Genomic DNA, 57,671 nt, shown 5'->3' on the forward strand with positions numbered 1-57,671 from the left:
GTTCCAGAGCGCTCTGAGTGAGAGCACTCACGCTTTCTACCCACGGTTATCTCACCCGAAGATCGAACGCACCAAGCTTCATCACGGCTCACCCGCCCGCGGAATCTCGCGCCACTTTGCTCCAGTGAGCCCCAGTTAGCCGACAGTTGGTAACTTCAGATTCCCAAGTTGAACCGACCCGGGGAACCGAAACCGCAATCGGCAGGCCGCCGGATTCGCCAATCCGCTGGAGTCCGCCGTTCAGGGCGCTTACCGACAGGGACAGTCGTTGGCCCCCCCCGGGGCGCCCAACGACTGATGATGAGCCATGGGTGGCTCAGGTGGGCGGCGTTCGGGTACGCCATCCACAAATCGCCCGCACACGTCGACGACGCCCCCGGAATCAATCAGCTCAGGTCTGCTACTTAAGGACCCCGGCGGCAAGAGCAGTCGCGGGGCACCTACTTGGCACTCGATGGCAGACGCAATTACCATCCGATCGGATCCGCGCCAAGCCGCGGCCACTGATGTCTCAAGTGGGCCGGCGCCTTCCGCAGGCATACAAGTAGGATCGCGCAAAGCGCGGGCCCCGCCGCGGCCACCACTGTTGCATGTTCACGGAACGGTCACAGCTCACTGCTTCCCCAACGGCACCTCGAGCGATCACACGGTGATCGTCACCGATGCCCTCCCCCGATTGCGTCAGTCCCCGCCCGCTACGAACCAGTGGCGTCACGAGGGCACAAGGCTGCGAACAGGTCGGTCGCGGCCCTGCTGCTTCGGCGCGATTCATCAACCCGAGGGTGGCGTCGATCAAACGGGGTGAATCCGCAGTTCCTGTCGAGTTGGTCTACGCCCTCAGCTCGTCCCCGAGGCGTCCCCTCATCGTGCAATGGAGGCTGCGCAAAGAGCCTTCAGGCAAGCCCTGAACCCCGGGAACACGCGAAACTACCTGAGTCGGGAGTCTTTACACCGTGGATGTCGTCGGTTCGATCCCGGCAGGGCCCACCAAAGAAACAACGCCGGGATCATGCCGATCCACGCGCTTGGTCGGCAAGTCGAGCGACACTGGACGATCGGTCGAGCGCGGTGGCGGCGGCTGCCCGTACGATCGAGGGGATGGACACGACGATCCCCACCCCGTACGAAGACCTCCTGCGCGACACGCTCGAGCACGGCGCCGTCAAAGGCGACCGCACCGGAACCGGCACGCGCAGTGTGTTCGGCCGCCAGCTCCGCTTCGACCTCTCCGAGGGCTTCCCGCTCATCACCACCAAGCGGGTCCACTGGAAGTCCATCGCCTACGAACTCCTCTGGTTCCTCCGTGGCGACGGCAACGTGCGGTGGCTCCAGGAGCACGGCGTGTCCATCTGGGACGAATGGGCCGACGCCGACGGCGAGCTCGGTCCCGTCTACGGTGTCCAGTGGCGCTCCTGGCCGACCCCCGACGGCTCGCACATCGACCAGATCTCCCAGGTCATCGAGCAGCTGCGCACCGACCCGAACTCGCGCCGCATCATCGTCTCCGCCTGGAACGTCGCCGATATCCCCAACATGGCGCTCGCGCCGTGCCACGCGTTCTTCCAGTTCTACGTGGCCGACGGCAAGCTCTCCTGTCAGCTCTACCAGCGCAGCGCCGACCTCTTCCTCGGCGTCCCCTTCAACATCGCCAGCTACGCCCTCCTGACCCACCTCGTCGCGGAGCAGGTCGGCCTCGAGGTCGGCGACTTCGTCTGGACGGGCGGCGACTGCCACATCTACGACAATCACGTCGAGCAGGTGACGGAGCAGCTCACGCGCGCACCGTTCCCCTCCCCGCAGCTGCGCATCAACACGAAGCGCGACTCCATCTTCGACGTGGAGTACGACGACCTCGAGATCGTCGACTACCAGCACCACCCCGCCATCCGCGCGGCCGTCGCCGTATGAGCCTGGCGCTCATCTGGGCCCAGGCCCACGACGGCGTCATCGGCGCCGACGGCGACATGCCCTGGCACGTCCCCGAGGACCTCGCTCACTTCAAGGCGCTCACCGGGTCGGACGCGGTGATCATGGGACGCCGCACCTGGGATTCGCTCCCCCCACGGTTCCGTCCACTCCCGGGCCGCCCGAACATCGTCGTCACCCGCGATCACACGTGGTCAGCCGACGGCGCGATCGTCGCGCACTCCCTGGAGGACGCGTTCGAAGCGGCACAGCTCGCCGGCAACGGCCAGGCCTGGGTCACCGGCGGCGCGGGTCTCTTCGCCGAGGCGCTCCCCCTCGCCGACCGCTTGGAGGTCACCGAACTCGACCTCGACGTCGCGGGCGACACCTTCGCGCCGATCATCGGTGAGGAATGGGTGCCCGTCACGATCGATCCGGCGCACGGCTGGTCGGAATCACGAACAGGCGTCCCGTATCGGTTCATCCGCTACGAGCGCGCACCCGAGATCGTCATCACCGGCTGACACGTCCGGCGAACCGGATCGACCTCAGCGGGCCGCGGCTCAGGCCGGCTGCCGCAGTTCTTCGAGCGCGGCGCGGTAGGCCGCGAGCGAACGGGCCTCGCCAGGCGCGGTGATGAAGCTCTCGCGGATGATGCCCTGCTGGTCGATGAGGAACGTCGCCCGGTTCGCGAAGCCCTTCTCCTGCAGGAAGACGCCGTACTCCTTGGCGACCTGACCATGCGGCCAGAAATCGGCCAGCAGCTGGAAGCCGTACTGCTCCTGCTCGGCCCAAGCCCGCAGGGTGTGCTTCGAGTCGACGGAGATGCCCACGAGCGTCACCTGGTCGTCGGTGAACAGGCTCAGGTTGTCGCGCAGTTCGCACAACTCCCCCGTGCACGTCCCGGAGAACGCCAGCGGGAAGAAGACGAGTGCGACGGCGGACTGGCCTCGGAACTGACTCAACCTGACGAGTTCACCGAACTGGTTCGCCAGTTCGAAGTCGGGTGCCAGGGTGTCGTTCTCGAGTGCCATGAGAGTCCTTTCAGGCGGGTGCGCCTGCTCCGGATCGCCCGAGCGGTGGACGGGTCCGATCCGGTCACACATCCTAGCCCCGCACCGCAGCTGGGCAAACCCGGAGCCCTGCTCCGCTCGGTCACCGTTCCCTGGGGTGACCGGATAGGGTGAAAGGTGGCGCCCGCGTCCATACCCATCAGGACGCATGGAGTTCACCATCACAACCCAGGCACGATCTGCCACGAGAGAAAGGTCGACGGTGACTGTTCACGACCAGGATCCATACTCGTCCAACCACGTAGACGCCGATCCTGAGGAGACGTCCGAGTGGAATGAGTCCCTCGACGCCCTCGTCGACGAACGTGGCCGCGGTCGCGGCCGCGACATCATGCTGAGCCTCCTCAAGCGCTCGAAGGAGCTGCACCTCGGCGTGCCGATGGTGCCGACCACCGACTACATCAACACCATCGCCTCGGAGAACGAGCCCGACTTCCCGGGCGACGAGGACATCGAACGCCGGTACCGTGCCTGGATCCGCTGGAACGCGGCCATGACCGTGCACCGCGCGCAGCGCCCCGGCATCGGTGTCGGCGGACACATCTCCACCTACGCGTCCTCCGCGGCGCTGTACGAGGTCGGCTTCAACCACTTCTTCCGCGGCCAGGACGCCCCGGGCGGTGGCGACCAGATCTACATCCAGGGCCACGCCTCCCCCGGCACCTATGCCCGCGCCTTCCTCGAAGGACGCCTCAGCACCGACCAGCTCGACGGCTTCCGCCAGGAGAAGTCGCACGCACCGCACGGCCTGTCCTCGTACCCGCACCCGCGGCTCATGCCGGACTTCTGGCAGTTCCCGACGGTGTCGATGGGCCTCGGTCCGATCAACGCGATCTACCAGGCGCACCTCGCCAAGTACGTCACGAACCGTGGCATCAAGGACGCGAGCGACCAGCAGGTCTGGGCGTTCCTCGGCGACGGCGAGATGGACGAGGTCGAGAGCCGCGGTCAGCTCCAGGTCGCCGCGAACGAGGGTCTCGACAACCTCAACTTCGTGATCAACTGCAACCTGCAGCGCCTCGACGGCCCGGTCCGCGGTAACGGCAAGATCATCCAGGAGCTCGAGAGCTTCTTCCGCGGTGCCGGCTGGAACGTCATCAAGGTCATCTGGGGCCGCGAGTGGGACGACCTCCTCAACCGCGACACCGACAGCGCCCTCCTCAACCTCATGAACGTCACGCCTGACGGCGACTTCCAGACGTACAAGACGGAAGACGGCGCGTACGTCCGCGAGAACTTCTTCGGCCGCGACGAGCGCGCCCTGAAGCTCGTCGAGGGCTACAGCGACGACGAGGTCTGGAACCTCAAGCGCGGTGGCCACGACTACCGCAAGGTCTACGCGGCGTTCAAGGCGGCCAGCGAGCACAAGGGCCAGCCGACGGTCATCCTCGCGCACACGATCAAGGGCTACGGCCTCGGTCCGAGCTTCGAGGGCCGCAACGCGACCCACCAGATGAAGAAGATGACCCTCGACAACCTGAAGACCTTCAGGGACACGATGCGCATCCCGATCACGGACTCGCAGCTCGAGGAGAACCCCTACCTCCCGCCGTACTACCACCCGGGCGAGGACGACGAGGCGATCCAGTACCTGCACGAGCGTCGTCGCGCGCTCGGCGGCTACGTGCCGGAGCGTCGCAGCAAGTACACGCAGCTGAACCTGCCCGACGACTCCGCTTACAAGGCGGCGAAGAAGGGTTCCGGTACGCAGGAGATCGCCACCACCATGGCGTTCGTCCGACTGCTGAAGGACCTGCTCCGCGCGAAGGACTTCGGCAACCGCATCGTCCCGATCATCCCCGACGAGGCCCGCACCTTCGGCATGGACGCGTTCTTCCCGAGCGCGAAGATCTACAACCCGAACGGTCAGCACTACACCTCGGTGGACCGCGAACTGCTGCTCGCCTACAAGGAGAGCCCGCAGGGCCAGATCGTCCACGTCGGCATCAACGAGGCGGGCGCGATCGCGGCCTTCTCCGCAATCGGCACCTCGTACTCGGTGCAGGGCGAGCCGCTCATCCCGGTCTACGTCTTCTACTCGATGTTCGGGTTCCAGCGCACCGCCGACGCCATCTGGGCGGCCGGCGACCAGATGACCCGTGGGTTCATGATCGGCGCCACCGCCGGTCGCACGACGCTCACGGGTGAGGGCCTCCAGCACGCTGACGGCCACTCGCTGCTGCTCTCGTCGTCGAACCCCGCGGTCGTGAGCTACGACCCGGCCTACGGCTACGAGATCGCGCACATCGTGCGCAGCGGTATCGAGCGCATGTACGGCGGCGAGCACCAGGACCCGAACGTCATGTACTACCTGACCGTCTACAACGAGCCGATGATCATGCCGGTCGAGCCGGAGGATGTCGACGTCGACGGCATCGTGCGCGGCATCCACCGCATCAGCACCAGCGACAAGCAGGGCCCCAAGGCTCAGCTCATGGCGTCCGGTGTCGCGGTGCCGTGGGCGATCGAGGCGCAGCAGCTCCTCGCCGACGACTGGGGTGTCTCCGCCGACGTGTGGAGCGTCACGAGCTGGACGGAGCTCCGTCGTGACGGTCTCGCGGCCGACCAGCACAACTTCCTGCACCCGCAGGAGGAGCGTCGCGTGCCGTACGTCACGAGCAAGCTCGAGGGCGCATCCGGTCCGTTCGTCGCCGTGACCGACCACATGCACGCCGTGCCGGACCAGATCCGTCAGTTCGTCCCGGGCGACTTCGCGACGCTCGGTGCCGACGACTTCGGCTTCTCGGACACGCGCGCAGCTGCCCGTCGATACTTCAAGATCGACGGCCCGTCGCTCGTCGTCCGGACCCTCCAGCAGCTCGCTGCTCGGGGCGAGGTCGACGCGAGCCTCCCGCAGCAGGCGATCGACCGTTACCGCCTCCACGACGTGAACGCCGGCAACACCGGCAACGCGGGTGGCGAGAGCTGATTCCATCGCTACCACGGTGACGAAGACGAAGACGAAGGCCGAGACACTCGACTGGCTCCGCCGGATCTCGGGTGAGCTCGCGACCGCGACGCTGAAACGCCTCGAGGACACCCTTCCCTGGTACGCCGAGATGCCACCGGGCCGCCGCTCTGCGGTCGGCCTGGTGGCTCAGGCGGGCATCAGTTCGTTCATCTCGTGGTTCGACGATCCACGGTCGACCCCGTGGATCGCCGCAGACGTGTTCGGGGCGGCTCCTCGCGAGCTGCTCCGATCCGTCAGCCTGCAGCAGACCCTGCAGCTCATCAAGGTCACCGTCGAGGTCGTCGAGGAGCGCGTCGCCTCCGGCAGCGTCGACCTCCGTGAGGCGATCCTCCTCTACTCCCGCGACATCGCGTTCGCGTCGGCCGACGTCTACGCCCGCGCGGCCGAGGCCCGCGGACTCTGGGACGCGCGCCTGGAGGCCCTCGTGGTCGACTCCATCCTGAGCGGCGAGGCCGACGACGAACTCCCGAGCCGGATCGCAGCCTTGGGCTGGCACGGCCATGGCGAGGCCTGTGTCCTCGTCGGGACCACGCCTCGCGTCCTCGACGTCGACATGCTCCGACGTACCGCCCGGCATCTCGACGCTGACGTCCTCATCGGCGTGCAGGGCAACCGTCTCGTCCTCGTCCTCGGGCGGGCCGAGCTCCCGAGCACCGACGCCGGTGACGCCGAGCCGATCGACGAAGCGGAACAGGCCGCTGCCGACGCACGCGCGAGCGCCCAGCTCAGCTTCCTCGACATCGCCGCCAGACTCGAGCACGGGTTCGGACCGGGTCACCTCGTCCTCGGCCACGCCGTGCCGTCGCTCATCGAAGCGTCGCGCAGCGCGAAGGCAGCCCTCGCCGGGTTCGCCGTCGCGAAGTCCTGGCGTCACGCGCCGCGTCCGGTCTCGGCCGACGACCTCCTGCCGGAACGTGCGCTGGCAGGTGACAACCTCGCGAAGACCACGCTTATCGAGCGGGTCTACCGCCCGCTGAAGGACTACTCGGGCGAGCTGGTGACGACGCTCTGGTGCTACCTCGACAACGGTCGCTCCCTCGAGGCCACGGCGCGCGAGCTGTTCGTGCACCCGAACACCGTCCGGTACCGCCTGAAGCGCGTTTCCGAGGTGATCGGGTGGGACGCCACCGGAGCGCGGGAGTCCCTCATCCTCCAGGCAGCGCTCATCCTCGGCGCCATCGCCGAACCGGAACCGTCCCGCCGTCGCCTCTCCTCCTGACGCGGCACACCTCGGCGGCAGGTCCGTTGTGGAACAGTCACAACACTTTCCCGAAAGGTTCGTGGCGTTGCTCCACTACTGAGGCCCGTTCCGTTGGCAGACTGGACCGGTGATCGTCATCGCCTGCCCTGGACAGGGCTCCCAGACCCCCGGCTTCCTCGACCCCTGGTTGCAGGACGCCTCCGCGAGGGAAGCGCTCGGCCGCTTCTCCGACGAAGCCGGACTCGACCTCGTCAAGCACGGCACCGTCTCCGACGCCGACACGATCCGCGACACCGCCGTCGCGCAACCGCTCATCGTCGCCGCCGGCATCGTCGCCCTCGACGCACTCCGCAAGGCGCTCCCCGCAGATGCGGCTCCGTTCGGCGGCATCGCCGGTCACTCCGTCGGTGAGATCACCGCGGCCTACGGTGCGGGCATCCTCTCCGACAGCGACGCCATGAGCTTCGTGAGCGAGCGCGCCGTCGCCATGGCCGAAGCGGCTGCGATCACGCCGACGGGCATGAGCGCGGTGCTGGGTGGCGACCAGGACGCCGTCGTCGAGTACGTCCGATCCTTCGGCCTCGAGCCGGCCAACTACAACGGTGGTGGCCAGATCGTCGTGGCCGGTGCCCATGACGCGCTCGCCCGCCTCGCCGACGAACCGCTCAAGGGCACCCGGGTGATCCCGCTGCAGGTGGCCGGGGCGTTCCACACGAGCTTCATGCAGTCGGCCCGCGACTGGCTGGCCGGCGCGAGCCGCACGGTCGAACCGCAGGACCCGTCGCTGCGGATCTGGACGAACCACGACGGTTCCGAGGTCACCTCGGGTGCCAAGTTCTTCGACCTCCTCATCGGCCAGGTCGCCTCCCCGGTACGCTGGGACCTGTGCATGGACGCGTTCAGCGCCGCAGGGATCACCGGACTCGTCGAGCTCGCTCCCGCCGGGGCGCTCACCGGACTCGCACGTCGCGGCCTCAAGGGCGTGCCGACCGTCGCCATCAAGACTCCCGACGACCTGCCGGCAGCCCTCGACCTCATCGCCCAGCAGTAGCGCAGACGGAGAACCAGCAATGACCACCCCCACCCTCAAGCAGTCGCGCGGTCCCGAGTTCACGCGGATCCTCGGCCTCGGTGCCGCCCGCGGCGACCTCAGCGTCCCGAACGACGACCTCGTCGGTCCGATCAACTCGTCCGACGAGTGGATCCAGCAGCGCACCGGCATCGTCACCCGCACCCGGGCGTCGGCCGACGTCAGTGCCGTCGACCTCGCCGCCGAAGCCGGCGCCGAAGCGATCCAGGCGGCGGGTATCGCCCCCGAGCAGGTCGACCTCGTCCTCATCGCGACGATCAGCAACGTGCAGCAGTCTCCGTCGATGGCCGCGGTCGTCGCCGACCGGGTCGGTGCGAACCCGGCCGCGGCGTACGACCTCAACGCCGCCTGCGCGGGTTACGCCTACGCCATCGCGCAGGCAGACGCCCTGATCCGCTCGGGGGCGGCGCACTACGCGCTCGTCATCGGCGCCGAGAAGCTCTCCGACATCGTCGACCCGACCGACCGCTCCATCTCGTTCCTCCTCGGTGACGGCGCCGGTGCCGCTGTCGTCGGTCCGAGCGACTTCCCCGGCATCTCCCCCACGGTCTGGGGTTCCGACGGCTCGAAGGCCGACGCGGTCGGCATGAGCGGCACGCTCACCGAGTTCCGCGACGGCACCGCCGCCTGGCCGACGCTGCGCCAGGAGGGCCAGACGGTCTTCCGCTGGGCCGTCTGGGAGATGGCCAAGGTCGCCAAGCAGGCGCTCGAGGTCGCCGGCGTCGAGGCGTCCGACCTGTCGGCGTTCATCCCCCACCAGGCCAACATGCGCATCGTCGACGAGTTCGCCAAGCAGCTGAAGCTGCCGGAGAGCGTCGTCATCGCCCGCGACATCGAGACCACCGGCAACACCTCGGCGGCGTCCATCCCCCTCGCCACCCATCGGCTCCTCCAGGGCCACCCCGAGCTCAGCGGCGGTCTCGCCCTGCAGATCGGGTTCGGAGCCGGGCTCGTCTTCGGCGCCCAGGTCGTCGTCCTGCCGTAGCAGGACGCCCGACGCGACTACACTCGACTACGGTCAAACCTCACCCAAGGAGTAGAACAATGGCATTGTCCACCGAAGAAGTCCTCGCCGGCCTGGCCGAGCTCATCAACGACGAGACCGGCATCGCGACCGACACCGTCGAGCTGGACAAGTCCTTCACCGACGACCTCGACATCGACTCGATCTCCATGATGACCATCGTCGTCAACGCGGAGGAGAAGTTCGACGTGAAGATCCCGGACGAAGAAGTCAAGAACCTGAAGACCGTCGGCGACGCCGTCGACTTCATCGTCAAGGCTCAGGGCTAGTCCCAGCGCAGTGCTGAAGGGTCGGCCGGCATCTGGCCGACCGGCCCTTCAGCGTTCGAGACGGCTGCTCCGTCCGAACACGGACTCGACCGCCGCAGGGTTCGGGATCCCCTCGTCATCTCCACAGAAGGTTTGACTCAATGACCACCAAACGCATCGTCATCACCGGCATCGGTGCCACCACCCCGCTCGGTGGCAACGCCACCGACTCCTGGGACAACCTCCTCGCAGGCAAGAGCGGCGCGAGCCGCCTCGAGCAGCCGTGGGCCGAGGAGCTCGAACTGCCGGTGCGCTTCGCCGCGCAGGCCGCTGTCCCGACCGCGGACGTCCTCGACCGCCGAGAGGTCAAGCGACTCGACCCGTCGAGCCAGTTCGCGCTCATCGCCGCTCGCGAGGCCTGGCAGGACGCCGGAGCTCCCGAGGTCGACCCCGAACGACTGCTCGTCGACTGGGCCACCGGCATCGGTGGCGTCTGGACGCTCCTCGACGCCTGGGACACCCTGCGCGAGAAGGGCCCGCGTCGTGTCCTCCCGATGACGGTCCCGATGCTCATGCCGAACGGCCCTGCTGCGGCGATCGGCATGGACCTCGGCGCCCGCGGCGGAGAGCGCACCGTCGTCTCGGCCTGCGCCTCCAGCACCGAGTCCCTCGCCAACGCCTACGACCATCTCCAGGCAGGCCTGGCGGACATCGTCGTCGCCGGTGGGTCCGAGGCCGCGATCCACCCGCTCCCCCTCGCCTCCTTCGCCGCCATGCAGGCGTTGTCGAAGCGGAACGACGACCCCGCCATCGCCTCGCGTCCCTACGACGTCGACCGCGACGGTTTCGTCCTCGGCGAAGGGGCAGCAGCCCTCATCGTCGAGACCGAGGAGCACGCCAAGGCCCGCGGTGCCCGCATCTACGCCGAGCTCCTCGGCGGTGCGGTCACGAGCGACGCGTACCACATCACCGCCCCCGACCCTGAGGGTTCCGCTGCTGCCCGCGCCATGCGCGCAGCGGTGGAGAACGGTGGAGCGTCGCTCGACGAGGTGGTGCACGTCAACGCGCACGCCACGAGCACGCCGGTCGGCGACATCGCGGAGTACAACGCGCTCCGTCGCGTCTTCGGAGCCCAGCTCGACCAGATCGCCGTGACGGCCACCAAGGCGTCCACCGGACACCTGCTCGGCGGCGCCGGCGCGATCGAGGCCGCGTACACGGCTCTCGCCCTGCACCACCGGGTCATCCCGCCGACCATCAACCTCGACAACCAGGACCCGGAGATCCCGCTCGACGTCGTGACGTCTCCGCGCGAACTCGGCTCCGGCGACCTGCTGGCGATCAGCAACTCCTTCGGCTTCGGCGGGCACAACGCCGTCGTCGCCTTCCGGAGCTACTGAGCCGACGACGACGAAGGGCCGTGGTGCACTGCACCACGGCCCTCCGTCGTTCCGTGAGCAGGGTGCCTCGTTTCGTCACCTCGTGTCTGCCGGGACGGATCACCGACCTCGCACGGTCCACGCCACGTGGACACCCTGTCGTCAGTGTTGAATTGTCTGCGCGACGTCGCCGCGCAGGTGGGCCGGTTCAGCCCACGTTGTGGAGCCAGATGACGGAGGACCCGTCACCGGCGTGGCGGAAGGGCTCGAGTTCGTCGTCCCACGGCTGGCCGAGGGCGACGCGGAGCTCCCGCTGCAATTCCGAGGCGTTCCCCGACGCGACCTCCATCGCGTAGCGGATGCGGTCCTCCGGCACGACGACGTTGCCGATGCTGTCGGTCTGCGCGTAGAAGATACCCAGATCAGGGGTGTGCATCCAGCGTGCACCGTCGACGCCCTGAGCTGGATCCTCACTCACCTCGTAGCGGAGGTGCTCCCAGCCACGCAGAGCGGAGGCGAGAGCGGCACCGGTTCCGTGCGGGCCCTCCCAGAAGACCTCGGCGCGCTGGGCTCCGCGGAGGATCGGCTGATCTTCCCAATCGAAGCTGATGGCGCGACCAAGTGCGCGACCTGCCGCCCATTCGAGGTGCGGGCAGAGCGCGCGAGGCGAGGAGTGCACGAACAGCACACCCTTCGTCATCGGTGTCGACATGATTCCTCCACTGCGTCCGGGTGCGTCTTCCCCAACGACCCATGCAGTGTGATCCATGTCGGTGTCCGGCGAACCGGACCTCCGTGTATGCAGTTGTTCGACTCTCGCCGATACGAGCATTATGCCCCAAGACCTGGAGAAATGACAAGCGTGTCGTTCCCAGTACGCTGGTTCCGGAGCGGAGTCGGCGCGCGCCGAACCGGGATGGAGCGGTGATGCACGAGGCCCTCGCGATCGACATCGGCGGGACGAAGGTGGAAGCCGCAGTGGTCGACACCGACGGACGGATCGTGTCCGGCACCCGGTTCCGTGGAGCGACGGGTCCTCTCGCGAGCCGCGCGGAACTCGAGGCGACGATCATCGCGACCGCTGAGCGGAGCGTCGCCGCGCACGAAGGATCCGTCGTCGGCGTCGGCATCGGTTCAGCGGGCCCGATCGGGACGACCGACGGCACCATCTCCCCGATCAACCTGCCGCGGCTGGCGGCCTTCCGGGTGGCCGAGGCCGTTCGGCGGTTCACGACCGGTCCGGTGGAACTCCGCTTGGACGGCACCTGCATCGCTCTGGCCGAGCACTGGCAGGGTGCACTCCGAGGCACGGAGAACGGCATGGGCATCGTGGTCTCGACGGGCATCGGAGGCGGGATCATCCTCGGATCCCGGCTCATCGCCGGCGCCTCCGGCAACGCTGGGCACCTCGGCCAGATGCAGCTCCGTCGGCGGGAGCCGGATGCGGCCGGCGCGCCGTGGACGCTCGAAGGCATCGCTTCCGGAACGGCGACCGTCGCTTGGGCTCGCGCCCAGGGGTGGAGCGGATCGACGGGCGAGGAGCTCGGCGCGGACGCGGCTGCGGGAACGGACGTCGCGGTCCGCGCGATCCGCCGCTCAGCCGAGGCGGTGGGCGAAGCGCTCTGCAGCATCACGACGCTGCTCGATCTGGAACGCGTCGCCGTCGGCGGCGGGTTCTCCCGGGTCTCCCCCGACTACCTCGACCTCGTCCAGGAGTCGGCGACCGCCTCGGCGCTGCACGACTACGCCCGGAAGCTGCGTGTCGTCCGGTCCGGGCTCGATGCCGACGGTCCCCTGATCGGCGCCGCGGCCCTCGTGCTCAGACCCTGACCCGATCGAGCCCGGACCTCGAGCTCGCGCAGCGCGGTCCCTGAGCCTCTCGACGGGCACCCAGCGACAAGCCGAGACACCGAAGAGGGCTCAGGGACCGATTCACGGTAGGGCGGGTGGGACTTGAACCCACGCATCGTTCGGTTATGAGCCGAATGCCTTCACCAGCTTGGCTACCGCCCCGTGCGGAACCCAGTGTACCGAGAGAGCGGGGCGGCGGGCTTCAGTCCTGCGAGTCTTCGCGCTCGGCGCCGGCGGTGTGACGCTCGGTGGTCGGATCGACGATCTGCTCACCGCGGTACAGGGCTTCGAAGGTGTCGAGGGTGCGTTCGATGTCGTGTGCGGAGACGAGCTCGAGCGAGGCGTCCTGCATCCGGCGGTACTCTTCGTCCGACGCGCGGAGCACCGTCGTGAGTCGCTCCGCCAGCTGGTCGACGTTGCCGGGCTCGAACAGGTAACCGTTGACCTGGTCATGCACGAGGTGCGGCAGCGCCATCGCGTCCGCCGCGACGACGGGCAGCCCGGACGCCATGGCCTCCATCGTCGCGATGCTCTGCAGCTCCGCGATGGACGGCATCGCGAAGACCGTGGCGTTGGTGTACGCACGCTTGACGTCGTCGTCGGACACCTTGCCGAGGAAGCGGACGCGATCGCCGAGACCGAGCTGCTGCGTCAGCTGCTCGAGGTTCTTGGCCTGGTCGCCGCCGCCGATGACGTCGACGAAGGCGTCGAGTTCCTTCGGGATCTTCGTGAGCGCCCGGAGGAGCACGTCGATCTGCTTCTCGCTCGTGATGCGGCCGACGAAGAGGATGGTGTTGCGCTTCCGCGGTTCGAACGACGGCGTGTACTGGCCCGCCTCGATGCCGCAGGAGATCGCGTGCACCCCGGTGAGCCCGCTGAACTGTTCGAGGAAGTCGGCCGCCTTGCGGGTCGGCGTCGTCACCGCGAAGGCCCGGTCGAACACGCGACGAGCCGCAGCCCACTGCGTGCGGATGAGCCACTCCTGGGTGCGCTCGGGGATGACGGTGAAGTCGAGGATGTTGTCGGGCATGATGTGGTTCGTCGCCACCATGCGGATCCCGCGCTGTTCCGCCTCGATCGACAGGCCGCGACCCACGACGACGTGCGACTGCAGGTGCACCACGTCCGGCTTCACCCGGTCGAGGATCTTCCGGGCGTTCCGTCGCGAGGTCCACGGCATCGCGAAGCGCAGCCAGTCGTGCGGGTACCAGCGGAGGCTGAAGAGCCGGTGCGCGGTCATCGTCTGACCCTCGTGGGTCTCCTTCCACGTGCCGAACCGGCGCGATCCGGCAGGGGCGACGATGTGGACGTCGTGCCCACGGCGGACGAGGCCGGCGGCGAGCCGCTCGGCGAACCGTGCCGCGCCGTTGACGTCGGGCGAGAAGGTGTCGGCACCGATGACGACCTTCAACGGCCGACGGGTGTCGGAGGGCGTCGTCGCGTCGGACGGCGTCACGAGGTGCTGGTCGTCTGGAGAAGTCAAGGTGTCGGTGATTCCTCTGTGCTTGGCCAGTGATGTGCGGGGCGCGGGCGGTGCTCACGACCCGGTTGCGGCGCGGAACGCCATGGCCCAGCATACCTGCCGCCCGTTCCGCCTCCAGGGCTCAGGCTGGCGCGTCGCCGGTCGCGAGCGCCTTCGCCGCGGCTGCCGCGGCCGGCGTCTGGCTGACCTGCGGGTGGTGGCGGGCCAGCTGGAACACGCCCCAGACGGCGATCGCGCCGGCCACGACGAAGCCGAACCCGGCCCAGAACGGGGCGTTGCTCGCCTCCCCCAACACGATGATGCCGATGCCGACGGCGATCATCGGATCGATCACGGTGAGCCCGGCGATGACGAGGTCGGGCGGGCCCGAGGAGTACGCGGTCTGCACGAAGTACCCGCCGAGCGCACTGGCGGCGACGAGGCCCAGCCCGCACAGCACCGTGAGCCAGTCGAACTCGCCCTGCTGCAGGCGACCGATGATGACCTTCGCGAGGGTCGCGACGAACCCGTAGAGGACGCCCGTCCCGACGATGTAGAAGATGGCGGTGAAGCGCGCGCGGAACAGCACGAAACCGAGACCGAAGGCGACCAACACCACGCCCAGCATGACGAGGATCGTGATGAGTTCGGACTCCGTGATCCGATGCTCGCCGGTGAAGATCGCCGCGATGGTGACGAACAGTCCGACGCCGCCGACGCAGGCGACGATGGCGACCACGGAGCGGCGGTTCAACCGCACCCCGCTGATGCGGCTGTTGACGACCGCCGTGATCACGAGGGCGACCGCCCCGAGCGGCTGGACGAGGGTGATCGGTGCGAGCGACAGGCTCCCGAGCTGCAGCACGATCGCGAGCCCTAGCATGACGGTTCCGGTCACCCATGACGGCCGACCGAGGAGTGCGAGGAGCTGGGCCAGGTTGAGACCGGAGGTGGCGTCGGTGCCGCTCGACGACTCGACCTTGGCGACACCCCGGTGCTGGAGCTGCGCGCCGAGGGAGAGGAAGACGGCTCCCAGGAGCGCGAAGGGGATGCCGAGCAACTGGGAGGGGTTGCGGGTGAAGTCGTCCGCGAGGTCGGCGATGTCGATGGCGGCAGGGAACACGCGTCGAGGCTACCCCGTCGTTCCGCCGATCCCGGCGCGGCAGGCCGAGCTTGGCGGATAGGCTCGAGCAATGGCAATTCTCGAGATCTGCGTGACCGGCGACCCGGTTCTGCACACCGCCGCCCGGCCGGTCACCGCCGTGGACGACGAGCTGCGACAGCTCGTCTCCGACATGTACGAGACGATGGACCTGGCACCCGGGGTGGGGCTCGCGGCTCCGCAGGTCGGCGTGCCGCTCCGGCTCTTCGTCTACAGCTACGAGGACGACGACGGCCTCCCCTGGCGCGGGGTCGCGATCAACCCGGTGCTGTGGATCAGTCCCCCGCCGATCGGTGAACTCGACGAGGAGGAGGAATCGGAGGGGTGCCTCTCGGTTCCGGGTGAGCGCCACCCACTCAGGCGGTCGGAGGCGGCGATGCTCATCGGCACCGACCTGGAAGGCGAGCCGGTCGAGTTGCGCGTCGTCGGCTGGCGCGCACGCATCCTGCAGCACGAGTTCGACCACCTCAACGGGATCCTCTACGTCGACCGGCTGGAGCTCCCGCACTCGCGGCGCGCGGCGAAGGCTATCCGGAAGTCCGGTTGGGGCGTGCCCGGCATCACCTGGCTCCCGGGACGCGACGACCTCGAGGGCTGAGCGGGGCTCCTTCGCCAGCACCGGCTCTCCCCGGTGGCCGACGCTGCCCACGAGCCCGCCCAGGCATGCAACGAGGCCCGAAGAGTGGAGTCTTCGGGCCTCGTGGTCAAGTGTACGGCGTCTGAGCGGATTCGTGAAACCGCCCACAACGACACATCCCCCGGTCCTGACGGACCGGGGGATGCAGTGCAGCTCCTCGAGTTGGACTCGAACCAACAACCTATCGATTAACAGTCGATTGCTCTGCCAATTGAGCTATCGAGGAATACGAGCTCCGACTGGCCGGGGATTCCGGCCTCTGCGTTGCAGCGCGTATCTACTGTAGCAAAGGATTCGTAGACTCCAAATCGACACGCGATCAATCGATGCCGACGGCCTCGGGAGTCTCGTACTGGGTCTCGGTGCCACCCGATTGGGCGAGTGCTGCGAGGAAATCATGCGGCGGATCCGCGAGCATCGCGTCGATCGGTCCGTAGCCCACCACCCGCGACTGGTGCAGCGCGAGCACATCGTCCGTGAGCTCCCGCAGCATGGCGAGGTCATGCGTCACGACGATGACGGTGCCGCCGTCCTGCCGGAAGCCGTTGAGCAACTCGGTCACCGTGTGCCGCACCGTGATGTCGATGCCGGCGGTGGGTTCGTCGGCGATGAAGAGTCGTGGGCCGAGCACGAGCGCCCGCGCGATCGCGATCCGCTGGCGCTGCCCGCCGCTCAGCTCGTACGGGTACTTGTCGAGGCTCGAGAGCGGCATCTGCACGGCGTCCAGGAGCGTCGCCACCCGAACGCCGAGTGCCTGCTCGCTGAACTTCTTGTCGCGCGCGAGGACGGGCTCGGAGATGAGTTCCGTGACGGTGAGCTCGGGCTTCAGATGAGCGCCCGCCTCCTGCTCGAGCAACGAGACCTCGAAGGTGAGCTTCGTGAGCTCACGGCGCCCGACCTTCCGCATCGACCGACCGAGGGTCGTCGCATCACCACCGGAGACGAACGGGCGCGAGTCTCCACCGGTGAGGTGCCGACCGGAGAGGACCCGGAGAAGGGTGCTCTTCCCTGAACCCGAACTGCCGATCACCCCGAGGGACCCGCCGACGGGCAGTTCGAAGCTGATGCCGTCCAGTGCCCGATTGCTCGGGCTGACGCCGTGGGCTGCGTAGTCGACGCTCAGATCACTCGTCCGGACAGCCGGTCCGTCCTGCTCTGGGTGCTTCATGAGACCTCTCCTGCCGGTGCACGGGGCGCCACCGGATCGCCATCGAGTGTATCCGGCCATCCCATCGCGTCCACGTGCCACGCTCGACGGCGGAACCCCGGGTCAGGCTTCGGCGCGCAACGCCCGACGTTCCGCCTCGACGGCCGCGAGCCGCCGGGTGATCTCCCGGTGGGCCTCGTCGCGCGGGTCGGTGCGTCGGAGCGAACCGAGCAGCGCGGCCTTCTGTCCGAGCAGATCGCGGTCGATCAGTGCCCGAGCGATGTCGCGGACGTAACTCGGGAGTTTCTCCTCGTTCGTCTCCGGGAGCGGGGACACGCCGAGCTCGCGCACCAAGCCGTCGAAGCCGGGAGGGACCTGCGCGATGACCGTCTCGAGCCAGGCGTTCGAGCCGAGCTGGTCGAGACTCACGCTCATCGCATCGCGGACCACGACCAGGGAACTGTTGGCGACGGAGCTCTGCACGGCGCGTTCCAGCATGGGCCGTTCGAGGTGCTGGGGCAGCTGCAGGATGGCCCGGAGCGCGTCCTGTTCGAGGCGCGTCGACGGGTCTTTCGGGAGATCGGCGAGCGATGCCTGACGCTCACGCGGCGGCGCTGCAGCGGGATCGCCCGGACCCTGCTGCCTGGCGTCACGCGCCGACGACGAGGCGTTGCCGACCGCCCCTCGCACCGCTCGCGCCACCTCGTCGAGCTCCATGCCGAGCTGCTTCGCGAGCACGCGCGTGTACCCGGGCCGGAGCGAGGGGTCGCGGATGTCGGCGACGACCGGGGCGGCCGCACGGAGGGCACCGACGCGACCTTCGACCGTCTCGAGGTCGAACCCGGCGAGCGTCCGCCGGATGATGAACTCGAACATGGGCTCGCGTCCGTCGACGAGCTTACGGATGGCGCCGTCGCCACGATTGAGCCGGAGGTCGCACGGGTCCAGACCGTCCGCGGACACCGCGACGTACGTCTGCGCCGCGAACCGTTTCTCCTCACCGAACGCACGGATGGCCGCCTTCTGGCCCGCCTCGTCCGGATCGAAGGTGAAGATGACCTCGCCGGTCGCCGAGTCGTCTCCCATCACGCGTCGGATCATCTTGATGTGATCGACACCGAAGGAGGTCCCGCAGGTCGCCACCGCGGTCATCTCCCCTGCCAAGTGGCACGCCATCACATCGGTGTAGCCCTCGACGACGACCACGCGCTTGCCCCGGGAGATGTCGCGCTTGGCGAGGTCGAGCCCGTACAGGACCTGGGCCTTGTGGTAGATCGCGGTCTCGGGGGTGTTGAGGTACTTCGGGCCCTTGTCGTCCTCGCGCAGGCGCCGCGCGCCGAAGCCGAGCACCTGGCCGGTGGTGTCGCGGATGGGCCAGATCAACCGGCCACGGAACCGGTCGTAGGAGCCACGGTCGCCGCTCGACACGAGCCCGGCCGCGAGCATCTCCTCGTCGGTGAACCCGCGCGCGCGCATCGCCTTCATCAGGTGGTCCCAGCCGGCGGGAGCGAATCCGATGCCGAAGTGGTCGGCCGCCGCCGCGTCGAATCCGCGTTCGCCGAGGAACCGGCGCCCGAGGTCCGCATCGCCGTCGTGGAGCTGTTGCTGGAAGAACTCGGCCGCCGCCTGGTTGGCCGCGAACAGCCTGGCACGGTTGCCGTGGTCGACCTTGCCGCCGCCCTCCTCGTAGCTGAGTGGGTAGCCGATCCGTTGCGCGAGCCGCTCCACCGACTCCGCGAACGTCACGTGGTCCATCTTCTGCAGGAAGCTGTAGACGTCGCCGCTCTCACCGCAGCCGAAGCAGTGGTACAGGCCGACCGTCGGACGCACATGGAAGCTCGGGCTGCGCTCGTCGTGGAAGGGGCAGAGCCCTTTGAGCGACCCGACACCGGCGGACTTCAGGGAGACGTAGTCACCGACGACGTCGCCGATGTTCGTGCGGGCTTTGACCTCTTCAACATCGCTCTGTCGAATCCGTCCGGCCATGCTTCGATCCTAGTCTCGTGGGTCTCTCGTCCCTCCCTGACGGCGGTCTCCCGACGGAGGCGGTCACCCGGCAGGGTGGGGAGCGGGGTCAGGCGCCGGTGTGGCGCTCGTGCCAGGAGAGCGCGCTCTGGTCGGTCAGGCTCGCGATCTGGTCGACCACGACGCGTCGGCGCTCCTCGTCCGATCCGGCGGCACGCCAGTCGGCGGCGAACCCCACGTCCAGCGCGGACTCCCCCAGCGCATACACCGCGTCGGACAGCTCGACGAGGATCTCCCGCTGCCGCACGTAGAGCGGCTGACGAGAGTCGCTGTACATCACGAACGCCGCGACGATCCCCTTGAGCAGGGCGATCTCCGCCTGGATGCCGTGCGGCACCACCACGTCCGCGCCGAACCGCACGAGGCTGGCCTGCGGGAAGGCCTCCCGGGTCGCCGCCGTCGCCGCACCGGCGAACCGGCCGATCATCTGGCTGGTGAAGTTCTTCAGACGCCCCAGATCCCGCCGGGAGCCGTCCCACGCCGTGATCCAGGTGTGCGACGACTGCAGCCGGTCGAAGGCCGCTGCGAGGTCGTCGTGGGTGAAGTCGTCTCCCGCCCACGAGAGCGCGGTGGCGATGAGGCCGTCATGGCCTGCTCGCGCGTTCAGAAACGCCGGGTCGATGTACTCCCCCACGACGGCGTCCTCGAAGTCGTGCACGGAGTAGGCGATGTCGTCGGCGAGGTCCATGACCTGGGCCTCGACGCATCGGACCCGCTCGGGGGCTCCGGCACGCAACCATCGGAAGGCCGCCGAGTCCTCGTCGAAGAACCCGAATTTGGCGCGGCCACCCGGGTCCGGGATCGACTGCGCGGCCGGCCACGGGTACTTGCAGCTGGCGTCGAGGCTCGCCCGGGTCAGGTTCAGCCCGTACGGCTCCCCGTCGGGCCCGAAGACCTTCGACTCGAGGCGGGTGAGGATGCGCAGGGTCTGCGCGTTGCCCTCGAAGCCGCCGATGCCCGCCGACCAGTCGTTGAGCGCCCGCTCGCCGTTGTGGCCGAAGGGCGGATGGCCGAGGTCGTGCGCGAGGCACGCCGTGTCGACGACGTCCGGAGCGAGGTCGAGACTGGCGGCGAGCTCACGGCCGACCTGCGCCACCTCGAGGGAGTGCGTCAGACGGTTCCGAGCGAAGTCGACCCCGCTCGTCGGGCTGAGGACCTGGGTCTTCGCGGCGAGACGGCGGAGTGCGCTCGAGTGCAGCAGACGCGCCCGGTCGCGGGCGAAGTCGGAGCGTCGGGTGGAGTGGTGCTCAGGGAGCCAGCGCTCTTCGTCGTGCAGGGTGTAGCCGTCCTGGTCCATGGACGTTCTCCCCTGCTCGGTGGTGCTATCCGCCACTGTGGTCCAGTTCCGCGCCCGCGATCTCAGTCTGCTCGTCGGCACCGAGCGACTGTGAGTCGAGCCAGCCGTAAGGCAACGCCGGTCGTTTCGGCGTGCCGGCTCGTCCGCGCTGACCCTCGGCTGCGGCGCCCGGATATGGAGCCGTCCATTCGAGGGTCGCCAGGAGCTCGTCGAGCTGCTCGAGTGACTCCACCGTGGCGAGGCTGGCCCGCAGGTCGCCACCGACGGGGTAGCCCTTGAAGTACCACGCGACGTGCTTCCGGATGTCGCGGCACCCGCGTTCCTCGCTCTCGAAGAACTCGGCCAGCAGTTCGGCATGACGCCGGAACGCGGCAGCGACGTCGCCGAGGGACGGCTCCGCCTTCGTACCCTCGCCGGCGAACGCCGAGCTGAGGTCGCCGAAGAGCCAGGGGCGCCCGAGGCAGCCACGGCCCACGACGACGCCGTCGCAGCCGGTCTCGTCGACCATCCTGAGGGCGTCCTCGCCCGACCAGATGTCTCCGTTGCCGAGGACCGGCACCGAGGTGACCGTCTCCTTGAGCTTGGTGATCGCCGCCCAGTCGGCGTGTCCCGAGTAGAACTCGGCCGCCGTCCTGGCGTGCAGGGCGATCGAGGCGACACCGGCGCCCTCGGCGATCCGCCCGGCCTCGAGGTAGGTGAGGTGGTCGGAATCGATGCCCTTGCGCATCTTGATCGTCAGCGGGACGTCGCCGGCGGCGCGGACGGCGCCCTCGACGATGTCGCGGAACAGACCGGTCTTCCACGGCAACGCGGCGCCACCGCCCTTGCGGGTCACCTTCGGGACCGGGCAGCCGAAGTTGAGGTCGATGTGATCGGCCCGGTCCTCGGCGACGAGCATGGTGACGGCCTCGGCGACCGTCTTCGGGTCCACCCCGTACAACTGGATCGAGCGCAGCGTCTCGCTCTCGTGGTGTTGGATGAGCCGCATCGTCTCGGGCGTGCGTTCGACGAGCGCACGGGAGGTGATCATCTCGCTCACGTACAAACCGGCGCCGTACTCACGGCAGAGGCGACGGAACGCGGTGTTGGTGATCCCGGCCATGGGCGCGAGCACGACCGGCGAGTCGAGCACGATGGGCCCGATCGCGAGGCTCGGGCGCTGCGGGAGCGTGGTAGGAAGAGACATCACCCTCGATTCTCCCAGATGATCGGCGCTTCGGCGCCCAGTGAGGACCACATGTCAGACGCCGCCACGCCAGCCGTTCCAGAACCCGTCGGCCGCGAACGCGTCGCGGCTGCGGCGGCCTCCCTCGGCATCGACGTCGAGCTGGTCCAGCGCCCGGCCGCGCGCAGTCTGCACGAGGCGGCGGAACTCCTCGAGATCGAGCCCGCCGAGATCGTCAAGACGATCGTCGTGAAGCGTCGCAGCGGCGACTACCTCTTCGCGCTCGTCCCCGGCGGGCGCAAGATCTCGTGGCCGCCCTTCCGCACCTTACTGGGCGTCAACAAGCTCGCGATGCCCGACGCGGAGACGGCGTTCCGCGCGACCGGTTACGAGCGCGGCACGATCACCGTCCTCGGCGCGACGAGAGCATTGCCCGTGTACGCCGACGAACGGATCCTCCGCCGCGGTGGTCGCATCTCGATCGGTGCCGGCGAGCACGGCTGGAGCGCGTTCGTCGACGCAGCGGCCTACCTCGCCGCGATCGGGGCCGTCACGGCCGACCTCACGGAGCCGGAGGACCCTCAGTCCTGAGCCGCGGCACCCGTCGGGACGAGACAGCTGTCGCCCTCGCAGACGACGGCGTCCGCGCCGAGGATCCGCAGAGGCGGTCTGCTCGCCGCGCTCCGGGGGCGTTCGGCCGGCTCGGTCGGCGACGTCGTCTCCGTCGTCATGCCTGCACCGGCTCGGCGTTCGCGCGTTCCGTCCAGACCTGCTCGAGCACCTGCGCGAACGCTGCGGGCTCCTGCGCACCCGAGACCCCGTACGCACCGTCGATGACGAAGAACGGGACACCCTGGATGCCGTAGCCCTGAGCGGTCGCCTGGTCCTCACGGACCGCCTGCGTGAACCGACCGGACTCGAGCGCCGACACGACGGCCTCACGATCGAGTCCCACCTCCGCGGCGAGGTCTGCGAGGTCCTCGACCCGTCCGACGTGGCGGCCCTCGGTGAAGTAGGCCTTGAGGAGACGCTCGGTCATCTCCAGCTGCTTGCCCTCGGCCTTCGCGAAGTGGAGCAGCTCATGTGCCTTCACCGTGTTGGTGTGCTGGAGGATGCCGAAGTCGTACGCGAGGCCGGTCTCGGCGGCGATGCCCGTCACGCGGTCGAGCATCTGCTGGACCTGATCGGCTGGCATGCCCTTGTGCTTCACGAGGAAGTCGATCTCCGTCCCGTCGAAGTCGACCGGGGTGTCGGGCGCGAGCTCGAAGGAGTGGTACTCGACCTCCACTTCGCGTCCGTCGCCGAGCTGCGCGAACTCCGCCGAACCGCGCTCGAACTTGCGCTTGCCGATGTAGCACCACGGGCACGCGATGTCGGACCAGATGTCGATCTTGATGGGTTCGCTCATGTCAGGGCCAACCACGGAGGAGCGCCGGTCATTCCCCCGTCGACTCGGCGGCGTCGGGGACGTCTCGTGCTCCCCCGAAGCGCCGATCGCGTCCGGCGTACCGCTCCACGGCGTCCCACAGCTGACGCCGACCGAAGTCGGGCCACAGGGTGTCGAGGAAGACCATCTCCGCGTAGGCGGACTGCCACAGCTGGAAGTTGCTCGTGCGCTGCTCTCCCGAACTCCGCACGAAGAGGTCGACGTCGGGGAGGTCGGGCAGGTACAGCCGGCTCTGGATGAGCCGTTCCGACACCGCGGACGGCTTGATCCGCCCAGCGGCCACGTCGTCGGCGATGGTGCGCACCGCGTCGACGATCTCGTTGCGCCCGCCGTAGTTGACGCACATGGTGAGGGTCAGGCGGTCGTTGTCGCGGGTGAGCTGCTCAGCCGTCTGCAGTTCCTTGATGACCGACGCCCAGAGGCGTGGCCGCCGGCCGGACCAGCGGACGCGGACGCCCCACTCGTTGAGCTGGTCGCGCCGGCGGTGCAGCACTTCTCGGTTGAACCCCATGAGGAAGCGGACCTCGTCGGGCGAACGCTTCCAGTTCTCGGTCGAGAACGCATAGACCGACAGATGCTTGATGCCGAGCTGCAGTGCACCGGCTACGACGTCCAGCAGCGCGGCTTCGCCCGCCTTGTGCCCCTCGACCCTGGTGAGCCCTCGTCGATTGGCCCACCGGCCGTTGCCGTCCATGACGATGGCGACGTGCGCGGGGACCTCGCCCCGCTTGAACTCCGGCGGGTACTCCCCCGTCCAGTCGATCGGTTTGAAGGGCACCGCGTCGCGGTGGGTGTACGGCTTCGGGGTCACCCGCGGCTCCGATCCTGTTCGAGGTGCGCGAGCGACCGCAGCCCACGCTCCAGATGCCATTGCGCGTAGGCCGCGGTGAACCCGCTCGCCCGCGAAGCCGTCTGTTCGGCGGCCGCCTCCGCGTACTCCCAGTCGCCGGACAGCAGGGCGCCGAGGAGCGAGAGGGTCTCGGCGTCCAGCCGGGGACTGCCCGACGGCGCGCAGTCGTCGCACACGACGCCGCCCAACTGCACCACCACGTGCGAGTAGTCGCCCTCCGTCCCGCAACGTGAGCAGGCGCCGAAGCTCGGTGCCCATCCCGCGAGCGAGAACGCGCGCAACAGGTACGAGTCGAGGGTGAGCCGCGGACCGTGCTCGTGCTTCGAGAGCGAGCGCAGCGCACCGACGAGGAGCAGGTACTGCTGGAGGGAGCCCTCCGACTCCGTCAGCCGGTCGGCCGCCTCGACCATCGCGCTCGCAGCGGTGTAGCTGCCGTAGTCGGCGCTGATCTCGGCCCCGTAGGAGCCGAGCGACTCGGCCTGGGTGATGGTGTCGAGGCTGCGGCCCTCGTAGAACTGGACGTCGGCGACCATGAACGGCTCCAGCCGCGAGCCGAACTTCGACCCGGTGCGGCGGACACCCTTGGCGACCGCCCGGATCTTGCCCCTGCTGCGTGAGAGCATGGTGACGATGCGATCGGCCTCGCCGAGCTTGTGGGTCCGCAACACCACCACTTCGTCTCGATATACCGGCACGCATCGATTATCCCGCCTCGCACCGACAACGTGCCCCGGGAACCGCCGTCCGGGACCGAAGGAGCGCCGCGAGAGATGCAACCGTGAACGAGGTCCTCTTCGTCGTCCCACTCTGGGTCGACCTCTCAGCGGTCGCGATCGGCGCCGTCCAGGGCGCGATGTTCGCCGCCAGGTTCCAGGATCGTCAGCTCGACTGGCTCGGCGTCGCGATCATCGGGGTCGTCGTCGGGCTCGGCGGCGGCCTCATCCGCGACATCCTGCTCGGGCAGGTTCCGGCATCGCTGCAGAACAACTGGTACCTCCCCGTCGCCTCGGGGGCGGCCCTGCTCGGCATGCTCCTCCTCCGGACGGTGACACGGCTCGGACCGGTGATCATCGGCCTCGACGCCCTGACGATCGGCATGTTCGGGGCGATCGGCTCCACCAAGGCACTGGCGGCAGGGCTCCCCGTCATTCCGGCCATCTTCGTCGGCACCGTCTCGGCCGTCGGCGGCTCCGTGCTCCGGGACGTCATGCTGGGCGTCCCCGTGGCACTCATGCACGTGGGCTCCCTGTACGCCGTCGCCGCCGCGGTCGGGACGGCCCTGCTCGTCCTCGCCGTCACCTTCGGCGCTCCGCTCGGGATCGCGGCGATCGTCGGTGTCTCATCGACCGCGGTGATCCGGCTCCTAGCGGTGCGCTTCGGGTGGACGCTGCCCGAGCAGCGCCAGATCGGCGGATGGCGGATCTGGCGCCGCTCGACGCGAGGCTGAGCGGGGCTCAGTCGACCGCGAGCGCGGCGACCGGGGCGATGCGGGTGGCCCGTCGTGAGGGAGCCACCGACGCCGCAGCGGTGAGCAGGGCGGCGAGCACCACGATCACGAGCACGATGCCCCATGGGATGACCGGCACGATCAGTCCCGGCGAGCCGTTGATCGCGCCGAACATCGACTGCGCCCCCGCCCACCCGTAGAAGGTGCCGAGCACGAGCCCGACGGCCACGGCGGCGATCGTCAGCTGCGCCGACTCGATCACGATCATCCGGCGGATCTGTCGGGCCGAGAACCCGAGCGCCCGCAGCAGCCCGAGTTCGCGGGTGCGTTGGAGCACGCTGAGGGACAGGTTGTTCACCATGCCGACGGCGGCGATGAGCGCACTCAGCCCGATGAGTGCGGAGAACACGCCGACGGTCGTCGCGACCACGGTCTGGGTCCCCTCATAGAGCTCCGGCTCCATCGACTGCGCGTTCATGACGAGCTCCTGGAAGTTCGCCGCCGCGACGGCGAACATCGTCACGAGCGTGACACCGATCACGAGACCGATCGTGGTGCGTGAGCTGCGCTCCGGGTAGCGGACCGCGTTCTCGGCGGCGAGCCTGGCCGTCGCGGAACCCCCGAACAGCCGGCCGACGAGACGCAACGCCGGCGGCATCACGAGGTGCGCACCGAGGATGAGGCCGGAGAAGGACACGATCCCGCCGACGATGCCGATGAGCACCCCGAGCGGCGACACGAGCCCCACGCCCACCCCGGCGAGGAGGAGCAGGACACCGACGACGAACAGGCCGATCGCGACCGCGTTCCGAGCGGGTCGCGCGACGGTCTCCTCCCGGCTCAGCTCCTGGGATCCGCCGATCGCCTGCATGGGGGTGACCGACAGGACCCGACGAGCACCGATCCACGATGCGAGCCAGGTCGTCAGGACGACGGCGGCGACCGGGAGGAGGACCGCCGGCTCGGCGATCGGGTACGGCAGCTCCGGCAACACACCGGTGGCCACGCCGACGCGGACGAGGGCGAAGGCGACGAGGAGGCCGACGACGAGGCCGGCCCCACCGCCGAGCAGACCGACGACGACGCCTTCCCGCGCGACGGCGCGGCGCTGGGACCTCGCGGTCGATCCGATGAGCCGGAGGAGCGCGATCGTCCTCGTCCGGCCGGCGACGATGGTCGCGAAGGTGTTGGCCGTGACGATCGCACCCACGTACACCGCGAGCGACACGAAGACGGCTGCGGCCAGCACGAGCATGATCACGACGGACCCGCTGGACCCCGTGACGTCGTCCGCGAGGATGAACGTCGACAGGATGCTGGTGACCATCAGCAGGAGGACCCCGAACGACGCGCTCAGCGTCGCGACGAGCAGGCTCGCCCGATGCTCACTCGCGCGCGGGCCGAGCGCCGAGCCGCTCACGCCGCACGCTCCATACCCAGCATCAGTGCGGAGATCTGCTCGGGTGTCGACCGCGGACGGTCCTCGACGACCTTGCCGTCGGCGAGGAACACGATCCGGTCCGCGTAGCTCGCGGCGATCGGGTCGTGGGTGACCATCGCGATGCTCTGCCCGTACTCCGTGCTCGCGGCTGCGAGGAGCGCCAACACGCTCCGGCCGGTGCGTGAGTCGAGGTTGCCGGTCGGCTCGTCGGCGAAGAGCAACTCGGGCCGCGTCGCCAGGGCACGCGCGATCGCGACCCGCTGCTGCTGGCCGCCCGAGAGCTCATGGGGTCGGTGCCCCAGCCGCGACGCGAGTCCGAGCGTGCTCACGAGCACGTCGATCCAGCTCTGCTCCTCGCTCGTCGGACGTCTGGCGTCGAGCTCGAACGGCAGCCGGATGTTGGCTGCGACGTCGAGGGTCGGAACGAGGTTGAACGCCTGGAAGACGAACCCCACCCGGCGCCGGCGCAGGATGGTGAGCTGCCCGTCGTCGAGGTCGGTGATGTCCTGGTCACCGAGCCGGACGCGGCCCTCGGTGGCCTGATCGAGGCCCGCCATGATGTGCATGAGCGTCGACTTCCCCGATCCACTCGGCCCCATGATGGCCGTGAACCGACCACGCTGGATCTCGAGGTCCACGCCGTCGAGCGCGACGACCTGATTGCCCGACGGGCCGTAGCTCTTGCGCAGTCCGCGGACGCTGGCGACGACGGCTGGTTGTGCTGAATTCTCCATACTTCGACGCTATGGAGGGAGCCCCTTCGTCCGCGTCGTGCGCCCGAGCGATCCCCCTACATCGGACGGATGATCCTCGAACCCCGGCGGTGGAGCGGGCGACCGGTCAGACGAGCCCGTGCTCGAAGGCGAAGACGACGAGCTGCACGCGGTCACGTACTTCGAGCTTGCCGAAGATCCGGCTGATGTGGGTCTTCACCGTCGCCTCGCTGAGGAATTCTGCCGCCGCGATCTCCGAGTTGCTCAGCCCGCGCGCCGCGAGGAGGAAGATCTCCCGCTCCCGAGCGGTGAGTTCGGCGTAGCGCCGGGGTGCGACCGGCGGCGCGGGCGCCTGGCGGAAGTGCTCGAACAGCTCCCGCGTCGCGGACGCCGCGATGACCGCGTTCCCTGCATGCACCGTGCGGATCGCCGCGAGGAGGAACTCCGGTTCGGCGTCCTTCAGCACGAAACCGCTCGCCCCGGCCCGGATCGCCGTCGCGGCCGCCTCGTCGAGGTCGAAGGTGGTCAGCACGATGATGCGGGGGCGCTCCGTCCCGCGCGCGTCCGCTTCCGCCAGGATCGCCTTGGTCGCCTCGATACCGTCCATGACCGGCATCCGGACGTCCATGAGGATCACCTGCGGACGGGTGCGGGCAGCGAGCTCCACCGCCTGTCGTCCGTCGGACGCTTCACCGACGACCCGCAAGTCCGGCTGGGAGCCGATGAGCATGCGGATGCCGCCGCGGAACAGGGCCTGGTCGTCCACCAGCGCGATGGTGATCGCCTCCGCCGCCGCGTTGCCGTGTGGATCGGTCATCTCGTCACTCCTGCCGTCGTGAACGGGATCGATGCGTACACGGTGAAGAGACCGTCCACCAGGGTCGTCCCGAACCTGCCGCCTGCCAGCGTAGCGCGCTCGTTCATCCCGGCGAGTCCGTGACCGGTTCCGGGCTTGGGCGGTTCCGACTTCGCGCGGTTGACGATCCACACCTGCAGCTCCGGGCCGGTCCAGTCGAGGTGGACGTCGATCGGAGCGCGGTGGTCGCCGTGGCGGAGGGCGTTCGTGAGCGCCTCCTGGATGATCCGGTACACCGCGAGCTGCGACCCGGTCGCCACGGGCCGCTCCGCTCCGTGGTTCTCGACCACGACGTCGACGCCAGCACCGCGCAGCTGCTCGTACAGGCGGTCGAGGTCGGCCATGACCGGCTGCGGACCCTCACTCTGCTGGAACCGCAACTGCCCGAGCAGCACCCGCACGTCGGCCAGGGCCTCCCGGGAGATGCTCGAGATCGTCCGCAGCGCCTGGTCCGCCGAATCGGGGTCGGCGGCCAGAGCGTATCTGGCTCCGTCGGCCTGTGCGATCACGACCGCCAGCGAGTGCGCGACGACGTCGTGCATGTCGCGGGCGATGCGGTTGCGCTCCTGTTCGACGGCGACGTCGCGTTCGGCCAGCAACTGGGCCTGGCGACTGTCCCTGGCTCGGCGCCAGGTCCGCATGAGGACACCGGCCGTCCACGCGAGCCCGAAGAACGCCGCGAACGCGAGGAACATGAAGAGCCCGATCGTCACCTTCGCGATCGGGGTCAGGTCGGTCGCCAGTCCGAAGGAGTTGATCTCGGCGTTCACGCCCGTCGTCCAGCTCGGGACGACGATCACGTAGACCACGATGAGCGCGGCCCCGAGGAAGGCGGAGGCGAAGGAGAGCCATCGTGCGACCTTGCCGCCGTACGTCGCGGCGGCGTACAACACCACGGGGATCGCGAAGTTCGCGGGGTCCGGTGCGAGGAGCAGCAGCATCTGCACGAGGGCCGTCACCCAGGCGATGGCGAGCGAGATCCCCGGGGCGAGCCGGCGCACGGCGAGGGCGGCGCACATGCCGAGGAGCACGATCACGTACTGCTGCGGCCTCGTCGCGTACAACAGGGACGTGAGGATGAACAGCACGGACGGCAGTGCGATGTCGACGGCCAGTTGGCCGGGCCGGAGCGTGCGGAGCATCCTCCAACCGTACGACCTGCCCACCGGAGGGCCTGCACCCACGGCGCAAGATCATCCTCCGGGTGTACGTCCAGAGAACGCCGCTGCGCCGGGTCTTCCCGAAGGGCGACCCGGCGCAGCGGGAGACGTCAGATGGCCGCCAGCTCCCGAGCCTCGACACCGGACCGCACGGCGCGGTTGACCGCCGACACGACGGCCTTCAACGACGCGGTCGCGATGTCACCGTCGATACCGACGCCCCAGAGGCGCTGATCGTTCACCTGCAGCTCCACGTACGCGGCGGCCTCGGCGTCACCGCCGGCGCTCAGCGTGTGCTCGACGTAGTCGTAGAGCGTGACCTCGATGCCGCGGTCGGAGAGCATGTTGAGGAACGCCGCGATCGGACCGTTCCCGGTCGACGTGCGCTCCTCCACGGCCTCGCCGTCGCGGAGGGCGACCTCGAGCACCACGGTGCCCGCGAGGTCGCTCGACGTCTTGGTGGACTGCAGTTCGAACCGGCCCCACTTCGCGTCGGCCGCAGCCGCCGGGAGGTACTCGTCCTGGAAGACCGCCCAGATCTGGCCGCTCGTCACCTCGCCGCCCTCGGCGTCGGTCTTGGCCTGCACGACTCCGGAGAACTCGATCTGCAGTCGACGCGGGAGGTCCAGTGCATGGTCGTTCTTCAGCAGGTAGGCGACGCCGCCCTTGCCGGACTGCGAGTTGACGCGGATGACCGCTTCGTAGCTGCGGCCCAGGTCCTGCGGGTCGACGGGGAGGTACGGGACCGCCCACTCCAGGTCGGAGACGTCCTTGCCCTGCGACGCCGCTTCGACCGACATCGCCTCGAAGCCCTTCTTGATCGCGTCCTGGTGCGAGCCGCTGAACGCCGTGAAGACCAGGTCGCCCGCCCAGGGGCTCCGTTCGTGCACCGGCAGCTGGTTGCAGTGCTCGGCGGTCCGCTTGACCTGGTCGATGTCGCTGAAGTCGATCTGCGGGTCGACACCCTGGGTGAACAGGTTGATGCCGAGTGCGACGAGGTCGACGTTGCCCGTCCGCTCACCGTTCCCGAAGAGGCAACCCTCGATGCGGTCGGCGCCCGCCTGGTAGCCGAGCTCGGCAGCGGCGATCGCCGTACCGCGGTCGTTGTGCGGGTGCAACGAGATGATGATGTTCTCGCGATTGGCGAGGTTGCGGCTCATCCATTCGATCGAATCCGCGTAGACGTTCGGCGTGGCCATCTCGACGGTGGCCGGGAGGTTGATGATGACCTTGCGGTCCGGCGTCGCTTCGAGCACCTCGACCACCTGGTTGCAGATGTCGACGGCGAACTCGAGCTCGGTCCCCGTGTAGCTCTCCGGCGAGTACTCGTAGTAGATCTCCGTCCCTGGGACGGTGGACTCCATCTCCCGGCACTTCCGGGCCCCGTGCAGGGCGAGGTCGATGATGCCCTGCTTGTCGCTCCGGAACACCACGTCCCGCTGCAGGACACTGGTCGAGTTGTAGAGGTGCACGATCGCCTGCTTCGCGCCGTGCAGCGACTCGTAGGTGCGCTCGATGAGGTGGTCGCGCGCCTGGGTCAGCACCTGGATGGTGACGTCTTCGGGGATCGCGCCCTCTTCGATGAGGCTGCGCACGAAGTCGAAGTCGGTCTGGCTCGCGCTCGGGAACCCGACCTCGATCTCCTTGTAGCCCATCTTCACCAGGAGGTCGAACATGATGCGCTTCCGTTCGGGGCTCATGGGGTCGATGAGCGCCTGGTTGCCGTCACGCAGGTCGACGGCGCACCAGCGCGGCGCCTCGGTGATACGGCGGTCCGGCCAGGTGCGGTCGGGCAGTGACACGGCGAACTGGTCCTGGTAGGCGCGGTAGCGATGGACCGGCATGCCTGAAGGCTTCTGGGTGTTCTTCATGATCCTGGGATCTCCTCGTGGGATTGGGGGTGAGCCAATGACGAACTCCGCGACGAGGGAGGCCTGGAACTAGGACTCGTCGCGGCAGCTAAGGAGGAGCAGACCGGTGAACACGTCGCCAGCATAGCACTGACCCACCGGTCCGTCCGAGTGCCCTCAGCCGAGGCCGAACCGCGACGCGACCGCCGGCAGCGCCCGTTCGAGGACCGTGTGGACGGTGTGCCAGTCGTGCGCGGTCCCCTGCGACACGAAGGTGGTCGTCCGCATACCGGCGGCGGCTGCGGCCGCCTGGATCCGCTCGACGCCAGGCCCGTAGCGCGCATCGGCGCTGCCGTACCCGAAGATCGCGACGGTGTCCGCGTAGGGGGCCCGCTCGGCCATGATCGCGGACGGGGCCGCAGCGGCATAGGCGGCCTCCGAGCCCCCGAACCCCTTCGCGACCGTGGTCGGACCGATGGTGGGGACCACCTCTCCGGAGATGTCGAGGATGCCGCCGAAGCGTTCGGGATGTGCGGCGCCGAGCTGGATGGAACAGGTGCCGCCCTGCGAGAAGCCGGCGATGAACCAGTCCGTCCGAGTGGCGGAGACGGGGAGGTGCGCCGTGATCCACGCCGGGACGTCGACGGTGAGATAGCTCGCCGAGTTCCCGAGCGGGCCGTCGACGCACATCGGGTTGGCGTCCGGTGCTCCGAGCTGGTCCGGCACCACCACGATCGGCGCCAGACCGTGGTGGGACGCCGCGAAACGGTCGAGGAGACCCGCGAATCCGGCCGACGCGAACAGGTCGGCCGGCTGGCCCGGCTGACCGCTGAACGCCTCGATCACGGGCAGCGCCGGCGGGTGGGCGGTCAGCGCAGCGGGCGGCAGGTAGACCAGTGCCTCCCGGTGTCGGAACCCGGACGTCGTGGCCGGGATGTCGACCCGCTCGACGCGGCCGGCGGCGGGGAGGGCGCTCGGAGCACGCCAGTCCGCGGTCGTCCCGTGCGCCGCAGCCACCGGGGTGAACGCCCCGTACGGACTGATCCCGAGCGCCGCCCGCACGGTCGGGAACTGACCGAAGTCCTGGTTGATCCCGAGGGCACCGATGAGCAGGAACACCGGCACCGCGACGACGGCCGTGACGACGCGCCAGGCTCTGGCCCGCGGGATGCTGACGATCGCGAGTGCGGCACCGGCGCATGCGACGGCCGCCCACGCCCGCGTGGTCGGGGTCAGCCCGATCCCGAAGACGTCGAGGACGTCACCGAGGACCCAGGCGAGCACGTACGCGAAGACGGCGCCGCACACCGCCGCGAGCACCTTCGTGATCACGGAACGGACCGATCGACGACCGGTGATCAGGATCACGGCGAGCAGCGCGGCGACGATCGCCGCCCAGATGAGCAGCACCGGCTGATCCAGCCGGAATCCCAGCAATCCGTCGAACACGTGGACACCCTCTCCCGACCCCGGGATCAGTATGTCCGCGCGCAGGGCGGGACGCCCCGCTCGATCGCTGTCGCACAGCAAGCGCTCAGTCCGCGCTCAACCGTCTGTCAGCTGGCCGACACGGCGGGTCAGAATCCGAGGCGTCCCAACAGTTTCGGATCGCGCTGCCAGTCCTTCGCGACCTTCACGCGGATCGAGAGGAACACCCGTGACCCCACGAGCGGTTCGATGCCGGCCCGGGCGCGGGCGCCGACGTCGCGCAGGCGCGAGCCGCCCTTGCCGATGATGATGGCCTTCTGGCTGTCCCGCTCCACGAACACGTTGGCGTAGATGTCGAGCAGGTCGGTGCCCTCACGCGGGATCATGTCGTCGATGGTCACCGCGAGCGAGTGCGGCAGCTCGTCCTGGACACCCTCGAGGGCGGCCTCACGGATGAGCTCGGACACCCGGTCGACGACGGTCTCGTCGGTCGTCGCCTCCGCGGGGTAGAGGCGCTCCGAGAGCGGCATGAGCTTCGTCACCTCGGTGACCAGGATGTCGAGCTGGTCGTCCGTCACGGCTGACAGCGGGATGACCGCGTCCCAGTCGCGGAGCTCGGAGATCGCGAGCAGCTGCTCGGCGATCGTGGTGCGGCTCGCGGTGTCGGTCTTCGTGACGATCGCGACCTTCTTCGCCCGCGGGAAGCCGTCGAGCGACTCGTTGATGAAGCGGTCGCCGGGACCGAGCTTCTCGTTGGCCGGGATGCAGAAGCCGATCACGTCGACGTCCGAGAGCGTCGACTGCACGAGATCGTTGAGCCGCTGTCCGAGCAGCGTCCGCGGGCGGTGGATGCCCGGGGTGTCGACGACGATGAGCTGACCGTGCTCGCGGTGCACGACGCCGCGGATGGCGCGTCGAGTGGTCTGGGGCTTCGAACTCGTGATCGCGACCTTCTCCCCCACGAGGGCGTTGGTCAACGTGGACTTGCCGACGTTGGGACGCCCGACGAAGGACACGAACCCCGCGCGGAAGTCGGACGGAGGGGTGGTGTCGCTCATGGGTGCTCCCGGTGTTCGGTGGACGCCTGCTGGGCGTCCTGCAGCTGGTCGTCGCGCTGGACGATGACGGTGAGGATGCGTCCCCGCCGCCCCTCGACCCGCTCGGCGGTGAGTTCGAGTCCGTTGGTCGAGACGGTGGATCCGACGACGGGCAGACGTCCGAGCGCCTTGGCCAGCAGACCACCGACGGAGTCGACGTCGTCGTCGTCGAGTTCGAGACCGAACAACTCCCCCAGCTCGTCGACAGCGAGACGGGCGTCGACCCGGAACCGACCGTCGTGGAGGTCGGTGACCTCGGGGGTGTCGGTGTCGTACTCGTCGGAGATGTCGCCGACGAGCTCCTCGATGAGGTCTTCGAGCGTGACGAGACCGGAGATGCCGCCGTACTCGTCGACGACCATCGCGATGTGGTTCGAGTCCTTCTGCATCTGCTGCAGCAGCGAGTCGGCCTTCTTCGACTCCGGGACGAAGCTCGCCGGCCGCAGCAGCGGCTCGATCGATCCGACCTCGGCCGCGCCCTCGCCGCCGAACATGGCCTTCACGAGGTCCTTCAGGTACAGGATGCCGACCAGGTCGTCGATGTCGCCGTCGCTCACCGGTGCCCGCGAGATGCCCGTCTCCAGGAACACCTCGAGCGCCTCACGGACACTGAGGTCGCGTTGCAGGCCGACGAGGTCGGTGCGCGGCACCATCACCTCCCGGACGAGCGTCTCGTTGAACTCGAAGATCGAGTGGATGAGCTCGCGGTCGTCCTCCTCGAGGACCGAGTGCGCCGTCGCCTCGTCGACCATGCTGAGCAGCTGCTCCTCGGAGGTGAAGGAGACCGAGCGTGGGAGGCCGGGAGTGACCCGGTTGCCCAGGGAGACCAGGACGTTGGCGATCGGCCCGAGGACGACCCGGGCGGTGCGGATCGCAGGGGCGCTGAACCGCAGCACCCCGCTGGCGTGGGTCCGCCCGACCCCTCGCGGGCTCGCGCCGACGAGGACGAAGGAGGTGCCCGTCATGATGATGACGGCCAGGACGAGGACCAGCCACAGTTCATCGATCGAGGAGGCGAGCGCGAGCGTCACGAGGACGGCCGCGGTCGTCTCCGCGAGGATCCGGATGAAGTTGATGGCGTTGACGTGCGCGCCGGGGTCCGCGGCGATCGCCCGGAGCGCCGACGCCGAGCGCGCGCCCTCGGCGAGGTCGAGGATGTCGGCGCCCGATTGCACGCCGATCGCCGCGTCGGCCGCGGCCATGAGACCGGCGAAGGCGACGAGGAGGAACGCGACGATGACGAAGACGGCGACGAGGGACATCAGCTGGTGCGTCGTCTCTCCTGCAGCGCGAAGGCGAGGAGGATGTCGCGCTGGATGCCGAACATCTCCTTCTCCTCGTCGGGCTCGGCGTGGTCGTAGCCGAGCAGGTGCAGGACGCCGTGGCAGGTCAGGAGCTGGAGCTCCTCCATCGTGGAGTGCTTCGCGGCGGTCGCCTGGGTCTCGGCGACCTGCGGGCAGAGGACGATGTCGCCCAGGAGTCCGGGTGGTGTCGGGTTCTCCTCCGTCCCAGGGCGCAGCTCGTCCATGGGGAAGCTCAGGACGTCCGTCGGGCCGGGCTCGTCCATCCACTGGACGTGCAGCTGTTCCATGGCGCCCTCGTCGACGAGGACGATGGCGAGCTCGGCGTCGGGGCTGACATGCATGGCGTCGAGCGCGAAGGACGCGAGTGCGAGGATCCGCGACTCGTCGACCGCCACGCCTGATTCGTTGTTGATCTCGATGGTCATGAGCGTCCTCGTTTCGGCTGGTGGTCTCGCGCTGACCCACGACGCTCCGCGCGGTTGGCGAACTCGGCCGCCTGCTCGCGTTCGAAGCGCTGTGCCTGGCGGACGGCGTCGTACTCGCCGTAGGCGTCGACGATGCGACCGACGAGCGTGTGACGGACGACGTCGTCGCTTGTCAGGTTGGCGAAGTGGATGTCGTCGATGTCCTTCAGGACCCGGGTGACGAGACGGAGTCCCGATGCACCCGTCGGGAGGTCGATCTGCGTGACGTCGCCGGTGACGACGATCTTGGAACCGAACCCGAGCCGCGTGAGGAACATCTTCATCTGCTCCGGCGTGGTGTTCTGCGCCTCGTCGAGGACGATGAAGGAGTCGTTCAGGGTGCGTCCGCGCATGTAGGCGAGCGGAGCGACCTCGATCGTGCCGGCTGCGAGCAGCTTCGGGACGATCTCGGGATCCATCATCTCGTTGAGTGCATCGTAGAGCGGACGGAGGTACGGGTCGATCTTGTCCGTGAGGGTGCCGGGCAGGTAACCGAGCCGTTCGCCGGCTTCGACCGCCGGACGCGTCAGGATGATCCGGTTGACCTCCTTGCGCTGGAGCGCCTGGACCGCCTTCGCCATGGCGAGGTACGTCTTGCCGGTGCCGGCCGGACCGATGCCGAAGACGATCGTGTTCTCGTCGATGGCGTCCACATAGGCTCGCTGACCGACGGTCTTCGGTTTGATCGTCTTGCCACGGGAGGTCAGGATCACCTGGCCGAGGACCTCGGACGGCGAGGCCGTGCCGTCCTGGTCGAGGATCCGGGCCGAGGTGCTGACCTCCGCCGGGCCAGGGTCGTGTCCTTCTCGGACCATGGTGATGAGTTCCTCTACGAGTCGTCTGGCCGCATCGGCTTGCGCCGAGGGGCCGGTGATGGTGATCTCGTTCCCGCGCACGTGCACGGAGACGCCGGGGTGTTCGCGCTCGACGGTGGTGAGCAGGCGATCCTGCGGGCCGAGCAGCCGGACCATCGCGATGCCGTCGACCTGGAGCACATGCTCCACGTCATCCTCCCGTCGACCGGCGGGGACGTCAGGGGTCGTTGCTTCAGGCTCCGCCAAGGGAGCCCTCCTGGAGGGAACCGCCGAGGACGTGCGCGTGCACGTGGAAGACCGTCTGGCCCGCGGTCTCACCGGTGTTGAAGACCAGGCGGAAGTCGCCGCCCGTGTGTTCCTGTGCGAGCGACGACGCGACCTCGACCATCTCGGCGAGCAGCGAGGGGTCGCCGGCCGCCAGTGCCACGACATCGCGGTATTCGGCGGTCTTCGGGACGACCAGCAGGTGCACCGGCGCCTGGGGGTTGATGTCGGCGAAGGCGATCACCCGATCGGTCTCGGCGAGGAGGGTCGTCGGGATCTCCCCGGACACGATGCGGCTGAAAACGGACGGTGCTTCACTCATGCCCACCAGTCTAAGGTTCGCAGCGGCGTCCTGCGCGGGCTGGACCCGGGTCACCAGCGGCCGAGCAGCACGTTCACCGCTGCGATCGCCGCCGGCCCCGCCGTCGAGGTGCGCAGCACACCCGAGCCGATCCGCACGGCGACCGCGCCGGCGTCGACGAGTCGCTCGAGCTCGGCGGGCGAGATCCCGCCCTCGGGGCCGACGACGAGCACCACCTCGTCGGTGTCGAAGGTCGACGGGTCGAGGTCCGTCAGGCTGAGCGCGGCCGTGGGCTCCAGGACGAGTACGGTCCGTCCGTCAGCATGGGCGGCGAGGCCACGCGCGTCGACGACCTCGGACACCTCGGGCACCCGGGCGCGGATCGACTGCTTGGCCGCCTCGCGCACGATCAGCTGCCAGCGGGCTCGGCCCTTGCTCGCCTTCTCGCCCTGCCAGCGGGAGATGCTGCGCTCAGCACCCCAAGGGATGATCCGGTCGACCCCGAGCTCGGTCGCCGCCTGGATGGCGAGTTCGTCGCGATCGCCCTTGGCCAGCGCCTGCACGAGCACGAGTGCCGGACGGTTCTCCGGATGCACGACCACCGACTCGACGCGCATCTCGAGCTCGCCCGGTTCGCTCCGGACGACGGTTCCCGTGGCGATCAGTCCGCGACCGTTGCCGATCGACGTCGTCTCCCCCACCCGCAATCGGCTGACCGACACGGCGTGCTTCGCCTCCGGCCCCCGGAGGGTGACCGAGTCGCCGACGCCGGTCGATTCGAGGTCCTCGCGGACGTACAGCGAGCTCATCTCAACCGACGCCGTGGAAACGGTCGCGGATCTTCGCGAACAGGCCCTGCTGGAACTGCGCCAGCGCAGGAGGACCCTGACGCCTGCCCGAGGCGAAGCTCTTGATGAGTTCCCGCTCGCGGTGGTCGAGCTTGGTCGGGGTGACGACCTGGACGCCGATCTTGAGATCGCCGCGACTGTTGCCGCGGAGCCGGGTCACGCCGCGGTCCTTGACCGTGATGACCTCGGAACTCTGGACGCCCGGACGCAGTTCCACCTCGACGTCTCCGTCGAGTGCGTGGACCGTGACGTGGCGCCCGAAGATGGCGTCCGTCATCGGGACCTCCAGCGTGCACAGCAGGTCGTCGCCGTCGCGGCTGAAGACGTCGTGGTGCTTGACCTTCATCTCGAGGTAGAGGTCGCCGTTGGGGCCTCCGGCCGGACCGACCTCGCCGCTCCCGGGCATCTGCAGCCGCAGACCGGTGTCGACACCGGCCGGGATGTCGACCGACACGGTGCGACGGGCGCGAAGGCGTCCCTGACCCTGGCAGGTGACACACGGGGTCGCGATGATCGTCCCGTAGCCACGGCAGGTGCCGCAGGGTGCCGAGGTCATGACGTTCCCGAGCAGCGAGCGGACGGCGCGCTGGATGGAACCGGTGCCGTGGCAGATGTCGCAGGTGACCGGCGAGGTGCCCGGCTGGCAGCACGAGCCGTTGCAGGTGCCGCAGAGCACCGCGGTGTCGACCTCGAGGTCGCGGTGGGTGCCGAAGATGACCTCGTCGAGGTCGAGCTCGACGCGGAGGAGGGCGTCCTCGCCGCGCGAGCGACGCGACTTCGGCCCGCGCTGCTGGCCGCCACCGCCGAAGAAGGTGTCGAAGATGTCGCCGAACCCACTGAAGCCGGCGTCGCCGCCACCGAACCCACCCGCCTGCGGACCCAGGTCGTACTGCTGGCGCTGCTTGGGGTCACTGAGCACGTCGTAGGCGTGCGTGACCTCCTTGAACCGCTCGGAGGCGTCGGATCCCGGGTTGACGTCGGGGTGCAGCTCGCGCGCGAGGCGGCGGTAGGCCTTCTTGATCTCTTCGGGCGTCGCCTCCTTGGCGACGCCGAGGGCTGCGTAGTGGTCGGGGTAGTCAGCCACTGAGGGCCTTTCGTTCGAGGTGCGGAAGGTGTTGGTGGACGCGACGAGGAGGCGTCACTCGGCGTCGAGGATGCGCGAGAGGTATCTGGCAACGGCTCGGACCGCCGCCATGTTGCTCGCGTAGTCCATTCTCGTGGGGCCGAGCACGCCGAGGCGGGCGATTTCGCCACCAGAGGAACGGTAGTTCCCCGCGACGACACTCGTCGTCTCGAGGCCGAACGACGCGTTCTCCCGCCCGATGCTGGCGACGACCCCGTCCCGCTCCGACTCCATCTCGCCGAAGAGCCTGAGGAGGACCACCTGCTGCTCGATCGCGTCGAGCACCGGGTAGATGCTGCCCGGGAAGTCGTCCTCCGTGCGAGCGAGGTTCGCGGCGCCCGCCATTACGAGGCGGTCCTGGCGCTGGGCCGAGAGCTGCTCGCGCACCGCGTCGACGATGCGGACCGCCGAGGACCGGTCGAGTTCGGCGATCGTGTCGGGGACGTCGCCGAGGGCGTCGTGGGCGTCGAGGAGGGGACGTCCGGCGACCGCCTCGTTGCACGCACCGCGGAGGCGCGCGATGAGGTCGTCGTCGACCGGCCGCTCCGTCTCGATGAGACGCTGCTCCACCCGGCCGTTGTCGAGGATGATGACGGCGAGCACCCGGTTCGGCGTGACGCTCACGAGCTCGAGGTGCCGGACGCGGGCACGGGAGAACATGGGGTACTGGACGAGCGCGACCTGGTTCGTGAGTTGCGACAGGAGCCTCACCGTGCGGTGGAGCACCTCGTCGAGGTCGCCGGATGCGCCGAGGAACGTCTCGATCGCCGTCCGTTGTGCGTTGTTCAGGGGACGCCGGTCGGCGAGGTGGTCGACGAACATGCGGTAGCCCTTGTCCGTCGGGACGCGCCCCGAGGAGGTGTGGGGCGCGGCGATGAGCTCCTCGTCCTCGAGCTGGGCCATGTCGTTGCGGATGGTGGCCGCCGAGACGCCGAAGGAGTGACGATCGACGATCGTCTTCGACCCGACCGGCTCACGCGACGCGACGTAGTCCTGGACGATGACCCGGAGGACCTCGAGACCGCGATCCGACACCATGGCGAACCCCTCTCCTCGTCTTCGCCGAACACCGACCGTCAGCACTCAAACACCCTGACTGCCAATCATATCGCGGCCCACCGGAAGGCATCCCTTGCGCGCCGTGGCGGCCCAGGAATACCGTTGGCGACAGGCGTGGGTCCCGTTTCCGCGACACCTGGTGCGATACGCTCTGCTGGACCAATTGAATATCACTCTCCGTGAAAGGTGCGAAGATGTCCGATCCGAACGCTCAACCGCCCGTCGACCCTGCCAAGGGCGGGTCGGTTCCGCCTGCAGGAGACGGCGCGACGCCCCCGCCCGCAGCTCCTCACCAGCCGCCGGCAGGCTCCTACCCGCCGCCACCCGCCGGTGGCTACGCGCCGCCGCCGCCCGGTGCCGGTTCCTACCCGCCGCCGCCCGCCGGCGCTCCGCAGTACCAGCAGCCCTACCCCGTCGCGCAGCCCATGAGCCCGTCCGACGAGAAGCTCTGGTCGACCCTCATCCACATCGGTGGGATCTTCTTCGGGTTCATCCCGCCGCTGATCGGCTACCTGGCGCTCAAGGACCGCGGGCCGTTCATCAAGGCCCACACGCTCACCGCGCTCAACTTCCAGTTGACCATGCTGATCGCGCTCGTGGTCGGCTCGATCCTCACGATCGTCGTGGTCGGCATCCTCGTCATCATCGCCGTGTACATCGTCGTGATCGTCTTCAGCATCATCGCCGCGATCAAGGCGAACAAGGGCGAGCTGTACAGCTACCCGCTCACGATCCAGTTCATCAAGGCCTGATCCTCCGAGCCCCACTCGACAGCCCCGTCCGGTCCGCCGGTCGGGGCTGTCGGTCTTCCGGCGGTCTGACGCCGTCCGACGGTCTCCCGGCCGGGACGCGCCCGGACCGCGTCAGTCGCCGACGAGTCGACGGACGACGGCGTCGGCGAGGAGTCGACCGCGTCGCGTGAGCTCGAGGCGGCCGAGGAGCGCCTGCCGCGCATCGACGAGCTCCTCGGCGATGAGCCCCGCGACGGCGGTTCGCGCCTCGGGGGCGAGGGTGCGGATCGGGATGCCGTCGCGCGTCCGGGTGAGCAACAGGATGCGTTCGAGTTCGCGGGTCTCGTCGTCGAGGGTCTCGCGACCGGCGGCGGGCGACTCGTCAGCCGCGATGCGCTGGGCGTAGGCCGCCGGGTGCTTGACGTTCCACCAGCGCACCCCGCCGACGTGGCTGTGGGAGCCGGGACCGACACCCCACCAGTCCTCACCCGTCCAGTAGGACAGGTTGTGCCGGGAGCGGTGAGCGTCGGACGTGGCCCAGTTGCTGACCTCGTACCAGCCGTATCCGGCTGCGGTCAGGAGGTCGTCGGCGAGCTCGTACATGTCGGCCTGCAGATCCTCGTCGGGCGTGCCGACCACGCCGGAACGGATCTGGCGGGCGAGCTTCGTGCCGGGCTCGACGATGAGCGAATAGGCCGACACATGGTCTGGGGCGCAGGCGATGGCGGTCTCGAGTGAGACCCGCCAGTCGGCGAGCGTCTCCCCCGGCGTCCCGTAGATGAGGTCGAGGCTGACGCCGAGACCGGCGTCGCGCGCCCACTGCACCACTAGCGGCACCCGGGCCGGGTCGTGCGTTCGTTCGAGCGTCGCCAGGACGCTCGGCACCGCAGACTGCATGCCGAACGAGACGCGGGTGAAGCCGGCGTCCGCCAGCGTCTGGAGGTACGCGGCGTCGACGGAATCCGGGTTCGCCTCCGTCGTCACCTCGGCGCCGGGCGCGAGGACGAAGGAGTCGGTCACACCACGCAGCATGCGGACCAGGTCGTCCGCCGGCAGCAGGGTCGGGGTGCCTCCCCCGAAAAAGACTGTGGAGACCTCGCGGTCGGGGACGCCGGACGCCTCCAGCACGCCGCGTCCGAAGCGGATCTCGGCCACCGCCTCGTCGGCGTAGTCGGACTGTTTCGCGCCGCGGAGTTCCGTCGACGTGTAGGTGTTGAAGTCGCAGTACCCGCAGCGCACCCGGCAGAACGGCACGTGCAGGTAGACACCGAACGCACGCTCGTGGGCACCGACGGCGGCCGACTCCGGCAGCAGCCCGTCGGACGGCGCCGGATCGGCGAGGGGAAGCGCGCTCGGCACGATCCGTCGCTCAGAGGCCGCGCGACGGCAGGAGTGCGCGCAGGTAGGCGTCGTTCATGGTCTTCCGACGGCGCTTCGAGCCGACGAGCTTCGCGGCGCCCTTCGTCGGGCGGAAGAAGGAGCGCACCACGATCCAGACGGAGTCGTCCTCACGCTGTTCGATCGTGAAGGACTGCTCGCCGCTCTCGGGGTCGCCGTCCATCGTGCCGATGGCCAGGCTGACGTGCCCCGGCTCCTCGGTCACCGAGATGACCCGGTGCGGGCCCGCGAGCGGTTCCCCGCCGACGGCACCCGCGAACACGACCGTCGTTCCCGGCGTGATGAACGGCGTACCGTCCTCGGCGAACCGCTGCTCCTCGTGCGTCTCGATCGGCTCCAGCGGGGTGCCGTCCTCCGCGAAGGCGATGCCGCCGTATTGCACGCCCGTCCCCGGGTGCACGTCGGTGATCTCGACGCCGCTCGCCCGGTGCAGTCCCCAGGTGAGCAGCGCCGTGGTCGCCAGGGCGAACCGTTCCTCCCCGCTGCCGAGTCGGAACTCGTCCTCCGAGGGCACGTAGCCCTCCGGCGGGTACTGCATGAGGTCGCTGCGCTGCGTCGCGCCGACCGCCGCGTAGTCGACGGCCTCGTCCTCGAACGAACTGCGTCGGGCGGTCACTTCTTGTCCTTCGTCTCGACGTCCCCGGAGAGCGCCGCGATGAACGCCTCCTGGGGCACCTCGACCTTGCCGACCATCTTCATACGCTTCTTGCCCTCCTTCTGCTTCTCGAGGAGCTTCCGCTTGCGGGTGATGTCACCGCCGTAGCACTTGGCCAGGACGTCCTTGCGCATCGCACGGACGGACTCGCGGGCGATGATGCGCGCACCGATCGCCGCCTGGATCGGGACCTCGAACTGCTGCCGAGGGATCAGCTTCTTCAGCCGCTCGGTCATGAGCACGCCGTAGGCATAGGCCTTCTCGCGGTGCACGATGGCGCTGAACGCGTCGACCTGATCGCCCTGGAGCAGGATGTCGACCTTGACGAGATCCGCGGCCTGCTGGCCGGAGGGCTCGTAGTCGAGCGAGGCGTAGCCCTGCGTGCGGCTCTTCAGGTGGTCGAAGAAGTCGAAGACGATCTCACCGAGCGGCATCGTGTACCGGAGTTCGACGCGGTCCTCGCCCAGGTACTCCATGCCGAGGAGCGCGCCACGGCGGCTCTGGCAGAGCTCCATGATGGTGCCGACGTAGTCCTTCGGCGCGAGGATGCCCACCTTCACCATCGGCTCGGAGACCTCGAGGATCTTGCCCGACGGGAATTCACTCGGGTTCGTCACGGTGACGACCTGCTTGTCCTCCGTCTTCACCTCGTAGGTGACCGACGGGGCCGTGGCGATGAGGTCGAGGTCGAACTCGCGCTGGAGCCGCTCGGTGACGATCTCGAGGTGCAGCAGCCCGAGGAAACCGACGCGGAACCCGAAGCCGAGGGCGACCGAGGTCTCCGGCTCGTAGTTCAGCGAGGCGTCGGAGAGCTTCAACTTGTCGAGCGCGTCGCGCAGGATCGGGTAGTCGCTGCCGTCGATCGGATACAGACCGGAGAACACCATCGGCTTCGGATCGGTGTAGCCGGGCAGGGCGTCCGTCGCCGGCTTGACCGCCGTCGTCACGGTGTCGCCGACCTTCGACTGCCGGACGTCCTTCACGCCGGTGATGAGGTAGCCGACCTCACCGACGCCCAGCCCCTTGGTGGGCGTCGGCTCCGGTGAGCTGACGCCGATCTCGAGGAGGTCGTGTACGGCGCGGGTCGACATCATCTGGATGCGCTCGCGTGGACTCAGCTGGCCGTCGATCATCCGGACGTAGGTCACGACGCCGCGGTAGGTGTCGTAGACGGAGTCGAAGATCATGGCGCGCGTCGGTGCGTCCGGGTCGCCGGTGGGGTTCGGGATGCGGCCGACCACCCGGTCGAGGAGTTCTTCGACGCCCATGCCCGTCTTGCCGGAGACGCGCAACACGTCCTCCGGTCGACCACCGATCAGGCTGGCGAGTTCCTTGGCGTACTTGTCGGGGTCCGCGGCCGGCAGGTCGATCTTGTTGAGCACCGGGATGATCTCGAGATCGTTCTCAAGCGCCAGGTAGAGGTTCGCGAGCGTCTGCGCCTCGATACCCTGCGCGGCGTCGACGAGGAGGATCGCGCCCTCGCAGGCGGCGAGCGATCGGGAGACCTCGTAGGTGAAGTCCACGTGCCCGGGGGTGTCGATCATGTTGAGCGCGAAGGTCTCACCGTTCAACGACCACGGCATCCGGACGGCCTGGCTCTTGATCGTGATGCCACGCTCGCGCTCGATGTCCATGCGGTCGAGGTACTGCGCCCGCATGTCGCGGTCCGACACCACACCCGTGATCTGCAGCATGCGGTCCGCCAGCGTCGACTTGCCGTGGTCGATGTGGGCGATGATGCAGAAGTTCCGGATGAACGCCGGGTCGGTCGATGCCGGCTCGAGGGCCTTCACTGCTTGGGGGCTCACGCGTTCCTCGGGGTCAGGGGTGGAATCGGGCAACCCTCATTGTCCCACGGCGGAGAGCACCCGCGCTGCGGTACCCTGGATTGCCAGAACTCGGCCTGACTGGTAATGTTGCCTGTTGGCTTGCGTGTGAGTTGAGACCACACGAGAACTCGCTTGAAGACGCCCTCTTCCGTCCGACGGCACCGAACATCATTTCCTCGAACCGAAAGTTGACCCAACGTGGCAAACATCAAGTCGCAGATCAAGCGCATCGGCACCAACAAGAAGGCCAACGAGCGCAACAAGGCCGTCAAGAGCCAGCTGAAGACCGCCATCCGCGCCACGCGCGAGGCCGTCGTCGCCGGCGACAAGGCTCAGGCCGAGTCCGCTCTCAAGCTCGCCGCGAAGAAGCTCGACAAGGCCGTGAGCAAGGGCGTCATCCACCAGAACCAGGCAGCGAACCGCAAGTCGGCCATCGCCAAGCAGGTCAACGCGCTCTAAGCGACACCAGCTTCAAGGCCCCGGCGTTCTTCGGAACGTGCGGGGCCTTTCGCGTCCGCGGCCACCCGCATCGAACCAGCCGCGGTCCATGAAGCCCGCCCCGCTCCCTGAAGCCAGTGCCGGTCCCTGAGCTTGTCGAGGGGCAGCCAGATCGGCGGCGCGTCGAGCGCGACCGGCTACCGCGCGGCCGGATCGACGCCGCGCGCGGCGATGACACCGACGAGGCGCTCGAGCGCGAACACCGGGTCGCGGGTCGCGCCCTTCACCCCGGCATCGGTCTCGGCGAGCATCTGCACGACACGGCCGATTCCCGCGTCCGTCCACCCGGACAGGTCTCGGCGGGCTCGGTCGACCTGCCAGGGAGCCAGGCCGAACTGCTGTGCGATCTGACCGGAGCCACCGCGGGCCGACGACACCTTGGCCATCGTGCGGATCTTCATCGCGAAGGCGGCCACGATCGGAACGGGGTCGGCGCCGGAGTCGAGCGCCTGACGGAGGGCGAGCAAGGCCTCACCGTGGCGCCCGCCGATCGCGGCGTCGGCCACGTCGAAGGCGCTCGTCTCCACGCGGCCGCCGTAGTACTTATCCACCGTCTGCTCGGTGATCTCCGCCGACGCGTCGGCCATGAGTTGGCTGCACGCCGCGGCGAGCTCGGCGAGGTCGTCGGAGAACGCCCCGACGAGTGCGCGCAACGCCTGTGGAGTGATCCGTCGGCCCGCCGCCTTGAACTCCGCGGCAGCGAAGTCCGCTTTGTCGCTGTCGCGCTTGAGCTCGGTGCAGACGATCTCCACACCGCCTCCGGTCCCGGAACGGATCGCGTCGAGCAGCTTCTTGCCCCGCACGCCGCCGTTGTGCCGCAGCACGAGGTACGCGCCCTCCGGTGGTGCCTCGAGGTAGCGGATGGCCTCGGTGAGGAACTGGTCGGAGCACTTCTCGACCTGACTGACGCGAACGAGCCGCGGCTCGCCGAACAGGGAGGGGCTCGCGACCGTGAGGAGTTCCCCCGGCGCATAACTGTCTGCGGCGACGTCATTGACCTCGAGCGAGGGGTCCTCGGAGACGAGGAAGTCGCGCAAGCGGCGGATGGCACGTTCGGCCAGGAAGGATTCGGTGCCGGAGACGAGCACGATCGGGGCCGGCCGGATCTCCGACCAACCGAGCTGCGGGATCGCCGCGGAGGCCTTGGCGGCCGTCTTGGCCTTACCGCGACCGGCGGAACGTGGTGCAGCCACAGCGGCTCCTCTCGACCGTCCGAGTCTACCGGCGGCCGCCGACGCCGATCGGGTCGGCGGCTCCGGCACGTTCCGACCAGACCCGGAACGCCCCGGCCTCCCCCGGCCCGAGCAGGATCGTGCCCGACTCGTCCGTCCGCAGGATCTCGGCGCCGGTGCCCGCGTAGAGGTCCAGGGCGGAACGCGTCGGGTGCCCGTAGCCGTTGTCGGCGCCGACCGACACGAGCGCCACGCTCGCTGCGACCGAACGCGCCAGGCGCTCGCTCTGATCGGCCGACCCGTGATGGGACACCTTGACGACGTCGATCGCCTGCCCGAGGGTGTGTCGACCGAGGAGTCGGTCCTGTGCCTCGGCACCGAGATCGCCCAGCAGCAGGACCGAGGCGGCCACGAGGTCGAACCGGACCACCACACTCGCGTCGTTGCCCGGTTCGATGCCGCCGGCAGCGGGATCCGGCCACAGCACCTGCCACGGGGCGCCGGTCTGCGGATCCCCGAGGAGACCTTGGTCGCCGGCCGCCGCCTGCCGCACCTCCGCGCCGGCGTCTCGCAGGACCCGCCCGATGCGCTCGTCCGCCGGATCGTCCACCGGCCCGACGAGGGCGTGGTCGACCAGACCGACGACGGCCTCGAGCCCGCCGACGTGGTCGAGGTCGTAGTGCGTGAGGACGAGCAGATCGATCCGGGTGACGCCCAGTCCGTCGAGGCAGGACCGGAGCGGCTCCGGGTCCGGTCCCACGTCGACCAGCGCGGTGGAACCGCCCTGTCGGAGCAGCACGGCGTCGCCTTGTCCGACGTCGCAGGCAGCGATCGTCCAGTCACCTGGGCGGTGCAAGGCGGTGCCGAGACCGACCCCCACCGTTCGACCGCACAACACGACCAGTGACAGCACCACCACCACGGCGATCGCCCTCCTCCATCCGGCCGAAAGCTCGCGCCCGCGCAGGAGGAGGATGGCAATGAGCAGCGTCGGGATCGTGACGAGCACGACGCCCAGGGGCCCCTCCGGCCACGGGACCCGCGCCGCGGGGATCCCCGCGAACCACCGCGCGACCGCGGCGATCCAGCTGGCCGGCACCCACCCGAGCCAGGCGACCGACATCGCGAGTGGCGTCGACACCGGGGCGAGGAGGCAGGCGAGGAGCCCGAGCAACGTGGACGGTGCGGCCGCCGGACCGGCCAGCAGGTTGGCCGGGACACCGCCGAGTTGGATGCTCGGATCCAGCAGGACGAGCATCGGTTGGCAGGCGAGTTGCGCGGCCGCCGGGATCGCGATCAGGGCCGCGATCCGTCGCGGCAACCAGCGGGCGAGGAGGTCCGTGAGTGGGCCGCTGAGCAGCAGGAGCCCGCCGGTCGCGAGCACCGACAGGCCGAACCCGTACTGTCCTGCCAACCAGGGATCGTTCACGAGCAGCACGATCACGGCGAGAGCCAGTGCGGCGAGGCCCCGGAGCGGTCGTCCGAAGCCGCCCATCAGCAGGACGAACGCGGCCATGAGCGCCGCCCGCTGCACGCTCGGCTGCGGCGTGACGAGGACCACGAACGCCGTGAGTGCGAGGAGCGCGCAGCTGATCCTGAGCGCCCGTCCTCCTCCGAGCGCCGCGACCGCTGAGCTGATCAACCAGACGATGACGGCGCAGTTCGCGCCGGACACGGCCGTCAGATGTGACAGGGAACTCTGCTGCATCCAGCCGGTCACCTCGTCGCCGACCTGGCTGACGTCGCCGATGGCGAGACCGGGTAGGAGCTCACCACCCGGCCCAGGAAGCGAGCCGGCGAGCTCGATGAGCCCGGACCGGAGCGACGTCGACCAGCCGAGGGCGGCAGGGGTCTCCTCAAGTCGCGTCGGCGGATCGCGCACGAACACCAACGCGGCGCGCGCATCGCCGGGAGCGTTCCATCGCAACGCTCCCGTGATCCGCCACCGCTCGCCGACCCGCGGGGATCGGTCCGCCTCAGCCGGCGCGAACACGAGGACGGGCACGGAGGACTCCTGCAGCACCAGTCCGTGCGACACCGACACGAGGTCGGCGGCGAACCGGATGGACGACCCCGAGGAGGCGTTACCCGACGGGACCGCGTCAGCGGTCACCACGACCTCGGCGGTCACCCGCGAGGACCCGAGCGCCCGCAAGGCCGCGGGCTGACGATCGGGCGCGTGCGCGGCGACGGAGGCGGTCACGAGGCCGAGCGTCGCCGCGCAACACGCTCCCAGCAGGAGCATCGTCGCCCAGATCTCCCCCTGACCGGCGGCACGTGTCGCCGCGTCGGCTCCACGCCGCTGGATCGACACGGCGCAGACGAGGCAGAGCGTCGCGGTCACGAACGCGACCAGCGCCGTCCCCCATGCCGCGCCGGGCATCCCACAGCAGATCGCGGCCCCGATCCAGGTGACCGCCGCCGGGACGAGCATCCGGGGCCACGTTGACGCGGCGCCGTCGCGTTCACCCACGGGTCAGCGACCGCGGGCCACGTCAGACGGTGGCCGCCGCACGCAACCCCTCCAGCGTCTTCGTCCCGATGCCCTCCACCGCGCTGAGATCGTCGAGCGTCGCGAACGGACCGTTCGCCTCGCGCCAAGCCACGATCCGTTCCGCCAGGGCCTCACCGATACGCGGCAGCGCGGTCAGCTCCGAGGCCGAGGCCGAGTTCACATTGACGAGCTGCCCACCGGACGGGCTCCCGGCGCCTGCACCGTTCACCGCTCCCCCGGTCGGTACCTCACCGATGACGGGCACGTACAGCTGTTCCCCGTCGTTCACGAACCGCGCGAGGTTGACCGCGGTCGTGTCGGCGTCCGGGAGGAGTCCGCCGGCGGACGCCACGGCGTCGAACGCGCGGGAACCACCCGGAAGGCGATAGACCCCGGGAGCGGCGACGGCTCCGAGGACGTGGACGTAAAGCTCACCGGTGGTGGTCGTCGACGGAGCCGTCGCGCCGGCTGAGGACGCGGGCGCCGAGCCGGTGTCGGCCGAGAGCTCCGCGCCGCCGATGGTCCGGACCGCGCCACCAGAACTGAGCGTCGACACGACGATCGCGACCACAAGCGCTGCGATCACCAGGACCACGGCGGCTCCGGCTCGGAACTCGGGCCGCGGCCGTCGTCGGAGGCGGGCAAAGGCCGATGGACGCCCGGACGGCATCTGCGGGGATGCGGGAGCCTGATCGCTGGTCATCCTCGAACGCTACGAGTCGGGGCGCACCTCCCCCATCGCTCGTCCTCGCTCCGGGCATGGAGCGCGCCGTCGAGGTCCCTGTGGAGCGGGCTCGGGGCGAGCCGAGAGACCCGCCCCGAACCGCGTCAGCCCTTCGTGGCGATGCTCACCACGCGCGGGGCACGGACCACGACGTTGACGATCTCGCGGTCACCCACGGAACGTTGCACGGCAGCGCTGGCGCGAGCGAGCTGCTCGAGCTCCTCGCCGGAGATCTTCGGCGACACCTCGAGCCGGTCGCGGACCTTGCCGTCGACCTGGACGACAGCCGTCACCTGATCCTCGACGAGCAGCGACCGGTCGGCCTTCCGCCACGGCACCAGCGAGATCGACGGCTGGTAGCCGAGCTTGGCCCACATGTCCTCGGCCGTGAACGGCGCGAACAGGTCGAGCGCCATGGCGGTCACCTCTGCGGATTCGCGCACGGCAGGGTCGCCGGCACCGGGGCCACCGTCGATCGCCTTCCGAGTCGCGTTGACGAGCTCCATGAGCCGCGCGACGACGACGTTGAACTTGCCCGCTTCGATGAGCCCGGGAGCCTCGGCCAGGAAGTGGTGCGTCAGCTTGCGCAGCTTCTCGTCGCCGTCCTTCCAGGCGACGTCGGGCGAGCTGGTGACGTCGTGCGCCACGCGCCAGGCACGTGCCAGGAACTTCGCCGACCCCGCCGGCGAGACGTCGGCCCAGTCGATGTCGTCCTCCGGAGGTCCGGCGAACGCCATCGTGACACGCAGTGCGTCGGCTCCGTAGGACCGCAGCTCCTGCGCGAACTCCACGAGGTTGCCCTTGCTCTTGCTCATCTTGGAGCCGTCGAGGATGACCATGCCCTGGTTGAGCAGGGCGCTGAACGGCTCGGTGAAGCCCACCTTGCCGAGGTCGAAGAGGACCTTCGTGATGAATCGTGAGTACAGCAGGTGGAGGATGGCGTGCTCGACGCCGCCGACGTACTGGTCGACCGGAGCCCACTTGTCGGCCTCCTTCGGGTCGAACGCGATCTCGTCCGAGGTCGGGTTCAGGAACCGCAGGAAGTACCAGGAGCTGTCGACGAAGGTGTCCATCGTGTCGGAGTCCCGCTTCGCAGGCTTCCCGCACGACGGGCAGTCCACGTTGATCCAGTCCTCAGCCGCGGCCAGCGGGCTCATGCCCTTCGGACGCAGGTCGAGCCCGGCGGCATCCGGCAGACGCACCGGCAGCTGGTCCTCGGGCACCGGCACCTCACCGCAGGCCTCGCAGTGGATGATCGGGATCGGCGTCCCCCAGTAGCGCTGCCGGGAGATCAACCAGTCGCGCAGACGGTAGTTCTTCGTCTTCGCTCCGAGACCGCTCGACGCGAGCGCGGCCGTCACCTTCGGGATGGCGTTCGACTTGCTCAGACCGTCGAAGGGGCCGGAGTTCGTCAGGCGTCCCTCGCCGGTGAGCGCGACACCCGTCTTCGCGGGATCGATCGACGGCAGGTCCTCGGGCAGTTCGCCGTCGACGATGATCGGGATGGCACCCGTCACGGGCTGGGTGGTGTCGACCACGACGCGCACGGGCAGGTCGAAGGCTCGCGCGAAGTCGAGGTCGCGCTGGTCGTGCGCGGGAACCGCCATGATCGCGCCGTGTCCGTAGTCGGCGAGGACGTAGTCGGCGGCCCAGATCGGCAGACGCTCCCCGCTCAGCGGGTTGACGGCGTACCGCTCGAGGAAGACGCCGGTCTTCTGCCGGTCGGTCGCGAGACGCGCGATCTCGCTCTCACCCTTGACGCTGTCGAGGTAGGACTGGAACCGTCCCTTGACCTCGTCGGAGGCGTCGGCGACCAGCTCGGCGGCCAGCTCCGAGTCGGGCGCGACGACCATGAACGTCACGCCGTACAGGGTGTCGGGACGCGTGGTGTACACGGACACCGGCTCGTCGCGGCCTTCGATGCTGAACGCGACGTCGGCACCGTTCGAACGACCGATCCAGTTCCGCTGCATGCTGAGGACCTTGGACGGCCAGGTGCCCTCGAGCTGGTTGAGGTCGTCGATCAGGCGGTCGGCGTAGTCGGTGATGCGGAAGTACCACTGGGTGAGCTTCTTCTTCGTCACCTCGGCGCCGCAGCGCTCGCAGTGACCGTCGACGACCTGCTCGTTCGCGAGCACGGTCTGGTCGTTCGGGCACCAGTTGACGGGGCTCGCCTTGCGGTACGCGAGGCCCTTCTCGAACAGCTGGAGGAACAGCCACTGGTTCCAGCGGTAGTACTCGGGGTCGCTGGTGTGCAGCTCACGGTCCCAGTCGAACGACGGGCCGTACTGGCGGAAACTCGCCTTCTGCTGGGCGATGTTCGCGTACGTCCACTCGCGCGGGTCGACGCCGCGCTTGATCGCCGCGTTCTCGGCGGGGAGGCCGAAGGAGTCCCAACCGATCGGGTGCAGCACGTTGAATCCCTGGTGGCGCCAGTAACGCGCCACGATGTCGCCGAAGCCGAAGGCCTCCGCATGACCCATGTGGAGGTCGCCGGAGGGGTAGGGGAACATGTCGAGGACGTACTTCCGGGGACGCTTGTCGGCCGGATCGGCGGTGGCGAAAGGCTTCAGCTCGTCCCAGACGGGAAGCCACTTCTCCTGGATCGCCTGGAAGTCGTACCGCTCGCCGTCGCGGCGGTCCTCGGTGTTGCGCTCGTCTGACACGTCACTCTCAATCACTGCAGGTGCTGGGGTGGAACCCGTGGGTTGCTCGCACGGCGGTCGGCCGCAGGATGGGCGGGTTGGAGCGCACGCCGGCGCTCCGTCCAACGGTCAAGCCTACCGGGATTCCGGCTCCGGCCGTCCGACGCCGAGGGCCCTCAGCGGAGCAGCCGCCTTGGTCCAGGTCTCCTCCAGCTCCTCCTCGGGGACGGAGAGCGCCGTGATGCCGCCACCCGTGCCGATCGAAGCGCCGTCCGGATCGATGACGATGGAGCGGATGACCATCGCGAGATCCATCGATCCGTCCGCCGACAGCAGCCCGAAGGCCCCCGCGTACACGCCACGTGGTCCCGCCTCGAGGTCGTGGAGCAGTTCCATGGCCCGCCGCTTGGGCGCGCCCGTCATGGAGCCGGCCGGGAACGCGGCCTCGACGACGTCGAGCGCGTCGAGCCCCGATCGGAGTCGACCCTCGACGGTGCTCACCAGCTGATGCACCTGCGGGTAGCTCTCCACCTGGTGGAGGGCGGTGACCGCGACCGAGCCGAGCTCGCACACCCGTGAGAGGTCGTTGCGCATCAGGTCGACGATCATGAGGTTCTCCGCCCGTTCCTTCGGACTGGCGAGCAGCTCCGCGCGTTGCCGCGCGTCGTCCACCGGGTCCGCGCCGCGCGGACGTGTCCCCTTGATCGGTCTGGTCCGCACCCGGCCGCCCGCGGAGACCTCGAGGAACTGCTCCGGCGAGGAACTCGCGAGGGACAGCTGCCCGAAGCGGAGGAGACCGCCGTGGTGGGTCGGGCTCATCGCCCGGAGACGGAGGTAGGTGGCGAGCGGATCGTGGACGCCGTCGACCCGGAGGGTGTTGGTCAGGCAGAGCTGGTAGGCGTCGCCACGCCTGATGTGCTCCTGGCAGGCCCCGACGAGCCGGACGTACGCCGGGTCCGCGTGGCGCGGCATACAGACCCCGCCGGCCGTGGGCGCCAGCTGCGGCAGCGGCGACCGGTCCTGCACCCGCTCAGCTGCCCACGCGAGCCAAGCGGGATCGGCCGAGGAGATGGTCACCGTCCGCGCAGCGTGGTCGAACCGCACCTGGTCGTCGAGGCGCATCATCGACGCGGCGGGGACGGAGGTCTCGCGAGCCGGAGCGCCGACGAGTCCGGCCCCGAACTCGTAGCCGAACCACCCCACCCAGTCACCCGGATCCTCTGGCGCGTCTGCGCGGAGCGCGCGGAGGGACTCCAGCAGCGACCCCCGACGGACGGTCGAGTGCGACGCGACGCTCACGTGTTCCACCGTGCCGAGGACCGCATCGGCGACGAGCCGCTCCGCGCCTCGTCCCATCAGGCTGACGCCGGTCTCCGCCCCCGGCCCGGAGTCCAACCAGCACGCCCACGGTTCGTCGACGAACACCCGACGGAAGACGTCCTCCGGCTCAGACCAGCTCGGCAGCACGAGCTGTCGTCGCTCCCGAGGCGTCGGCATCACCGGAACGTCGCCAGCGGCGGGGCGACGATCCGGAGTCGGTCGGTCAGCAGCGCTGCCGGTACCGGGGTGTGGGAGATCACGACGACGGCACGGCCGTCCGAACCCGCGGCGCCGAGCAGGTCCTCCAGGAGCGCATTCGCCCGTTCGGGATCGACGTTGGCCGTCGGCTCGTCGAGGACGAGCACGGGGAACTCGCGGAGGAGCGCCCGAGCAAGGGCGATCCGTTGCGCCTGTCCCCCGGACACGAGGGCCCCGTGTTCCCCGACCGGCCGGTCGAGTCCGCCGCGCTCCGCCAGCCAGGACGAGAGCCCGACCCGCTCCAACACCGACTCGAGGGCTGCGTCGTCCGCCGTGTCACGGGCGAAGAGCAGGTTCTGACGGATGTCCGCGTCGAACAGGAACGGTCGTTGTTCGACGAGACCGACCGTCTCACGGAGTGTGTCCGCGCGGATCTCGCGGGCCTCCACCCCTCCGACGCGATACCGGCCCTCGTACTCGAGGAAGCGGACGAGCACGTGAGCGAGCGTGGTCTTCCCCGCGCCGCTGTCGCCCTCGACGAGGAGGCGATCCCCCGCCGACAGCCGGAAGCTGATCGGTGCAAGAGCGGGCCGCGCATCGCCCGGCCAGCGCGCGCTCAGGTGCTCGACCTCGAGCAGGACCCCGTCGGACGCCGGTAGCTCGGCGATGCCGGCGTCCTCGTCCGGGATCTCCTCGGGACGGGTGCTCGGGACCGCCTCGGCGACCCGTTCGGCGCTGGCTACCGCCTCGCGCCAGGCGCCGAAGGCGAGCGGCACCATCGAACAGACCTCGAAGACGGCGAGTGGAACGAGCACGACCACCGTGAGCGCGGGTCCGCCGATCGAGCCGAGGGCCGGCATACCCGCCCACAGGGCCGCGACGACGGCTGAGCCCGAGGCGAGCGCAAGCACGGCCCCGGCAACACCGGCTCCGGCCGCCCGCCGGACCATCGCGCGCGTGAGCGCAGCGTCCGCCCGCTCGATCCTGGCCCGTGCGGCCCCCACGGCACCGTACGCCGTCAACACGTCCAATCCGGTGACGAGTTCCAGGAGCGCTTCCGACAGCGTGCCGCGCAGTGGAGCCAGGTCGCGTTCGGCTCGCGCGGCCACACGACTGACCAGCAGCCAGGACACGAGGAACGCGACGATGAGGCACACCGCCAAGGCGATCCCCGCTGCCGGAAGCAGCGCGGTCGTCAGGATGACCGCGGCACCGGCGATGACGCCCGACACCACCAGCGGCTGGACGACGCGCAACGGCACGTTCTGCAGCTCGTCGACGTCGGTCACGAGTCGTGTGAGCAGATCCCCTCGCCCGGTGAGCTGCAGGCCGTCCGGGGCCACGGGGATGACCCGCTCGATCATGCCGGCGCGCAACTGCGACAACTGGCGGAAGGCCGCGTCGTGGCTGAGCAGTCGTTCGAGGTACCGGAACGACGCCCTGGCGAGGGCGAACGCACGGACGCCGACGACGGCGACGCCGAGCTCGACGATCGACGGTTGCTCGGCGGCCTTGGTGATGAGGAACGCGCTGGAGGCGAGGAGGGCGACGGCTGCTCCGGCGGAGAGGATGCCGGCGAGGAGCCCTGGGAGGAAGCGTCGCACCGGCGGTTGCGCCAGGCGGATGATCTGCTTCACGCGCTCATCCATGGAGCACCGCCGGCTCATCGTGGGCACGCGAGGCACGCACGGGGATCTCCAGCACGGCATCGGCGCGTTCGCTGATCATGGGGCGGTGCGTGATGACGATGACCACTGCTCCGGCGTGGGCGGCCTCACGCGCGGCGTCGATCACGAGCGCCTCGGACGCGGAGTCGAGGGCCGAACTCGGCTCGTCGAGGAGCAGGACGGGCGTCCCGGCGGCGGCGGGGGTGCGCGCCAGGCGGTACAACGCCCGCGCGATCGCGATCCGCTGCGCCTGCCCACCGCTGACCCCGTCGCCGACCGCACCGATCGGGTGCTCGAGCGGAAGTGTGGACAGTCCGACCCTCGAGAGCGATCGGGCGACGAGCGCGTCGTCGGGCGTCTCGTCGGCGAGTGCCACGTTGCCGCCGACGGTCCCCGCGATGAGGGCGGGACGTTGGCCTGCCCACGACAACCAAGGTCGGTCTGCGGACGTGGGCGACACCTCGACGCCGTCATGCCGGATCGTTCCACCGGTCTCGACGAAGCCGAGGATCGCGGAGGCCATACTCGTCTTCCCCGCACCGCTGGGCCCGACGACCGCGGTCATCGTCCCGGCGGGGAACGAGGCGTCGAGTGCATCGAGCACCACCTGGTCGCCGTACCGGACGTCCAGCCCGTGGAGCAGCAGGCCCGGTGCCGACTGCGTCCGGTGACCCGCCGTCGACACCGACCGTGCGGACGCGCCCGGGGTGGCCTGCTCGGACAGCGCCGCCTCGTCGAGGATCTCGAAGACCTCTTCGGCCGCGGTGACCCCCTCCGCCGCGGCATGGTAGTTCGCGCCGACGTTCCGCAGCGGCAGGAAGGCCTCCGGGGCGAGGATGAGGACGAAGAGCCCGGTGCCGAGGAGCAGCGAGCCGTCGAGGAGCCTGAGCCCGATGCCGACGGCCACCACGGCGACCGCGAGACTCGAGAGGAGTTCGAGGGCGAACCCGCTCATGAACGAGAACCGCAGCACCTTCATGGTCTCGACGCGGTACTCCTCCGTCACCGACCGGACCCGCGCCACCTGTCGATGCTGCCGGCCGAAGAGCTTCAGGGTCGCCATGCCCGCGACGAGTTCGAGGAATCCGCGCGACAGATGCGCCAGGGTGTCCCACTGGCGTCGTTGCACCGCCTGCGTCGCGAACCCGATGAGGATCATGAAGACGGGGATGAGGGGCAGGGTCACGATGACCGTGATCCCGCTGATCGGGTCCTGCAGGAAGATGACCGCTGCGATGATCGGCATCGCGATGGCAGTGAGGATGAGTTGCGGCACGTACCGGCCGAAGTACGCGTCCAGCGCGTCCAAGCCACGGCCCGCCACCGTGGTGAGCGCCGCTGAGCTCCGCCGGGAGACCCAGCCGGGACCGAGCGCCTCGAATGCTCCGACGAGCGCGCGCCGCAACTCGCTCCGGACCACGGCGGAGCCGCGGGCGTTCACGGCGTCCGCAGCCAGGACCGCTGCCGAACGGAGGACCACGATGCCGATCAGCAGCCACAGCGACGGCAGCAGCTCGTCGATCGGATCGCCGGCGATCGAGCGGGACACCAGCTGCGCGACGAACCAGGCGAAGCCGAGCGTGCATGCGGTCTGCACCAGGGCGATGACCGCGCCGAGGGCCAGGACCGACCTGGCTCCCCGGGCATAGCGGAGCAGTCGCGGATCGAGGGGGCGCACGATGACAGGTTAGTGCGCGGCCGCTTCGATGTGCTGACGGGTGATGCGCTTCCGGAACACCCAGTAGGTCCACCCCTGATAGGCGAGGATGAGCGGGAGGAAGATCAGGGCCGTCCAGGACATCACCGTGAGCGTGTACTCCGTGGAGGACGCGTTCGCGATCGTCAGGCTGTTCGCGGGGTCGTTGCTCGCCGGCATGACGGCGGGGAACAGCGCGGTGAACAGGGTCAGCACCGCGGCGGCGACCGTCACCGCCATGAGCGCGAAGGCTCGTCCCTCGAGCCCACGGCTGTTCGCGAACCAGGCGCTGATCAGCGACACCGCGGCGATCGCCGCGAGGATGAGGACCGGCAGCGAGAAGTGCGCGAGGACGGTCCATCCGAGGAACGAGGCGGCCAACACGATGGCGAGGAGGCCCGCACGGCTCGCGAGACGACGGGCGCGTTCACGGATGTCGCCCTCGGTCTTCAGCGAGGCGAAGACGGCCCCGTGTGCGAAGAAGAGCACCAGCGTGGTGAGACCACCGAGGATCCCGTACGGGTTGAGCAGCGTGAAGAG

Annotated in this window: 50 protein-coding genes and 2 tRNA genes (1 of these 52 only partly in view); 14 read left to right on the forward strand and 38 right to left on the reverse strand. The window is 69.2% G+C overall.

Annotated elements, in window-relative coordinates; all coding sequences use genetic code 11:
• Positions 1-1,098: 1,098 nt before the first annotated feature.
• Both ASE44_RS04680 and ASE44_RS04685 read left to right on the forward strand, forming a co-directional pair.
• Positions 1,099-1,908: a thymidylate synthase gene (locus ASE44_RS04680; RefSeq protein ID WP_056011270.1), complete on the forward strand. Its 810-nt coding sequence runs from the start codon at positions 1,099-1,101 to the stop codon at positions 1,906-1,908.
• A complete protein-coding gene (locus tag ASE44_RS04685) occupies positions 1,905-2,429 on the forward strand; it encodes a dihydrofolate reductase (protein ID WP_056777859.1) in 525 nt (174 codons plus the stop codon). The genes ASE44_RS04680 and ASE44_RS04685 overlap by 4 nt, the downstream gene beginning before the upstream one ends.
• A 39-nt stretch (positions 2,430-2,468) precedes the next feature.
• Here the strand turns inward: ASE44_RS04685 and ASE44_RS04690 are convergent, their stop codons facing one another.
• Positions 2,469-2,939, reverse strand: coding sequence for a peroxiredoxin (locus ASE44_RS04690; RefSeq protein ID WP_056006442.1), 471 nt, complete (start codon positions 2,937-2,939; stop codon positions 2,469-2,471).
• A 241-nt stretch (positions 2,940-3,180) separates the two neighbouring features.
• Here ASE44_RS04690 and aceE point away from each other — a divergent pair, with 241 nt between their 5' ends.
• From aceE to ASE44_RS04720, 6 genes are all read left to right on the forward strand, one after another.
• The gene (aceE, locus tag ASE44_RS04695; protein WP_056777864.1) at positions 3,181-5,907 is read left to right on the forward strand and encodes a pyruvate dehydrogenase (acetyl-transferring), homodimeric type; all 2,727 of its coding nucleotides are present in this window, start codon (positions 3,181-3,183) and stop codon (positions 5,905-5,907) included.
• Positions 5,908-5,923: 16 nt separating this feature from the next.
• Entirely contained in the window at positions 5,924-7,168 is a 1,245-nt protein-coding gene (locus ASE44_RS04700; RefSeq protein WP_200921016.1) for a CdaR family transcriptional regulator, read from the forward strand.
• A 109-nt stretch (positions 7,169-7,277) separates the two neighbouring features.
• Complete coding sequence (locus ASE44_RS04705) at positions 7,278-8,201, forward strand: ACP S-malonyltransferase (RefSeq protein WP_056777867.1); 924 nt, start codon at positions 7,278-7,280, stop codon at positions 8,199-8,201.
• Positions 8,202-8,220: 19 nt separating this feature from the next.
• Positions 8,221-9,225 carry a beta-ketoacyl-ACP synthase III gene (locus ASE44_RS04710; protein ID WP_056006454.1) on the forward strand — a complete coding sequence of 335 codons (1,005 nt, stop codon included), beginning with the start codon at positions 8,221-8,223 and terminating at the stop codon, positions 9,223-9,225.
• 59 nt (positions 9,226-9,284) lie between these two features.
• Positions 9,285-9,533 (forward strand): acyl carrier protein, encoded by a 249-nt coding sequence (locus tag ASE44_RS04715; protein WP_056006457.1) that lies wholly within the window; start codon positions 9,285-9,287, stop codon positions 9,531-9,533.
• A gap of 140 nt (positions 9,534-9,673) precedes the next feature.
• On the forward strand, positions 9,674-10,912 hold the full coding sequence (locus ASE44_RS04720; protein ID WP_056006459.1) for a beta-ketoacyl synthase: 1,239 nt from the start codon (positions 9,674-9,676) through the stop codon (positions 10,910-10,912).
• 187 nt (positions 10,913-11,099) lie between these two features.
• Here the strand turns inward: ASE44_RS04720 and ASE44_RS04725 are convergent, their stop codons facing one another.
• Positions 11,100-11,603, reverse strand: a complete 504-nt coding sequence (locus ASE44_RS04725; protein WP_056006461.1) for a DUF3145 domain-containing protein — start codon at positions 11,601-11,603, stop codon at positions 11,100-11,102.
• Between the two features lie 215 nt (positions 11,604-11,818).
• Between ASE44_RS04725 and ASE44_RS04730 the strand changes: the two genes are divergently transcribed.
• A complete protein-coding gene (locus ASE44_RS04730) occupies positions 11,819-12,721 on the forward strand; it encodes an ROK family protein (protein WP_056777870.1) in 903 nt (300 codons plus the stop codon).
• Between the two features lie 108 nt (positions 12,722-12,829).
• On the opposite strand, the gene ASE44_RS04735 is transcribed toward ASE44_RS04730, so the two are convergent.
• From ASE44_RS04735 to ASE44_RS04745, 3 genes are all read right to left on the reverse strand, one after another.
• A tRNA-Ile gene (locus ASE44_RS04735) sits at positions 12,830-12,904 on the reverse strand.
• A 40-nt stretch (positions 12,905-12,944) separates the two neighbouring features.
• Positions 12,945-14,225, reverse strand: coding sequence for a glycosyltransferase (locus ASE44_RS04740; RefSeq protein WP_369796410.1), 1,281 nt, complete (start codon positions 14,223-14,225; stop codon positions 12,945-12,947).
• 121 nt (positions 14,226-14,346) lie between these two features.
• Positions 14,347-15,327 carry a DMT family transporter gene (locus ASE44_RS04745; protein WP_235522546.1) on the reverse strand — a complete coding sequence of 327 codons (981 nt, stop codon included), beginning with the start codon at positions 15,325-15,327 and terminating at the stop codon, positions 14,347-14,349.
• Positions 15,328-15,397: 70 nt separating this feature from the next.
• Between ASE44_RS04745 and def the strand changes: the two genes are divergently transcribed.
• Positions 15,398-15,964 (forward strand): peptide deformylase, encoded by a 567-nt coding sequence (gene def / locus ASE44_RS04750; protein ID WP_056006469.1) that lies wholly within the window; start codon positions 15,398-15,400, stop codon positions 15,962-15,964.
• A 192-nt stretch (positions 15,965-16,156) separates the two neighbouring features.
• Here the strand turns inward: def and ASE44_RS04755 are convergent.
• The 5 genes from ASE44_RS04755 to dusB all read right to left on the reverse strand — a co-directional run bounded on the left by ASE44_RS04755 (position 16,157) and on the right by dusB (position 21,658).
• A tRNA-Asn gene (locus ASE44_RS04755) sits at positions 16,157-16,229 on the reverse strand.
• A gap of 93 nt (positions 16,230-16,322) precedes the next feature.
• Positions 16,323-17,171 (reverse strand): ATP-binding cassette domain-containing protein, encoded by an 849-nt coding sequence (locus tag ASE44_RS04760; protein WP_056777873.1) that lies wholly within the window; start codon positions 17,169-17,171, stop codon positions 16,323-16,325.
• A 102-nt stretch (positions 17,172-17,273) separates the two neighbouring features.
• Entirely contained in the window at positions 17,274-19,136 is a 1,863-nt protein-coding gene (dnaG, locus tag ASE44_RS04765) for a DNA primase (RefSeq protein WP_056006475.1), read from the reverse strand.
• 88 nt (positions 19,137-19,224) lie between these two features.
• Positions 19,225-20,472 carry a deoxyguanosinetriphosphate triphosphohydrolase gene (locus ASE44_RS04770; RefSeq protein WP_082455798.1) on the reverse strand — a complete coding sequence of 416 codons (1,248 nt, stop codon included), beginning with the start codon at positions 20,470-20,472 and terminating at the stop codon, positions 19,225-19,227.
• Between the two features lie 25 nt (positions 20,473-20,497).
• Complete coding sequence (dusB, locus tag ASE44_RS04775) at positions 20,498-21,658, reverse strand: tRNA dihydrouridine synthase DusB (protein WP_056777875.1); 1,161 nt, start codon at positions 21,656-21,658, stop codon at positions 20,498-20,500.
• 51 nt (positions 21,659-21,709) lie between these two features.
• Here dusB and ASE44_RS04780 point away from each other — a divergent pair, with 51 nt between their 5' ends.
• Positions 21,710-22,228 (forward strand): aminoacyl-tRNA deacylase, encoded by a 519-nt coding sequence (locus ASE44_RS04780; RefSeq protein ID WP_056780878.1) that lies wholly within the window; start codon positions 21,710-21,712, stop codon positions 22,226-22,228.
• A 136-nt stretch (positions 22,229-22,364) separates the two neighbouring features.
• Here ASE44_RS04780 and ASE44_RS04785 read toward each other — a convergent pair whose 3' ends face one another.
• Genes ASE44_RS04785 through recO form a run of 3 tightly spaced genes read right to left on the reverse strand, consistent with a single transcriptional unit; the run spans position 22,365 to position 24,629 of the window.
• Positions 22,365-23,045, reverse strand: a complete 681-nt coding sequence (locus ASE44_RS04785; RefSeq protein ID WP_056006484.1) for a DsbA family protein — start codon at positions 23,043-23,045, stop codon at positions 22,365-22,367.
• Between the two features lie 28 nt (positions 23,046-23,073).
• On the reverse strand, positions 23,074-23,895 hold the full coding sequence (locus ASE44_RS04790) for an isoprenyl transferase (protein WP_056777878.1): 822 nt from the start codon (positions 23,893-23,895) through the stop codon (positions 23,074-23,076).
• Positions 23,892-24,629, reverse strand: coding sequence for a DNA repair protein RecO (gene recO / locus ASE44_RS04795; protein ID WP_056006490.1), 738 nt, complete (start codon positions 24,627-24,629; stop codon positions 23,892-23,894). Before recO ends, ASE44_RS04790 begins: the two co-directional genes overlap by 4 nt.
• Before the next feature lie 83 nt (positions 24,630-24,712).
• Here recO and ASE44_RS04800 point away from each other — a divergent pair, with 83 nt between their 5' ends.
• The gene (locus ASE44_RS04800; RefSeq protein ID WP_056006494.1) at positions 24,713-25,381 is read left to right on the forward strand and encodes a trimeric intracellular cation channel family protein; all 669 of its coding nucleotides are present in this window, start codon (positions 24,713-24,715) and stop codon (positions 25,379-25,381) included.
• Positions 25,382-25,388: 7 nt separating this feature from the next.
• Here ASE44_RS04800 and ASE44_RS04805 read toward each other — a convergent pair whose 3' ends face one another.
• From ASE44_RS04805 to hrcA, 14 genes are all read right to left on the reverse strand, one after another.
• Positions 25,389-26,801, reverse strand: coding sequence for an ABC transporter permease (locus ASE44_RS04805; RefSeq protein WP_056777880.1), 1,413 nt, complete (start codon positions 26,799-26,801; stop codon positions 25,389-25,391).
• Positions 26,798-27,556 carry an ABC transporter ATP-binding protein gene (locus tag ASE44_RS04810; protein WP_056006499.1) on the reverse strand — a complete coding sequence of 253 codons (759 nt, stop codon included), beginning with the start codon at positions 27,554-27,556 and terminating at the stop codon, positions 26,798-26,800. Before ASE44_RS04810 ends, ASE44_RS04805 begins: the two co-directional genes overlap by 4 nt.
• A gap of 106 nt (positions 27,557-27,662) precedes the next feature.
• Positions 27,663-28,352, reverse strand: a complete 690-nt coding sequence (locus ASE44_RS04815) for a response regulator transcription factor (RefSeq protein ID WP_056777883.1) — start codon at positions 28,350-28,352, stop codon at positions 27,663-27,665.
• Positions 28,349-29,533, reverse strand: a complete 1,185-nt coding sequence (locus tag ASE44_RS04820; RefSeq protein ID WP_056006505.1) for a sensor histidine kinase — start codon at positions 29,531-29,533, stop codon at positions 28,349-28,351. Before ASE44_RS04820 ends, ASE44_RS04815 begins: the two co-directional genes overlap by 4 nt.
• Positions 29,534-29,661: 128 nt before the next feature.
• Positions 29,662-31,422, reverse strand: coding sequence for a 2-isopropylmalate synthase (gene leuA / locus ASE44_RS04825; protein ID WP_056006507.1), 1,761 nt, complete (start codon positions 31,420-31,422; stop codon positions 29,662-29,664).
• A 156-nt stretch (positions 31,423-31,578) separates the two neighbouring features.
• Positions 31,579-32,850 carry an esterase family protein gene (locus ASE44_RS04830; RefSeq protein ID WP_162235735.1) on the reverse strand — a complete coding sequence of 424 codons (1,272 nt, stop codon included), beginning with the start codon at positions 32,848-32,850 and terminating at the stop codon, positions 31,579-31,581.
• A gap of 128 nt (positions 32,851-32,978) precedes the next feature.
• Complete coding sequence (gene era, locus ASE44_RS04835) at positions 32,979-33,887, reverse strand: GTPase Era (protein ID WP_056006509.1); 909 nt, start codon at positions 33,885-33,887, stop codon at positions 32,979-32,981.
• Entirely contained in the window at positions 33,884-35,188 is a 1,305-nt protein-coding gene (locus tag ASE44_RS04840) for a hemolysin family protein (protein WP_056006513.1), read from the reverse strand. Before ASE44_RS04840 ends, era begins: the two co-directional genes overlap by 4 nt.
• Positions 35,188-35,655 carry an rRNA maturation RNase YbeY gene (gene ybeY / locus ASE44_RS04845; RefSeq protein ID WP_056006516.1) on the reverse strand — a complete coding sequence of 156 codons (468 nt, stop codon included), beginning with the start codon at positions 35,653-35,655 and terminating at the stop codon, positions 35,188-35,190. Before ybeY ends, ASE44_RS04840 begins: the two co-directional genes overlap by 1 nt.
• The gene (locus ASE44_RS04850; protein ID WP_082456039.1) at positions 35,652-36,665 is read right to left on the reverse strand and encodes a PhoH family protein; all 1,014 of its coding nucleotides are present in this window, start codon (positions 36,663-36,665) and stop codon (positions 35,652-35,654) included. The genes ybeY and ASE44_RS04850 overlap by 4 nt, the downstream gene beginning before the upstream one ends.
• A gap of 76 nt (positions 36,666-36,741) precedes the next feature.
• Positions 36,742-37,095, reverse strand: coding sequence for an HIT domain-containing protein (locus tag ASE44_RS04855; RefSeq protein ID WP_056006522.1), 354 nt, complete (start codon positions 37,093-37,095; stop codon positions 36,742-36,744).
• A 50-nt stretch (positions 37,096-37,145) separates the two neighbouring features.
• The gene (locus tag ASE44_RS04860; RefSeq protein ID WP_056006525.1) at positions 37,146-37,883 is read right to left on the reverse strand and encodes a 16S rRNA (uracil(1498)-N(3))-methyltransferase; all 738 of its coding nucleotides are present in this window, start codon (positions 37,881-37,883) and stop codon (positions 37,146-37,148) included.
• A 1-nt stretch (position 37,884) separates the two neighbouring features.
• Complete coding sequence (gene dnaJ, locus ASE44_RS04865; protein ID WP_056006528.1) at positions 37,885-39,006, reverse strand: molecular chaperone DnaJ; 1,122 nt, start codon at positions 39,004-39,006, stop codon at positions 37,885-37,887.
• A 54-nt stretch (positions 39,007-39,060) separates the two neighbouring features.
• Complete coding sequence (gene hrcA, locus ASE44_RS04870; protein ID WP_056006531.1) at positions 39,061-40,083, reverse strand: heat-inducible transcriptional repressor HrcA; 1,023 nt, start codon at positions 40,081-40,083, stop codon at positions 39,061-39,063.
• Between the two features lie 215 nt (positions 40,084-40,298).
• Here hrcA and ASE44_RS18905 point away from each other — a divergent pair, with 215 nt between their 5' ends.
• Positions 40,299-40,856, forward strand: a complete 558-nt coding sequence (locus ASE44_RS18905; RefSeq protein WP_235522547.1) for a DUF4870 domain-containing protein — start codon at positions 40,299-40,301, stop codon at positions 40,854-40,856.
• Between the two features lie 111 nt (positions 40,857-40,967).
• On the opposite strand, the gene hemW is transcribed toward ASE44_RS18905, so the two are convergent.
• From hemW to lepA, 3 genes are read right to left on the reverse strand one after another with little or no spacing between them, the layout of a single operon-like run.
• Positions 40,968-42,194 carry a radical SAM family heme chaperone HemW gene (gene hemW / locus ASE44_RS04880; protein WP_056006538.1) on the reverse strand — a complete coding sequence of 409 codons (1,227 nt, stop codon included), beginning with the start codon at positions 42,192-42,194 and terminating at the stop codon, positions 40,968-40,970.
• A 10-nt stretch (positions 42,195-42,204) separates the two neighbouring features.
• Positions 42,205-42,849 carry a DUF1990 family protein gene (locus ASE44_RS04885; protein WP_056006540.1) on the reverse strand — a complete coding sequence of 215 codons (645 nt, stop codon included), beginning with the start codon at positions 42,847-42,849 and terminating at the stop codon, positions 42,205-42,207.
• The gene (lepA, locus tag ASE44_RS04890; RefSeq protein WP_056006543.1) at positions 42,846-44,696 is read right to left on the reverse strand and encodes a translation elongation factor 4; all 1,851 of its coding nucleotides are present in this window, start codon (positions 44,694-44,696) and stop codon (positions 42,846-42,848) included. Before lepA ends, ASE44_RS04885 begins: the two co-directional genes overlap by 4 nt.
• 219 nt (positions 44,697-44,915) lie before the next feature.
• On the opposite strand from lepA, the gene rpsT reads away from it, so the two are divergent.
• Positions 44,916-45,176, forward strand: coding sequence for a 30S ribosomal protein S20 (gene rpsT, locus ASE44_RS04895; RefSeq protein WP_056006546.1), 261 nt, complete (start codon positions 44,916-44,918; stop codon positions 45,174-45,176).
• Between the two features lie 176 nt (positions 45,177-45,352).
• Here the strand turns inward: rpsT and holA are convergent, their stop codons facing one another.
• The 8 genes from holA to cydB all read right to left on the reverse strand — a co-directional run.
• Positions 45,353-46,408, reverse strand: coding sequence for a DNA polymerase III subunit delta (gene holA / locus ASE44_RS04900; RefSeq protein ID WP_056006549.1), 1,056 nt, complete (start codon positions 46,406-46,408; stop codon positions 45,353-45,355).
• Positions 46,409-46,433: 25 nt separating this feature from the next.
• Positions 46,434-48,860: a ComEC/Rec2 family competence protein gene (locus ASE44_RS04905; RefSeq protein ID WP_157579800.1), complete on the reverse strand. Its 2,427-nt coding sequence runs from the start codon at positions 48,858-48,860 to the stop codon at positions 46,434-46,436.
• Between the two features lie 22 nt (positions 48,861-48,882).
• On the reverse strand, positions 48,883-49,584 hold the full coding sequence (locus ASE44_RS04910; protein ID WP_157579801.1) for a ComEA family DNA-binding protein: 702 nt from the start codon (positions 49,582-49,584) through the stop codon (positions 48,883-48,885).
• 125 nt (positions 49,585-49,709) lie between these two features.
• Complete coding sequence (gene leuS, locus ASE44_RS04915; RefSeq protein ID WP_056777896.1) at positions 49,710-52,271, reverse strand: leucine--tRNA ligase; 2,562 nt, start codon at positions 52,269-52,271, stop codon at positions 49,710-49,712.
• 114 nt (positions 52,272-52,385) lie between these two features.
• The gene (locus ASE44_RS04920; protein ID WP_056777899.1) at positions 52,386-53,747 is read right to left on the reverse strand and encodes an anthranilate synthase component I family protein; all 1,362 of its coding nucleotides are present in this window, start codon (positions 53,745-53,747) and stop codon (positions 52,386-52,388) included.
• A complete protein-coding gene (gene cydC, locus ASE44_RS04925) occupies positions 53,747-55,405 on the reverse strand; it encodes a thiol reductant ABC exporter subunit CydC (protein ID WP_327078804.1) in 1,659 nt (552 codons plus the stop codon). Before cydC ends, ASE44_RS04920 begins: the two co-directional genes overlap by 1 nt.
• A gap of 4 nt (positions 55,406-55,409) precedes the next feature.
• Positions 55,410-57,113 carry a thiol reductant ABC exporter subunit CydD gene (gene cydD, locus ASE44_RS04930; RefSeq protein ID WP_082455804.1) on the reverse strand — a complete coding sequence of 568 codons (1,704 nt, stop codon included), beginning with the start codon at positions 57,111-57,113 and terminating at the stop codon, positions 55,410-55,412.
• A 9-nt stretch (positions 57,114-57,122) separates the two neighbouring features.
• Positions 57,123-57,671: the 3' portion of a cytochrome d ubiquinol oxidase subunit II gene (cydB, locus tag ASE44_RS04935; protein ID WP_056006571.1), read on the reverse strand. Its footprint extends 456 nt past the window's final position; only the last 549 of its 1,005 coding nucleotides appear in the window; its start codon lies off the right edge, out of view; its stop codon occupies positions 57,123-57,125.

Origin of the sequence: Plantibacter sp. Leaf1, assembly GCF_001421315.1 — a bacterium.
Taxonomy (GTDB): domain Bacteria; phylum Actinomycetota; class Actinomycetes; order Actinomycetales; family Microbacteriaceae; genus Plantibacter.

Coding starts and splice junctions, on each gene's coding strand:
- ASE44_RS04810 (WP_056006499.1), bottom strand. CDS start 27,556: ATGGAGAATTCAGCACAACCAGCCGTCGTCGCCAGCGTCCGCGGACTG.
- ASE44_RS04710 (WP_056006454.1), top strand. CDS start 8,221: ATGACCACCCCCACCCTCAAGCAGTCGCGCGGTCCCGAGTTCACGCGG.
- ASE44_RS04815 (WP_056777883.1), bottom strand. CDS start 28,352: ATGACCGATCCACACGGCAACGCGGCGGCGGAGGCGATCACCATCGCG.
- ASE44_RS04850 (WP_082456039.1), bottom strand. CDS start 36,665: ATGGTCCGGCTGCTCGGCCCGCAGGATCGCCTGCTCACCACCGTCGAG.
- ASE44_RS04820 (WP_056006505.1), bottom strand. CDS start 29,533: ATGCTCCGCACGCTCCGGCCCGGCCAACTGGCCGTCGACATCGCACTG.
- ybeY (WP_056006516.1), bottom strand. CDS start 35,655: ATGACCATCGAGATCAACAACGAATCAGGCGTGGCGGTCGACGAGTCG.
- ASE44_RS04720 (WP_056006459.1), top strand. CDS start 9,674: ATGACCACCAAACGCATCGTCATCACCGGCATCGGTGCCACCACCCCG.
- ASE44_RS04725 (WP_056006461.1), bottom strand. CDS start 11,603: ATGTCGACACCGATGACGAAGGGTGTGCTGTTCGTGCACTCCTCGCCT.
- ASE44_RS04715 (WP_056006457.1), top strand. CDS start 9,285: ATGGCATTGTCCACCGAAGAAGTCCTCGCCGGCCTGGCCGAGCTCATC.
- leuA (WP_056006507.1), bottom strand. CDS start 31,422: ATGAAGAACACCCAGAAGCCTTCAGGCATGCCGGTCCATCGCTACCGC.
- ASE44_RS04780 (WP_056780878.1), top strand. CDS start 21,710: ATGTCAGACGCCGCCACGCCAGCCGTTCCAGAACCCGTCGGCCGCGAA.
- ASE44_RS04840 (WP_056006513.1), bottom strand. CDS start 35,188: ATGTCCCTCGTCGCCGTCTTCGTCATCGTCGCGTTCCTCCTCGTCGCC.
- ASE44_RS04730 (WP_056777870.1), top strand. CDS start 11,819: ATGCACGAGGCCCTCGCGATCGACATCGGCGGGACGAAGGTGGAAGCC.
- ASE44_RS18905 (WP_235522547.1), top strand. CDS start 40,299: ATGTCCGATCCGAACGCTCAACCGCCCGTCGACCCTGCCAAGGGCGGG.
- ASE44_RS04920 (WP_056777899.1), bottom strand. CDS start 53,747: ATGCCGACGCCTCGGGAGCGACGACAGCTCGTGCTGCCGAGCTGGTCT.
- ASE44_RS04860 (WP_056006525.1), bottom strand. CDS start 37,883: ATGAGCTCGCTGTACGTCCGCGAGGACCTCGAATCGACCGGCGTCGGC.
- ASE44_RS04785 (WP_056006484.1), bottom strand. CDS start 23,045: ATGAGCGAACCCATCAAGATCGACATCTGGTCCGACATCGCGTGCCCG.
- ASE44_RS04680 (WP_056011270.1), top strand. CDS start 1,099: ATGGACACGACGATCCCCACCCCGTACGAAGACCTCCTGCGCGACACG.
- def (WP_056006469.1), top strand. CDS start 15,398: ATGGCAATTCTCGAGATCTGCGTGACCGGCGACCCGGTTCTGCACACC.
- era (WP_056006509.1), bottom strand. CDS start 33,887: ATGAGCGACACCACCCCTCCGTCCGACTTCCGCGCGGGGTTCGTGTCC.
- dusB (WP_056777875.1), bottom strand. CDS start 21,658: ATGTCTCTTCCTACCACGCTCCCGCAGCGCCCGAGCCTCGCGATCGGG.
- ASE44_RS04855 (WP_056006522.1), bottom strand. CDS start 37,095: ATGAGTGAAGCACCGTCCGTTTTCAGCCGCATCGTGTCCGGGGAGATC.
- dnaG (WP_056006475.1), bottom strand. CDS start 19,136: ATGGCCGGACGGATTCGACAGAGCGATGTTGAAGAGGTCAAAGCCCGC.
- ASE44_RS04685 (WP_056777859.1), top strand. CDS start 1,905: ATGAGCCTGGCGCTCATCTGGGCCCAGGCCCACGACGGCGTCATCGGC.
- ASE44_RS04690 (WP_056006442.1), bottom strand. CDS start 2,939: ATGGCACTCGAGAACGACACCCTGGCACCCGACTTCGAACTGGCGAAC.
- ASE44_RS04760 (WP_056777873.1), bottom strand. CDS start 17,171: ATGAAGCACCCAGAGCAGGACGGACCGGCTGTCCGGACGAGTGATCTG.
- hrcA (WP_056006531.1), bottom strand. CDS start 40,083: ATGGTGTCGGATCGCGGTCTCGAGGTCCTCCGGGTCATCGTCCAGGAC.
- ASE44_RS04770 (WP_082455798.1), bottom strand. CDS start 20,472: ATGGACCAGGACGGCTACACCCTGCACGACGAAGAGCGCTGGCTCCCT.
- ASE44_RS04910 (WP_157579801.1), bottom strand. CDS start 49,584: ATGACCAGCGATCAGGCTCCCGCATCCCCGCAGATGCCGTCCGGGCGT.